38 protein-coding genes and 1 tRNA gene (1 of these 39 running past the window's edge) are annotated in these 57,671 nt (G+C 49.8%); 17 read left to right on the top strand and 22 right to left on the bottom strand.

The window, feature by feature from the left end; all coding sequences use genetic code 11:
• Both GmarT_RS15105 and metH read left to right on the top strand, forming a co-directional pair.
• A protein-coding gene (locus GmarT_RS15105) for a PPi-type phosphoenolpyruvate carboxykinase family protein (RefSeq protein WP_002643673.1) crosses the window boundary here: on the top strand, positions 1 to 2,371 show its 3' portion. It extends 1,181 nt beyond the left edge of the window; the window shows 2,371 of its 3,552 coding nt (coding positions 1,182–3,552); its start codon lies off the left edge, out of view; its stop codon occupies positions 2,369 to 2,371.
• A 218-nt stretch (positions 2,372 to 2,589) separates the two neighbouring features.
• A complete protein-coding gene (gene metH / locus GmarT_RS15100) occupies positions 2,590 to 6,294 on the top strand; it encodes a methionine synthase (RefSeq protein WP_002643675.1) in 3,705 nt (1,234 codons plus the stop codon).
• 109 nt (positions 6,295 to 6,403) lie between these two features.
• Here the strand turns inward: metH and GmarT_RS15095 are convergent, their stop codons facing one another.
• Positions 6,404 to 7,051 (bottom strand): ATP:cob(I)alamin adenosyltransferase, encoded by a 648-nt coding sequence (locus GmarT_RS15095; RefSeq protein WP_002643676.1) that lies wholly within the window; start codon positions 7,049 to 7,051, stop codon positions 6,404 to 6,406.
• A 305-nt stretch (positions 7,052 to 7,356) separates the two neighbouring features.
• Here GmarT_RS15095 and GmarT_RS15090 point away from each other — a divergent pair.
• From GmarT_RS15090 to tnpB, 4 genes are all read left to right on the top strand, one after another.
• A tRNA-Ser gene (locus tag GmarT_RS15090) sits at positions 7,357 to 7,441 on the top strand.
• A gap of 134 nt (positions 7,442 to 7,575) precedes the next feature.
• Positions 7,576 to 7,950: a hypothetical protein gene (locus GmarT_RS15085; RefSeq protein WP_002643678.1), complete on the top strand. Its 375-nt coding sequence runs from the start codon at positions 7,576 to 7,578 to the stop codon at positions 7,948 to 7,950.
• Between the two features lie 55 nt (positions 7,951 to 8,005).
• Positions 8,006 to 8,353 (top strand): IS66 family insertion sequence element accessory protein TnpA, encoded by a 348-nt coding sequence (gene tnpA / locus GmarT_RS15080; protein WP_002643679.1) that lies wholly within the window; start codon positions 8,006 to 8,008, stop codon positions 8,351 to 8,353.
• Positions 8,347 to 8,736 carry an IS66 family insertion sequence element accessory protein TnpB gene (tnpB, locus tag GmarT_RS15075; RefSeq protein WP_002643680.1) on the top strand — a complete coding sequence of 130 codons (390 nt, stop codon included), beginning with the start codon at positions 8,347 to 8,349 and terminating at the stop codon, positions 8,734 to 8,736. The genes tnpA and tnpB overlap by 7 nt, the downstream gene beginning before the upstream one ends.
• Before the next feature lie 84 nt (positions 8,737 to 8,820).
• On the opposite strand, the gene GmarT_RS15070 is transcribed toward tnpB, so the two are convergent.
• From GmarT_RS15070 to GmarT_RS15035, 8 genes are all read right to left on the bottom strand, one after another.
• Entirely contained in the window at positions 8,821 to 9,408 is a 588-nt protein-coding gene (locus GmarT_RS15070) for a peroxiredoxin family protein (protein ID WP_002643681.1), read from the bottom strand.
• A gap of 16 nt (positions 9,409 to 9,424) precedes the next feature.
• Positions 9,425 to 11,662 (bottom strand): galactose oxidase early set domain-containing protein, encoded by a 2,238-nt coding sequence (locus GmarT_RS15065; RefSeq protein ID WP_002643682.1) that lies wholly within the window; start codon positions 11,660 to 11,662, stop codon positions 9,425 to 9,427.
• A gap of 35 nt (positions 11,663 to 11,697) precedes the next feature.
• Entirely contained in the window at positions 11,698 to 13,017 is a 1,320-nt protein-coding gene (locus tag GmarT_RS15060) for a hypothetical protein (protein ID WP_002643683.1), read from the bottom strand.
• Between the two features lie 31 nt (positions 13,018 to 13,048).
• Complete coding sequence (locus GmarT_RS15055; protein ID WP_149302936.1) at positions 13,049 to 14,509, bottom strand: hypothetical protein; 1,461 nt, start codon at positions 14,507 to 14,509, stop codon at positions 13,049 to 13,051.
• Between the two features lie 163 nt (positions 14,510 to 14,672).
• Positions 14,673 to 14,975, bottom strand: a complete 303-nt coding sequence (locus GmarT_RS15050) for a hypothetical protein (RefSeq protein WP_002643685.1) — start codon at positions 14,973 to 14,975, stop codon at positions 14,673 to 14,675.
• Positions 14,972 to 16,387 (bottom strand): FG-GAP repeat domain-containing protein, encoded by a 1,416-nt coding sequence (locus tag GmarT_RS15045; protein WP_002643686.1) that lies wholly within the window; start codon positions 16,385 to 16,387, stop codon positions 14,972 to 14,974. The genes GmarT_RS15050 and GmarT_RS15045 overlap by 4 nt, the downstream gene beginning before the upstream one ends.
• 6 nt (positions 16,388 to 16,393) lie before the next feature.
• A complete protein-coding gene (locus GmarT_RS15040; protein ID WP_149302934.1) occupies positions 16,394 to 22,579 on the bottom strand; it encodes a cupredoxin domain-containing protein in 6,186 nt (2,061 codons plus the stop codon).
• An 85-nt stretch (positions 22,580 to 22,664) separates the two neighbouring features.
• Positions 22,665 to 23,372 (bottom strand): hypothetical protein, encoded by a 708-nt coding sequence (locus GmarT_RS15035; RefSeq protein ID WP_149302932.1) that lies wholly within the window; start codon positions 23,370 to 23,372, stop codon positions 22,665 to 22,667.
• A 483-nt stretch (positions 23,373 to 23,855) separates the two neighbouring features.
• On the opposite strand from GmarT_RS15035, the gene GmarT_RS15030 reads away from it, so the two are divergent.
• The gene (locus GmarT_RS15030; RefSeq protein ID WP_154932972.1) at positions 23,856 to 24,446 is read left to right on the top strand and encodes an ECF-type sigma factor; all 591 of its coding nucleotides are present in this window, start codon (positions 23,856 to 23,858) and stop codon (positions 24,444 to 24,446) included.
• Positions 24,439 to 26,565, top strand: a complete 2,127-nt coding sequence (locus tag GmarT_RS15025; RefSeq protein WP_149302928.1) for a serine/threonine protein kinase — start codon at positions 24,439 to 24,441, stop codon at positions 26,563 to 26,565. Before GmarT_RS15030 ends, GmarT_RS15025 begins: the two co-directional genes overlap by 8 nt.
• Positions 26,566 to 26,617: 52 nt before the next feature.
• Here the strand turns inward: GmarT_RS15025 and GmarT_RS15020 are convergent, their stop codons facing one another.
• Positions 26,618 to 27,415, bottom strand: a complete 798-nt coding sequence (locus GmarT_RS15020) for a hypothetical protein (protein ID WP_002643691.1) — start codon at positions 27,413 to 27,415, stop codon at positions 26,618 to 26,620.
• Positions 27,416 to 27,533: 118 nt separating this feature from the next.
• The gene (locus tag GmarT_RS15015) at positions 27,534 to 28,559 is read right to left on the bottom strand and encodes a DUF1559 domain-containing protein (RefSeq protein WP_044235946.1); all 1,026 of its coding nucleotides are present in this window, start codon (positions 28,557 to 28,559) and stop codon (positions 27,534 to 27,536) included.
• Positions 28,560 to 29,083: 524 nt separating this feature from the next.
• Between GmarT_RS15015 and GmarT_RS15010 the strand changes: the two genes are divergently transcribed.
• A complete protein-coding gene (locus tag GmarT_RS15010; RefSeq protein ID WP_002643693.1) occupies positions 29,084 to 30,760 on the top strand; it encodes a peroxidase family protein in 1,677 nt (558 codons plus the stop codon).
• A 901-nt stretch (positions 30,761 to 31,661) separates the two neighbouring features.
• Here GmarT_RS15010 and GmarT_RS15005 read toward each other — a convergent pair.
• From GmarT_RS15005 to GmarT_RS14980, 6 genes are all read right to left on the bottom strand, one after another.
• Entirely contained in the window at positions 31,662 to 32,522 is an 861-nt protein-coding gene (locus GmarT_RS15005) for a glycosyltransferase family 2 protein (RefSeq protein ID WP_002643695.1), read from the bottom strand.
• A 1,416-nt stretch (positions 32,523 to 33,938) separates the two neighbouring features.
• Positions 33,939 to 34,961: a DUF1559 domain-containing protein gene (locus tag GmarT_RS15000; protein WP_002643697.1), complete on the bottom strand. Its 1,023-nt coding sequence runs from the start codon at positions 34,959 to 34,961 to the stop codon at positions 33,939 to 33,941.
• Positions 34,962 to 35,343: 382 nt separating this feature from the next.
• Complete coding sequence (locus GmarT_RS14995; RefSeq protein WP_002643698.1) at positions 35,344 to 36,300, bottom strand: DUF1559 domain-containing protein; 957 nt, start codon at positions 36,298 to 36,300, stop codon at positions 35,344 to 35,346.
• A 745-nt stretch (positions 36,301 to 37,045) separates the two neighbouring features.
• Positions 37,046 to 40,129, bottom strand: coding sequence for a WD40 repeat domain-containing protein (locus tag GmarT_RS14990; protein ID WP_002643700.1), 3,084 nt, complete (start codon positions 40,127 to 40,129; stop codon positions 37,046 to 37,048).
• A gap of 2 nt (positions 40,130 to 40,131) precedes the next feature.
• Positions 40,132 to 41,502, bottom strand: a complete 1,371-nt coding sequence (locus GmarT_RS14985) for a FecR domain-containing protein (protein ID WP_002643701.1) — start codon at positions 41,500 to 41,502, stop codon at positions 40,132 to 40,134.
• Positions 41,499 to 42,044 (bottom strand): sigma-70 family RNA polymerase sigma factor, encoded by a 546-nt coding sequence (locus GmarT_RS14980; protein ID WP_002643702.1) that lies wholly within the window; start codon positions 42,042 to 42,044, stop codon positions 41,499 to 41,501. The genes GmarT_RS14985 and GmarT_RS14980 overlap by 4 nt, the downstream gene beginning before the upstream one ends.
• A gap of 407 nt (positions 42,045 to 42,451) precedes the next feature.
• Here GmarT_RS14980 and GmarT_RS14975 point away from each other — a divergent pair, with 407 nt between their 5' ends.
• The 4 genes from GmarT_RS14975 (at position 42,452) to GmarT_RS14960 (ending at position 49,158) form a co-directional block, all read left to right on the top strand.
• Complete coding sequence (locus tag GmarT_RS14975) at positions 42,452 to 44,263, top strand: sialidase family protein (RefSeq protein WP_081459360.1); 1,812 nt, start codon at positions 42,452 to 42,454, stop codon at positions 44,261 to 44,263.
• A gap of 331 nt (positions 44,264 to 44,594) precedes the next feature.
• Complete coding sequence (locus tag GmarT_RS14970; RefSeq protein ID WP_002643706.1) at positions 44,595 to 47,330, top strand: MGH1-like glycoside hydrolase domain-containing protein; 2,736 nt, start codon at positions 44,595 to 44,597, stop codon at positions 47,328 to 47,330.
• A gap of 347 nt (positions 47,331 to 47,677) precedes the next feature.
• A complete protein-coding gene (locus GmarT_RS14965; RefSeq protein ID WP_044235953.1) occupies positions 47,678 to 48,655 on the top strand; it encodes a DUF1559 domain-containing protein in 978 nt (325 codons plus the stop codon).
• A 77-nt stretch (positions 48,656 to 48,732) separates the two neighbouring features.
• Complete coding sequence (locus tag GmarT_RS14960) at positions 48,733 to 49,158, top strand: hypothetical protein (protein ID WP_002643708.1); 426 nt, start codon at positions 48,733 to 48,735, stop codon at positions 49,156 to 49,158.
• Positions 49,159 to 49,246: 88 nt separating this feature from the next.
• On the opposite strand, the gene GmarT_RS14955 is transcribed toward GmarT_RS14960, so the two are convergent.
• Positions 49,247 to 49,699: a hypothetical protein gene (locus tag GmarT_RS14955; protein WP_002643709.1), complete on the bottom strand. Its 453-nt coding sequence runs from the start codon at positions 49,697 to 49,699 to the stop codon at positions 49,247 to 49,249.
• A complete protein-coding gene (locus GmarT_RS14950) occupies positions 49,699 to 49,932 on the bottom strand; it encodes a hypothetical protein (protein ID WP_002643710.1) in 234 nt (77 codons plus the stop codon). Before GmarT_RS14950 ends, GmarT_RS14955 begins: the two co-directional genes overlap by 1 nt.
• Positions 49,933 to 50,124: 192 nt before the next feature.
• Between GmarT_RS14950 and GmarT_RS14945 the strand changes: the two genes are divergently transcribed.
• Positions 50,125 to 51,192, top strand: coding sequence for an alpha/beta hydrolase (locus GmarT_RS14945; RefSeq protein ID WP_002643711.1), 1,068 nt, complete (start codon positions 50,125 to 50,127; stop codon positions 51,190 to 51,192).
• Positions 51,193 to 51,455: 263 nt separating this feature from the next.
• Complete coding sequence (locus GmarT_RS14940; RefSeq protein WP_149302926.1) at positions 51,456 to 52,022, top strand: hnRNP-L/PTB family RNA-binding protein; 567 nt, start codon at positions 51,456 to 51,458, stop codon at positions 52,020 to 52,022.
• Positions 52,023 to 52,125: 103 nt separating this feature from the next.
• Here GmarT_RS14940 and GmarT_RS14935 read toward each other — a convergent pair whose 3' ends face one another.
• Positions 52,126 to 52,818, bottom strand: coding sequence for a DUF1559 family PulG-like putative transporter (locus tag GmarT_RS14935; protein ID WP_157158887.1), 693 nt, complete (start codon positions 52,816 to 52,818; stop codon positions 52,126 to 52,128).
• A 127-nt stretch (positions 52,819 to 52,945) separates the two neighbouring features.
• On the opposite strand from GmarT_RS14935, the gene GmarT_RS14930 reads away from it, so the two are divergent.
• Positions 52,946 to 53,848: a cyclase family protein gene (locus GmarT_RS14930; RefSeq protein ID WP_002643714.1), complete on the top strand. Its 903-nt coding sequence runs from the start codon at positions 52,946 to 52,948 to the stop codon at positions 53,846 to 53,848.
• A gap of 79 nt (positions 53,849 to 53,927) precedes the next feature.
• Positions 53,928 to 54,335 carry a hypothetical protein gene (locus tag GmarT_RS14925; RefSeq protein ID WP_002643715.1) on the top strand — a complete coding sequence of 136 codons (408 nt, stop codon included), beginning with the start codon at positions 53,928 to 53,930 and terminating at the stop codon, positions 54,333 to 54,335.
• A 75-nt stretch (positions 54,336 to 54,410) separates the two neighbouring features.
• On the opposite strand, the gene GmarT_RS14920 is transcribed toward GmarT_RS14925, so the two are convergent.
• Both GmarT_RS14920 and ilvA read right to left on the bottom strand, forming a co-directional pair.
• Positions 54,411 to 55,430, bottom strand: coding sequence for an alpha/beta hydrolase family protein (locus GmarT_RS14920; RefSeq protein ID WP_002643716.1), 1,020 nt, complete (start codon positions 55,428 to 55,430; stop codon positions 54,411 to 54,413).
• A gap of 191 nt (positions 55,431 to 55,621) precedes the next feature.
• Positions 55,622 to 57,142 carry a threonine ammonia-lyase, biosynthetic gene (ilvA, locus tag GmarT_RS14915; protein ID WP_002643717.1) on the bottom strand — a complete coding sequence of 507 codons (1,521 nt, stop codon included), beginning with the start codon at positions 57,140 to 57,142 and terminating at the stop codon, positions 55,622 to 55,624.
• Between the last annotated feature and the right edge of the window lie 529 nt (positions 57,143 to 57,671).

The raw sequence follows: 57,671 nt of genomic DNA, 5'->3' as shown, positions 1-57,671 counted from the left end.
TTACAACCTGGGCGAAGGCTTCCAGATGAACAGCGTCCGCTATAACGGCCGAACCTTCAAGGATGTCCTCAATGATTATGGTGACCACATTGAGGGCAAAGAGGAAGGATACGGAATCGATCAGAATTATCCGGAACTGATTTATATCCCGGAAGACGCCTACGCCAGTTTGCCGGAACAGTGTATTCGCTGGACCCGCGACGGCAAGCAGCATTCGATTCCACTGCTTCCCGGAAATATCTACATGGCTCCTTCCGGATATCATCTGCGGATGGAAAAGCATCCGGCCGCTCCCTCGTGGAGGATTGTCGGTACGACGGGAGAAGGAATTTTCTGTCATAAGCCGTGTACTGTGTCGGGCGGGGGTAAGAGTGAAATCAGTAAATCGTTGACGGATTATATGCTGTATGGTCCCGTGTTTGTCTCTAACTATGAGCAGGACATGGAGTATGTCCGCGAAATCATCGAGAAGGATTATTCAGAACGCTGGCTGGAACCTCTGCCGGAAGGACATCCCAATCTTAGTCCCAGCCGCAAGGTACTCGACCAGACGCGTTCACTGGGGAGTGTGATCAAGCTGTTGACTCCGTCGCCAGCTTACACTCCGGAGTACAACGAATGGTTAGATGCCATTCCCGATCATATTCGGGCGCTGGTCTTTATCATCAAGCGTATTTACTGGTCTGACTGGGGACAGGACTGGGACGACCACTTCGGCGTAGATATTGTCAATGGTACGTACGGTCATGAATTGAAGTATCGGGAACGCAAGCTGGTGGGAACTTACTTGCGGGTCGGTCTGTTTTCATTGTCCGGCTGGCGAACGTTCAAAGTCCGCCAGGATTTTATCGCTTCGATGAAGATTCAGACCGAGGATGACATCAGTGCTTCTGTCGTGGTCCCCGCGCGGTCGTTAAACCACCTGGCTGAAGGAGAAAAATTTGAAAGCTGCAAGTTTGTGATCAACAGTGAGTATCGCCTGTTTCAACGGCCCGACGATGCGATCGTCCGCGGCCTGGACAAGCAGACTGAAGCCGACCTGTCTCGGCCAGGTAACTTCATCTCGAATTTTGAACCGTTGACGAATCAGCAGGTCCGCGAGATGAGCAAGTACGTGGTCGATTTTGACGCCTTCAGTGCTCCCATGCAGGAAATGCTTAAAGCAGCAGAAGAATCGAACAGCAGCTATGTCGTCTGTTCGGCGAATCCACGCCAGATCGATGGTAAGCCGACCAAAAATCCACGCTATCTGCAGATTCGTCCTGATCTGGTGAAACCATTCAATACTTATGTCACGAAGATGGCAACCCGTCTGTTTCGGGCGATCCCTGCCGATCAGCCGGTACACAATCCTGTTAACGCAGTCATGGTGGGACGGCGTAACAATCCACCCGACAAGGAAAAGGGAATCCGCAGTCTTGCCGTCTATTCACCAATTCATTACCAGGAACTCCCCGAACTGTTCATGGACTTTATCTGTTCGTTGACGGGGAAGAGTCCCTCTACTACCGGTGCCGGCAGTGAAGGGGCCTTAACCAAGGGACCTTTCAATGCCTTACGTCCTGCCGCTGATCTGAACAGTGCGCTGGTTGGATTTATTCTGACCGGGTACGCTGGTTTTTCCACAGCCGCCGGTCATATCGGACCGAATGTGCGCGTTGACCATGATATCAGCCTGCTGATACCGGAAATCTGGTGCCGCATGTCAGCTGAAGAACGCGATCCGCAATTTCTGATTAAAGAAGGTCTGCTGGAACCCATCAAAGACTTTGAACACGGGGGACAGCAGATCCCGGCAAGCCGCCTGGGGTATCGCATCACTTATAAATTCCTGTTACGATTCTTTGGCCGCGTATTTGATAACCCTGCTTCGGTCTTTGATGAGACAATTCTCAAGCCGGAAAAACAGGATCTGGAATCGTTTGTCGATGGCATTCAATATATTGCGGAAGCACAACAACGTGTAGCGAAGCAGTACTTCGAAGATGGTTCCTATGAAGAGGCCTGTCCTCCTTTACAGGCCATTCTCTCGATAATGGCGCAGGGTAACTGGCAGGGGTATACCATTCATGATCCTGAAGTCCGGTCCCTGTTTACGCGGGATTCATTACTGAAGAGTGACTGGTATCAGAAGCGTCTGCTGGCGCGACAGGAACGTGAAGTTGCTTTATTGAACCGTCATCTGGAGTATCTGGAAGCTTTCGCAGTGCATCCGGGGTATGACCGGGAAGTGACCCGTCTTTATATTCCGGAACGGCGCGAATGGGTTGAGAAGCAACTGGCTCATATTTCTTCCCCGGCATACCTGGAAGAACTGTCAGGCATGATTGGTGCGCAACCGGGGGCAGATTTGAATCTGACTACTGAATAAAGCAGTGCACGAGCGGTTTCGCTTTTCAGATGATCTGCTAAAATGCCTGCTGTCACCGTATCCTGGTGGTCAGAACTGGTGTCTTCACTGTGTCTGACCGCGCGCCGGGTCTGTTCGTTTGTTCTGAACGCCAGCTGTGTGGTTACAGCGGCACGGTGAAGTCAATAATTCATTCCTCAGATTACCCCCATTAGACAGTTAGTACAGGTTTCCCAGGTATGTCAGATCGCGCTGCTCGCATTGAAGCTCTCTATTCCGCCGTTCAGAAACGAATTCTGATACTGGACGGGGCTATGGGAACCATGATTCAGAACCATAAGCTGAAAGAAGCAGATTACCGGGGATCACGGTTTGCCGATTATCATATGGACATTGCCGGGAACAATGACCTGTTAAGCCTGACGCAGCCGGAAATTATCCGGGGAATTCACCGCGAGTACCTGGAAGCGGGCGCGGATATCATCGAGACCAACACATTTAATGGAACGCGATTATCTCAGAGTGATTACCAGATGGAATCTCTGGTGCATGAACTCAATCTGGAATCGGCCCGGTTGGCGCGGGAGGTTGCCGATGAGATTACCGCAGAAAATCCGGACAAGCCCCGCTGGGTCGCCGGTATTCTCGGGCCTACCAGTCGAACCTGTTCGATCTCACCTGATGTGAATGACCCGGGTGCCCGGAACGTGACATACGATGAACTGGTCGAAAACTATCTGGAATCGATCGATGGTCTGGTCAAGGGAGGAGCCGACCTGATTCTGATCGAGACCATTTTCGATACGCTTAATGCTAAAGCGGCTGTTTTTGCTGTGAAAACATATTTTCAACGGGAAAACTTAGAACTCCCGATCATGATCTCCGGGACGATTACCGACGCCTCGGGACGAACTCTCTCAGGCCAGACGACAGAAGCCTTCTGGAATTCGCTGTCACATGCGAAGCCTTTTTCAATCGGATTAAACTGCGCGCTCGGAGCTCAGGAATTACGACAGTATGTCAAAGAGCTCTCGCGAGTCGCTGATACTTATGTGTCAGCGCACCCCAATGCTGGGCTGCCCAATGAATTTGGTGAATACGATCAGTCTGCAGCAGAGATGGCAGAGATCGTCGATGAATTTGCCAGCAGTGGTTTCCTGAATATTCTGGGGGGATGCTGTGGTACAACGCCGGCGCACATCAAAGCGATCGCGGAGGCAATGGAAAAACATTATCCGCGTCCGATTCCCGAGATTGAGCCTGCACTGCGCCTTTCCGGGCTGGAACCGTTTAATGTCACGAAAGACAGCCTGTTTGTAAATGTCGGCGAGCGCTGTAATGTTACCGGATCGGCTCGTTTTAAACGACTGATTAAGGAAGACGATTACGATACGGCATTGGAAGTGGCGTTGGAGCAGGTACAGAACGGTGCTCATGTGATGGATGTCAACATGGATGAAGGCATGCTGGATGCCGTCAAAGCCATGACCCTGTTTCTGAATCTGGTCGCGACCGAGCCGGAAATCGCGCGGGTTCCGGTGATGGTGGACTCATCCAAGTGGGAAGTCATCGTTGCTGGCCTGAAGTGTATTCAGGGTAAACCGATTGTCAACTCGATCAGCCTGAAGGAAGGGGAAGCGGAATTTCTGGAACGGGCCCGGCTCTGCCAGATGTATGGAGCAGCCGTCGTCATCATGGCGTTTGACGAAGAAGGGCAGGCCGATACACAACAGCGGAAAACAGAAATCTGCGCGCGTTCTTATAAGTTACTCGTCGAACAGTTAGACTTTCCCCCACAAGACATCATCTTCGACCCGAATATCTTCGCGGTTGCGACAGGCATCGACGAGCATAATAACTATGCCGTTGATTTCATCGAAGCGACACGCTGGATTCGCCAGAACCTGCCTTACGCCAGTGTCTCGGGTGGAGTTTCGAATGTGTCCTTCTCTTTCCGCGGTAATAATCCGGTGCGCGAAGCCATTCATTCGGTTTTCCTGTACTACGCGATTCAGGCCGGTATGAATATGGGTATCGTGAATGCCACCCAGTTGGCGGTTTATGATGATCTGCCTGCAAAACTCAAGGATCGCGTCGAAGATGTAATTCTGAACCGTACACCGGAAGGGACCGAGGCGTTACTGGCGATCGCGGAAGAGTATCGGGGCGATGGTAAAGCCGGTTCCAGTAAAATGGAAGATCTCTCGTGGCGGGAGTTGCCGGTGACCAAGCGTATTGAACACGCGCTTGTAAAAGGGATCTCCACTTATATCATCGAAGATGCAGAACTCGCTCGTCAGGAACTGCCTCGACCGCTGGATGTGATCGAAGGACCGCTCATGGACGGTATGAACGTGGTCGGGGATCTGTTCGGTGCGGGAAAAATGTTCCTGCCCCAGGTCGTGAAGTCGGCACGCGTCATGAAGCAGGCAGTGGCTTATCTGCAGCCATATATCGAAATGGAAAAACAGGAAGAAAGCAAACCCAACGGACGCATTCTGATGGCGACTGTGAAAGGGGATGTGCACGACATCGGCAAAAATATTGTGGGCGTAGTGTTGCAGTGTAATAATTTTGAGGTCATTGATCTGGGAGTGATGGTTCCCTGTGAGACAATCTTAAAGACGGCGCGTGAAAAACAGTGTGATGTAATCGGGCTGTCGGGCCTGATCACACCTTCGCTGGATGAGATGGTTACCGTGGCGGCCGAGATGGAACGCCTGGGAATGGATTTACCACTGATGATTGGCGGTGCAACGACATCCAAAGCACATACGGCGGTAAAAATTGAACCGCAATATACGAGAAACCAGGTTGTGTATGTTCCTGACGCATCGCGTGCGGTCGGAGTCGCAGCGGCATTAATCTCGGATGAACAGCATGATGACTATGTGGCCAAAATCAAAGCAGAGTATGTGACCGTTCGGGAACGGGTTGCCAATCGTAAGCCACAGGGAACTCCGGTGCCTTATGCGGAAGCAGTGACTCAGGGCCTGCAGATCGACTGGGAGAAGTATACTCCACCGAAGCCTTCGTTCACCGGCACCCAGGTGCTTGATGATTATCCTCTGGAAAAACTGGTCGATTATATCGACTGGACACCGTTTTTCATCAGCTGGAATCTGGTTGGAAAGTATCCCCGAATTCTGGAAGATGACGTGGTGGGTGAAGCCGCCCGTGATCTGTTTGAAAGCGGGCAGGCCATGCTGAAGAAGATCATCGACGAAAAGTTGCTTAAGGCGCGGGCTGTCATCGGTTTCTGGCCCGCGAATCGTATGCAGGGGGATGATATTGAAGTCTATGCAGATGAAAATCGCGGCGAAGTCATTGCGAATCTGCATCATATCCGACAACAGGTACGCAAACGCGGACAGGAAGAGAAGCCGCTGATGTCGCTGGCGGATTTCATTGCGCCGAAAGAAAGCGGACAACAGGACTACATTGGTGGTTTCGTGGTAACTGCGGGAATTGGAGCTGAGGAGCTGGCGAAGTCGTATGAAGCAGAGCATGACGACTACAGCAGCATCATGGTCAAAGCACTGGCAGATCGACTGGCGGAAGCCTTTGCCGAGCATCTGCATGCACGCGTCCGCAGAGAATTCTGGGGGTATGCGGCTGATGAATCGCTGAGCAACGATGCATTGATAAAGGAAGAGTACCAGGGGATTCGTCCGGCTCCCGGCTATCCATCCTGTCCCGATCATACCGAGAAGGCGACCTTGTTCAAGATGTTGAATGCGGAACAAGAGATTGGGGTGAATCTGACCGAACATTTCGCAATGTACCCGACTGCAGCCGTGTCCGGCTGGTATTTTTCTGCTCCCGAATCTCGTTATTTCCACACGGGAAAAATTGACCGGGATCAACTGGAATCTCTGGCAGAACGGAAAAAGATGAGCCTGGAAGACATGGAACGCTGGTTACGGCCGGTACTGATGGACTAGACTGTGTCCCGTTTTACTGTAGTATCTCTACGGCCAGTTGGAGCGAGTATCATCAATGGGGAGGCTATGCTGACACGAAGGCACGCTAATCAGCGGCCGGGTTTTAAGTTTAAGTGAACCGGCAGCCCCGATCCTGTTTCTGTCGGGGTTCCCATTTTTGATTTTCAGTTCCCCCGGTTTGAGTCTCCTCGGCGAACAGAATTCTACCGAGTACGAACCAGAAGTCAGACAGCCGGTTGAGAAATTGAGGCACAGCGGGGTTTACTGCCTCTTCAATATCCCAGACGTGAATTTCCGCCTGTCGCACCAGCGTGCGGATATCATGAGCGATGAGCACACGCAGACTTCCCTGGGGAAGAATGAATGAATCCAGTGGTTCCAGGGCCAGCGTCAGCCTGCCAATCAGTTCAGTCAGTTCCTCAACTGATTCCTGGGGGAAGCGTATTCGGTCTTCGCCGTCGACGAATGGCGTGCTGATATCGGAACCGATGTCATACATTTCCTGCTGAAATGAAGTCGCCAGTTGCGTCAGTTTGATCTCACAACTGCGATTTTCAGGCAGCTTGACCTGCAGGATCTGGTCTTCACAAACGTGAATGAAGTAGCCCAGTTTCACAGCCACTTGTTCGATGGAGGCTAAAGCTTTGATTCGCGGGCTGGCTTTCGAGATCCGTGAGCCATCATTGAGGCAGGTCTGCCCCTGATCCCCGGTTTTAGTGACGATCATATTGAGATGAACTGTTCCACGTTCCGCCACGGTTGTTTCCTCTATCAGACAATGGTCGCCTGATGTTTTCCGGTTGATCAGATATTGCGATAAAAAACTGGTTTAAGACTGTAGTATAATCCGTTCTAGTCAAAGAACGGCGTCAGAGAAGTGAGAAAACTACCTTTTAACGGATGATGACGGCAATCAGATGCAGTACATTCGTTTTAACTGGAAACCCGCGTGATTTGCGCTCAAATCATGCGGAAACAGAACAAATATGAGACTTTACAAGCTTGGTGAGAGTCTATATACTTTCGACCGAAGCCCAGTCCTTCAAGGAATTTCGGGCTGCAGGAGAGGTGGCAGAGTGGCCGATTGCACCGGTCTTGAAAACCGGCGTGCCGCAAGGTACCGGGGGTTCGAATCCCCCCCTCTCCGTTTATTTGATTGCCGTTGAGTTGTAAGCCTATAACTCAGCGGCATTTTCTTTATCTGGACCGCTCCAGAGCTTCCCATTTGTGGCACATTATGTGGCGTTTTGTGGCACGGGGGTTCTCTGAAAGGCTCTGTTGATGAAGCAATCATCAAAGCAAAATCGGAAGACATCGTTCCAAATCGGTAAAGTTCGTGGCGATCTCCGCGGTAAAATCTGGTATCTCACCTACCTTGAAAATGGAAAGCGTTTGCGACCCAAAATAGGTGCGGATAAAGAAGAGGCGCGGCAGATGGCCGCGCGTAACAACTCCCAGATAGAGTCTCATACTCATTCGGTGTTCAATTTCGATCCTGTAGGTATTGATGATTTACAACAACGCTGGCTCAATCATCATGAACCGGTTTTGCGATCTTCCCTGCAAACCATCCGTCGCTATCGGGCAGCAATAACCCGGATGTTAACCATGTGGAACGCCTTGATGAACGTAACCGGCCCACCAAATACACCTTGACGTGTGACGTATTCTGAATGTGTTTCAACCACCAACATATTCAGGAGCGAAATCGATGCCTGCATCCCAGCCAACACAACGTGCCGATCAGCGGCGGAACCCGGACCGTGAAGCGTTCTGGCGAACAACGATTTCAGACCGCATGCAGTCAGGACTTTCGATCCGTGCCTTCTGCCAGCGTGAGGGACTGAGCGAACCAGTGTACCATTACTGGCGGCGGGAACTGAAAAAACGCGATGCCGCGAACACCGCTGCAACTTCCTTTCTTCCCGTTGAAGTCCAACTCCCTGCCGCGCCGATTGAAATCGTGTTCTCACACGGCACGACCGTTCGTACCGGAAGCGGCTGTGATCGGACCACGCCTGAAACCGTGCTAGCCGTGCTGGAGCAGCGCGCATGCTGAATCTGCCGACCCGCATTGATTTCTGCACGGTCCCCACTGATATGCGTAAAAGTTTTGACGGGCTGATGCGGATGACCGAAGTCTACCTGCAGCAAAACGTACTAGATGGGGGACTGTTTGTATTTCTCAACAAAAAACAGGATCGAAACAAGCTGCTCTACTGGGACCACGAAGGCCTGGCTATCTGGTACAAACGCCTGGAAGCGGGCACGTACCAGCGTCTTTCCGGTCCAGAAGGCACACATGGTCTGTCACTTTCATCCACCGATCTGGCACTCCTGCTGCAGGGCATCGACCTGACCGAATCGGAAAAATGCTGTCCCTGCTGTGACCAAAGAAGGCAGCGATTCAGTTCAGTCATTGATAGACTGCGTATTTGCTGAAACGGTTACAAATCTTCCATGAAATGAGACCTCACCAGTCTACCCGACTTACCGCATTCGCGCTAGACTAAAATGTGACGCGCTCTAGTCAACCCGCGATTCAAGACCGTGGGTCTCAAGAGGAGTAGTTGAAAGTTGCAAACTATCAATTTGAGAAAGCACTTCTCGGAAATCCATTAGCGGCTTTGATCCGCATAGAAGCCACCTTGCTTTGCCATTCGAGTCCAAAATAAGAATTCCATGCCAATTTTCAATCTTGTCACTTCCCAGGAACTTGGCTAATTTTGACCTGACGTCAGAGAGAACTGGAAAGGGAAGAGGTCGATTGCGAAGTGCTTTACCCATCTCTTCTACAGATTCATCCGATACGGCAATCAAACGTACGCCGCGACTCCGAAAGCGAGATTCTACTTCGACGATTTCGCCTAGCTGTTTGACGCAATGATAACACCCATGTCCCCGAAAAAGTACAATCACGCAGGGGGATCCCTTCAGTTTGCTGTGCACGATCTTTTTGCCATCCTGATTTCTGACATCCCAATGCTCTGCGACTTGCTTCGGCGAATCAAAAGACGTTCTTTGAAACCCATCAGATGCAATGCCGTCAACAGCAAATCCACCGGTGACATAAACAGAACAGATGCAAAAGAGTGAAACAAATCGGTAATACATTTGCTATCCTTGTTGTTTATTTGAGAAGGATCCACTTGGCTACCGATGGTACTCTATCCTGATTGAGGATGAAGAGCATATAGTAACCAGGTGGCGCGATTGAGTTCGGTGAGCCTGCGGGTGCTATTGCTTCAATAGTCCCAGGACCAGTTACAGTGTAAGTCAATGTGATCATTCGCTGCTCGCTGTCGGTCTGATGCGTAACAGCCATAGGTCTCGCAAGAACGATCTTCGAGATAGCCGAAGGATTCGGGGTATCGATTTCAAACGCTGCACCATGTTCCACTTCCGATCTCATTGAATTAATTACAGGACGATCGCCTCGAAAAAGATACGGCGGCTTAAATACTTCAATGGTGTTATGCCTGCTGACATCACAGCCACCTCTACCTGCACCTCCTGCTGCCATGACTTCACCCGTTGGCAGGAGTATTGCCACAGAGTGGTAATGTCTTGGCCGGGCCAACTCGTCCATCTCGGCAATTGAACCCGTCTTGGAATCATACAATTCGCATCTTCCGCCGTTTGGGGGAGGCTTAGTTCCTGCTTCCATGCCACCACAAATAAATACTGTACCATCGGGCAAGATCACGGCATTGGGGTGCACCCGTTCCTCTAGCAGGGGAAACGCTGGTTCCCAAGTGGGCGAGAATGTACTCAAGTCGATTGTTTGACCAGTCCCACTGGTACCAGCATCTCCACCACCAATTGCAAGTACTCGCACAAATGGACTTGTGGGCTCAAGCAACAACACTGACATTCCCTTCCGCCGATGATTGTTTTCAAGTGTCGACCACGCCCCCATAGTTCTCGCCGGGTTTGAGAAAGCGAAGATTGCTGTGGGGTCCGCTGACGCGCCACTTGGGCTCTGATTGCAATCACCAAATCCAACGGGAGTATGGAATACTTCCCCGCCAGGCAGCAAATGCAGACCTGGATAGGTCGGTGGAAAGAGCAATTCTCCCACTGGCCCTGTGGCCGTGACAGGTTCAAATTTGTCGGTAACTTCGGAATATATCTCCATGAAATCCGCGACGCCCATTCCGGTAGCCCCCGCAGCAACCAGTACCTTGCCAGGCTCGTCTGCCAAGGTAACCAGTGTGGGATACCAGCGTTGGAACGACATATCGTTACTGGTTCGAGTCCATTTGATTGTTTTGGGATCAAATTTCCATCCCTGAATCGAAGATGCGGCTCCCGGATTGCCACCTCCTCCTCCAACTACAAGCAAGCGACCATCAGAAAGAAATGAATGACCACTACAAAAGAGATTTGCAGTTAACCCCGTTCCCGCCTGTTCTCCGTTGATGATTTCGATGGGCGTTGCGACCGCTGGGTCGGGATCCCAAAGAACTGTTCTGTTATTGCTTGGAATGAGCAGAACTTTTCCCGTATGCAACATCGCCGCATGCATGACAGGCTCTTCTTCGTCACCTTCCGCAACGGTTGCAACTTCCCGCCATTCGCCAAACTGGGGTGGACCGAGTGAGTTTAATAGATCTTCAAACCTTTCGGTCTCAGATTCCTTGTAGAGCTTGAGGCAATCTCTAACATCCGTATACCCGTCCAGCGGACGATTCTCCAACATCATTTTCGCAGTAGCCAAGTCATATGCAACCACCCCTTCGTGCCGCCGGTCGTATTTTGGCCTGGCTGCCGATGGACCATGTTCAAATTTGACACGACGTTCCTGTGGCGACTTAGTTAACTCCCTGGGACTTCGCGCTTGGTTGATAAATTTCAACATGCGTCGCTGCATTGAAGGAGACAGTCGCCTAACCATCTTTTCAACGCCCATATCGCCGTCCGTGGCCCCGAGAACGATATTGCCTCTCATCCCACCATGTTCAATACATACATACGAGATTTCGCTGAGTCCGTCCGGAATGCTCTTGATTTTGGCCTTGAACAACACCTTGTTCGCCATATTAGTTGAAGCGCTGTTCTGTCCCGTTGTGGCATTGAATGACTGTTGACCTTGGACGGCTTCAATCTCAAATACTTGTTTGATAGAATCCCAGTCATTGAAATGAAGTCCATGAGGTATGCCCTGAGGATCACCGCTTAGCTTGAAAGTAACGTCATCACCCAAGCTCAACTTCACCTCACTTGGATCCCATTGGAATCCGCTCGTTGCCGTGATTTCCCAGGAAGCAGCACTAACGAATCCTGGTGTAAGCATGACTTGTGTAACGGCAATAAGTCCCATAATCCAAAACGTTTTTGTACATACTCGTTTTATGGTTCTCTTCATAGTGACATCTCTGGATAACTAGTATTGATCTGCGGTTAAAGTGTGGGCGGTTGCTGCGACGGATCCACTGCACCGTAGCAGTGTCCACACGCTTCATCGGTGTGAAAGTTGAAAAACACGCACAGAAAGTGAAAGGATGGAAATTGCGAAAAATACGACAGGATGGATGAATCGTTGGGTTGAATATTGATCGACTCATTGATCATTCCGCGATAGACCTCCCGCTGTCCCCATCCAAACGACTGGCTTGGTACTAACCGTGTTACACCGTCAGGGCCATGATCTGCAATGATTTGATTCTGCAGAGATTGCTCGAGCAGAGGTAACAAATGGCCGATCCGGAGTCGCAAGTTACGAAATTCGACCGAATTCGTCTGACCAGCTGCTTTTAGCGCAACAAATTCGGATAGCAGCTGATTGACTCGTTGAGTCGAAAATTCTCCGAGGGATAAGAACGGAAATGCTGCGCGTTCGCCTGGACTCAAAACCGTAAGCCCCTGCGCGTATGGTCGGAAATCTGGATTGCGAGGTGACTGACTTTCGGTCGTACCCGGAACGAACGCTCCGGTTTTAGAACCCCCACTAAATTGATCGCCCAAGCGGCACTGGAATAACGCCAGCGGCTGTTCTCCATCGCCATGACGTTCCTCAGGAAGTCTCCCTGCAGTGCGGTCAGCCGGGTTTACTGGTTGATTGGAAGCGAAGTACGTGTTCGGCCCAAGATTAACCGCTGCGCCGACCATTGGATCTCCGCCTGTGAAACGTTCTTTCGTACCTCCGACTTCACCTTCGACAGCTTTTACAAACACTCCGATCGGCGGAACATGTGAACGTGGTGCAACAGGATTGTGAAACCTGATTACCCGCCCGACCGGTTTTTCAATGCGGTCCGGAACACTGTCTGCGGGAACGAAATCAGGCTCACCCTCCAATGCCCACATCCAACCACGCCCTGTTCCATCGGGATTGCCCCGTGGATCGTTGTAAAAACCCTGGCCAGTCGCAAACCGCACCTCAAACCGACCATCGAACCATACTCTCGGGTTTGAGATCGCAGTCAAGCTGATCGAACCTTCGAGCACTCCGCCTACCAAAATATTCAGAGTTGTGTCGTTACGAACGAGGCTTGGAGAAATGGCGTGGACAGAAACGGTCGACCCACCTGATCCGACCGTGATGTTGGTTTGAGACAATACTATGCCAGCACCCTGCGCCGACACCTGAATCTCAACATCGACCGTGGTGCCATCATCGGTGGCTAGACCAAGAATCGAGGGAAACACCTGATTGTTGTGAGGTGCAATCAGAAATGCATCCAAGGTGGACGAACCGTTGAGCGTTAAGAGCAATGACATGCTTATATCTTTCTTGAAATCTGATTAGTATTCAGTTGCTATCAGCAATGACCGTTAACTTGCCTTTCATGCTCGGATGCACAAGACTGGAAAAAGGAATCTCTGTTCCCACATCCGCATCGTCAATCCGAACTCGCAGCATGACATCATTCTCCACCTTGGATGCTGTCGGGTTACGTCCCAGCAAATGCATGAACCCGATGTCACCATCCTTGATCACTGCAATGTGCTTCCTGTCTCTGGCCCATGATGTGAAACGTAATCCATGAAATCCCTCCCTGACACGCCATTCAATGATCTGGCCGGCTTTAACATCAAGATTTGCGGCAGGAATCCCGTTCACTATCCAGGATTGGTTTCCATCATCACTAACACCATGAATAGTGTGGTCAGCGTGTGCTGTGTCCTTCTCCAGCACAATCTTCCCCGACATGTCATTACCATGAAGTGAGCAGAAGTAATTAAGCTCGGAGACACCATCAGGAATTGCCTTCACTTTGGCTCGAATCAGTAGTCCGCCGTTGTTATCTTTGTTGATTCCTGTACCGTTTGCGTGAGTTGAGCGAATAGTCCCGGAGAAGTTATGCTGCTTCAATTCGAATCCATCGAGAAATTCAAACACCTGTATTGCATGATCACCGTTATTGAACGCAACTCCATGCGTGCTGCCGGTAACCTTGAACTCTACCACGTCACCGGTCTTCAACTTCAATGTGGCTGGAGACCATGCATTTCCGCCGGTTCCCTCGATCACTTTAGGTACGGGTACAGCGCCCTTTTCCAGTTCAATCTTCCCCGACATGTTATTACCGTGAAGTGAGCAGAAGTAATTAAGCTCGGAGACACCATCAGGAATTGCCTTCACTTTGGCTCGAATCAGTAGTCCGCCGTTGTTATCTTTGTTGATTCCTGTACCGTTTGCGTGAGTTGAGCGAATAGTCCCGGAGAAGTTATGCTGCTTCAATTCGAATCCATCGAGAAATTCAAACACCTGTATTGCATGATCACTGTTATTGAACGCAACTCCATGCGTGCTGCCGGTAACCTTGAACTCTACCACGTCACCGGTCTTCAACTTCAATGTGGCTGGAGACCATGCATTTCCGCCGGTTCCCTCGATCACTTTAGGTACGGGTACAGCGCCCTTTTCCAGTTCAATCTTCCCCGACATGTTATTACCGTGAAGTGAGCAGAAGTATTCAAGCTCCGATACACCATCTGGAATTGTCTTCACTTTGGCTCGAATCAGTAGTCCGCCGTTGTCATCTTTGTTGATTCCTGTACCGTTTGCGTGAGTTGAGCGAATAGTCCCAGGGAAGTCATGCTGCTTCAATTCGAATCCATCGAGGAATTCAAACACCTGTTTCGCATGATCGCCGTTATTGAAGGCAACTCCATGCCTGCTGCCGGTAACCTTGAATTCTACCACGTCACCGGTCTTCAACTTCAATGTGGCTGGAGACCATGCATTTCCGCCGGTTCCTTCGATCACTTTAGGTTCCTGGCCATTTGATTCCTTCTGCAAAACAGTAATTAAAAGAAAGATCAAAAGAATCAAGGTCGACACGTTTTGGTTGTACCGCATTTTCTGCCCTCTTTGTAAAGTTCTGTTGGGGGTATTACAGTCATTTCAAAAACGTTTCCTACATAAATATTCAGCCGATTCTGGATTGAGAAACAACAAGTCTTATGGTGTGATCTCGTAGATTTAGCCATCCAAGCATTTCGTCAGTCGGCATCACCACCTTACCGGGCTGTACTGCTTCTTCGAGAATAACGATTACCGTGTCACCTGATGGCGGTTGACTATTCGTGACCTTGACCGTTCCGTATTCGACGAAATTCCCGTCGAATACCTCGAACTTGAAGGTTCCCTGCTTTGGAAAATTGAACCGGGCCTGTTGAAAGGCTCCCAGGTTGACATCAATCGTGCTTAGGAAGTTGACTTGCATTGTCATCGCGTTGCACCTTTCTTTACCTGGAAATATTTACCATCCGCAGACTTTGAATAGGCACGCAATTCACCTGCTTTATTCTCAATGATCAACTCAAGTGAATGATCACCATTCAAATCTGCTTTTCCAAATCGTCTGACCGACGCATCGGCAAACGGTGGTTTTACGTCGAGCACTTGCGCATCCGTACTCGAGAAGCCTCGACCGATCCGGTTCAGGAAAACTGCCCAATTTGAATTACCACAGATCACCAAGTCTGGCATGGAGTCATCGTTCCGGTTTTCCACATCGACCACCCTTGGTTTCTCGATTCCGAAAACGATTTCGCTATCCAGTGTTTGCTGATTGGCATAAGCGTATCCGGGAGGTTCAGCTATAAACCCCTGGTAAGCGATGGTGATGCGTGCGTCTCCTCCACCGCAAAGCACCAAATCAACGCGACCATCGAGATTTAAGTCGGCAGATTTAATAAACGCTCGCTTTTCATCAACTTGTTCGGGAATGACGATTTTTACAGCTGCCGTGAATTTTTTTATTTCACCCAACAAATCACTGGGATTGCCTGGATCCTGGACATGCGATTTCACTCCGTTGATAATCGCATACCAGGCAGGTTCTGCATTCGCGGTCTCAATCAGTGCGACAACATCATCGTCATCATCGTCATCGAGATCGACTGCAACGGCATAATACCAGGTCACATCTGCCAGATAGGGTGACAGGTGGGATGTCAAGTTTCCGAACCATTTCTCCCAATTGAACCCGACCGGGTCTTCGCCCTGCCTGGGTACGATAAATTCTTGATTGGGTAATTGACTCAGGTTTCCCAGTGAGCGATCCCATTCTTCATCACGTACCGAAGTGATATCGATCGCGCTTGACATCTTAAAGTTCTCTGGAAGTTCCAGTTCCGAGATTGACTTCATTCGTGATGCCGAAGCTAGTTCGATTATACCGAACATGATATCACGACCTTCGGAGGCGCTGACTCGTTCGGCAAAGTATAACGGTCCTCGAAAGTTGTGCGCCAGTCGAATCGTAATCATCTCCGTCTCATCTTTTATGACTCTTGTGGCGAGATTTTCTCGACCAAAGACTCGACTTTTTGAAACAGGTGATAACTTTTCGCCATTGAGTATTTTGAATTCTTCCTCAGGATTCACTACACGTCCGATTTCGGTCACATTAGACGGGTTGCGATAAAAAATGACTCCATGTCCTGACATGATCTGTTGAAACTTAATCGTATCCCCTGGAGATGCGAAGATCCGAACAGGATTAGACTCACCCAGACCAGAGCGAGTGTCGCGATAAATCCATTGGGATGTCGTTGCCGTAACCACGTGAACTGTTTCACCGGCGAGCGACTGCGAGATCACCAGGACATGTAATAATGAGATCGCATAACGATACATCGAAAGTCACTCCAAAGAGACAGGTGGATGAGTTTTGATAGCCCAGACAGGCAATGGCTGCAGAATCGAAAAGTTGCTTTCAGTTCGTGGCAGAATAGTAAACAAACCCCATTCCCCTCCCTCGTATTGATCTCCAACATGTGATCCATAGAAGTAACTGCGAGTTTTTACTTTCGCCTCATCAGAGAATGAGTCATCAATCAGAAACTCTGCATTAACGCAAGCAGCCGGTGCTTGCGAAATAGCAGCAATTCGGTTGCTTGCCTGGTCTGCATTGTCCATCCGCCATCGACGTCCACCGATATAGAACGAATGGTTGCCAGCTTGAGCCCCAGATCCAGCTGCATGAACTTGGCGAACCCGAATTTGATCTCCAACGTGCCCTTTGAGATGCGGGGTTCGTGGAGTCCCGGAATCGCCTGCCACCATATAGTTAATTGCAAACTGATCGTCTTGTGCGTGAAACGCGTCTTGGAAGAAAAGCACATACTCGCGAAACGCGATACGTTCACTTCGGTCGATGATGATAGCGTGCGGATCAGAAACTCCTCTTTTTTCCATCCCATCGGTCCCTGACAGGAAGCGCGTTCCAGGTGGTTCGACAATCAATGCGCCGAATAGCCCGCTGGTTTGGTGCTCGGGGTCCGCTGTATCACGGAGGTAGCAGATGCCTAGTTCCTGGTCAATCGACCAGACGTAAGTCCTTGCGTCTGCATAGGGAACAATCGAATGCTTATTTCGTCCCAATGCGGTTCCGTCACTCGATGCATCATGCCTCACCAAGCTGGCGTGCAGTGACGTAAGCGGACTGTAAGGTCTGCCAAACGGTCTTGCAGCAGTATCAGGGAATTCCTGCATCATCTCCTGCGGCGTCGGCAAAAGGTTGATTAAACGAACAGAGACTTGACGGGTATTGCTTTCTTCAGGTGCTGCAACTCGCAAAACCAGCGGATGCGGGTGAGCCAGAAATCGTGTTAGAAGTTGTTGACGAAGCTTAAAGACCTTCAAGTCGATCTTATCGCGGTGTGATTGTTTCTCTGAATCACACCGTGGTTTAATTGAACGAGTTAAGCTAGCAATCTGATCAGCAAGCAACCGTTCCTGATCCGTTTCAAGTGGTACGTAAGCAAGTATGGGGGTAGTTGCATTGGGAGTGGTGCCTGTAGAGACTGGGAGCGAAACTCGTAACGCGGCCACATAAAATTCCGGTTTGTCGACAATGGGTTCTGGAGCTTCCGTGATACCCAAAGACTCCACAAGTGGTTCAGCAACTGCTGGTGCGACATTAGAAGTGAAACCAGGTAGTGGTTGCAATTTTGTTGCACCTCCACTGATACCCAGACTAACCACTCTATCGATTATCAACGATTCAGGCACAGAATTATTAAACGCCTTTGAGAAACCAAGTCGGCTCAGAATCGGCAGATTTCCAGAATCACCGGGGAACACGGCTCTCAGACTGACATCGATAAATGAATCCCCTTTATCTATCTTTTCCTGATTCAATTCCTGAGAGTTATGAGTTGCCTCGTATTCAATTCCAGCGCGGCTGACAAACCGTGTCCCCTTGGGGATCGAGAAAGGAAGTGCGGGATTATTGTTGACAAACAAAAAGAACACTCGCGCAGAACCGCTGGCTTGAACGAGATTATTAGAGTCTGCCGGATCATGAACTCGCCAGATGCCCCACTTGCCTTGATCCACCAGGTCATTGACACCAGTGCTACCATATAGATAGTCGCCAGGCGACGCATTCGCAATGCTGCCATAAGTAAAGGCTTCAGACACACCAGCGATTGCGAAGTCACGGATAGTAGACTTGGGATTATTCTGTTCTGTTTGCCAACGATGACCATGAACCGTCAGCGAATGCAATAAATTCGTCGCACCTCCCTCAACGCGAATCCGTGCAGGGTCATTCGGAAATGCTCGCCAAACGGGAGTGACGGGATCAGCACTGACATGGGAGCTAAACCGCGTCGCTTTGCCCCCCCACAAGACTGAGTGACCATTATCATATTTGACTTTCAGATTGGAAAAGGGAGGCGTCAGTCCCGGGACAAATTTCCCATCAAAATCGTGATTAAACGTCCGGATCGGTGTGCTTCGAAGGTTGATAGATGCACCGATACCCGTTGACCGGTCTTGGAACAGTGGTACGTATTCACGAAACGTGGAGGTTTTTTTCGCGTTATGAATACTGGCGATCGAAACCCCTCGCCCCCAGGAATCAGTACCGTCTCTCATCACTGTTGCGTTTGACTTGCTGATGGTGGTCAGATTAGGTTCTGCAGGATCAGTTTCCTCCTCATAAATTGGCTTTCCGGAGATCGGATCGTGATAGCTGGATCCACTGGGCTCGACGATCGTCGCGCCAAATAATCCATGTGGCAAGCTTGTTTTCAGAAGCGAATGGTCGTGAAAATACACGGTTCCTAACTCAGTATCGCACCACCAACGATAATGCACTGCTTCTTCAAGTCTACGATCGGGTTCTAGAGGCACGAGTTTCCCGTCAACCAGCTCTAAGGAGGGCCGGATGGAAGTTTCGTAGTTTAGCCCGCCTACTGCGCCATCAGATGACTGCACATCATATTGCACCAGGTGAGTGTGAATGCCCACTTTGCTGTAACCGGCGTTGTCAGCGTCATCGTCTCTTAGAGCACTCCGCAGTGTGACCTCGACAACTTCACCAACGTTGGCACGAAGTACCAATGGTTCGGCCGGCTTGCGCCCAGCGGCAATATCTGCGAAGTCTTCGGCTAAGACAAAGATCTGACCTTTCTCGTCGACACCTGGTGCTACATCGGATGCCGTAAGCGCGCCGGACATGCTGTTGCCATGTTCTGTGCATACATACGCGATACGAGAACCCACGGCTAATTCCTTGAGAACTTTCACTCTTAGCAAAAGCTGGCCCTTAACATCCGATGACCCCTTTCTTAATCTTTTTGGATCAGCCGGATCCACGTTTTGGCCAATGGTCTCATTGAAATCAAGGCTATCCGCAGTCTGCTCAACTTGGAAATACTCCTTGTCGTGCGTCCAATTTGTGAATTTAATCCCATGCTTACCAGTCGAATTTTCATTATCTATAATCCACTCGATTGTGTCGCCTGTTCTGATTTTCTGCGTACCAGGTACCCAGCTTGTAGTGCCTTTGCCCGCGGTAATCGTAATCGTTTGCGGGGGCGGAACCCGTTTTTTTCTTCCAAATAAGAAATCCCGATATTCGTCTTCTTCACTTGACAGGGGCTTGCCGTTGGCAGCGTGATAATTGATTGGTAATTCCAATGCGACCAAATCGTAACGGCGAATGGGCGCATCTTCGGGTGCCAGTCCGCTCCCGCTATTACCGCCGCGCGTGCTGTCTGGGTCAGTAGCCTTCACCGTTTTGTTCAAATATGCGGTTCCCTGCCGCCATTCGTCGCGCACAACCGCGACACCACCAGCCTGCTCTGGCTTTAATCGCGTCCTTGGTGCAAACGGAGGGCGTCTACCAGCGTGCGGCAGTAAATGAGGATAGGCCAGACGACCATCTTTAGGATTGAATCGCAATCGTGGCCGATCGATTGGGAGATCATCACCCAATGGGTTGGGTTCATTCCGGTGTACACCGATTCCTTCTCCGGCTGTTGGGTATCCGACGCCGAATCTCACATAGCTTTGCGGACGCTCTTTACCAGTATGAAAATCACCAAGATCATATCTCTCACCAAGATAAAGAATTCCCTGACCAGGGACATCTATGATTTCCCAATCCCATTGATTGGCACGATTGATTTCCGCGCGATGCTCATCATTAACTTCGGCTATTTTATCAAGTTCAGGAACCCCTTGAGGAGGAAGTTGATTTTCGATGTAGGGAATCAGCTGATTCTGAATATCAGTGATCGGAACACCCGCCAACGGCCCGGCGACGGGTGTTGGCTTCGGTGCTCCCGGTTGAGTCACCATCGTCTGCAATGTGAGCGAGTCCACGGCAATGGGCGGACGAATTGCTTCGTTCAGTCGATCTGGAAGTGGGGCGAGTGGCGGATAATAAGACACTCCTGGTTCCTGCAACGTGTTATAGACACGTGCATAGGTCCACATTCCCTGGATCACATGGTCAATAATGTGACAGTGCAGTAACGAATCCCCCACAGTCCTTTGTGTTCCCCCTGCGCCACCCTCCATCAAGACGTCAAAAGTCTCTCCCGGACCTAATGTTTGCGAGTCGATACGTGTTGAAGCAGATACAGTTAAATCAGGCTGGTTCGGGTCTTCGGGACGTCCTCGTTTTGATGGACTCGTCAAGTTCGCCGTATCGTCTTTCGCTCCCGCTTCACTGATCCCGGGTTGAAAGCGCCAGCGGTGTGCATGGTGATGGAAGACGTGGAATTCGTTCCCCGCGCCACCGTGTACGATGCGGTATCGCATCGGATCTCCAACATAAAATCGTGGATGGGGTGTCGAAGCGTCGCCGTAAGTGTAAGCACTATAGGCCATTGAGTGATCGTTGATCTCGAATGGTGAATCCTTGCCGCCATCCTGATCTCCGAAAGGCCTTCTTCCAAAAATTTCATTGAATCCTGCATAGCGGTAACTCAATGCTCTTGGGCTTTCTGTTTCCGCATCCTCCATTAAGTCATCCCCCAACTCATCGTGGAACATGACAACGTGTTCGCGAAACGCTGGAATCGACTCGTCTTCGTTTACGATGATCGCTGCCCAGCCACTCTTGACTTCGGCATAAGAATCTTCATCCACTTCATAATCACCAAAACCGTTCTCGCTTCCCTCTTTGATCTCAAACGTGTATGAGTCCAGATACTTTGAACCTTTCGGTTCGACGATCAGAGCGCCAAACAGCCCATGTGATGCCTGTGTTTTCATGCGATGGAGGCTTCCGTTGAGATCCTTCGAATCGATCGGCTTACTGTGAAAATAGTAAGTTCCTTCAGTCGCACGCTCGTTGCCGATTTTGATGACGTAGCGCAGTTGTGGATTGTTATTTCCTGCAGCAACAGGCTCAACACAGTTTTCTCCCACATGACCTACATCTCCAGTGTTGTAGGTTGCTCCTTCCACGATCAGGTTTGCCTTCGAGGCACCAGATGAACGATTTACATCCAATCGATTCGTAAAGTCAATGACGATTGTATCACCACCGTTTGCCCGAATGATCAACGGTTCCACAGTGAGTACGGGAACTTTAGGCTCATCAGTCAGTTGTTTGTTTGCATCGAGGTATCTGCCGGTACCAGGGTCCTTGAGAAACAAAGGCGTGCCGTGACCAACTCCGTAGAAAATCGGATCGTGTCCTGCGTTGAAGTATTCGCTTCCAGCACGAACTTTATCAATGTCCTCATCCAATACGAAGATCATTCCGTCATTGTCTCTCGCACCAAACGGTTTGGTGACTCCATTCACCTCTATCCTACGGAAATCCTTACCAAATCGATTATAGACAATAGGCGTGCTGATCGCGGATATACTAAAGTTGGCAGGCGGGTCACCTGGCGATGGCTTGACTACTGAAATACGCAGACCTTCAAATGCATTGTCAGATGGTCCTTCAGTGTCTGGTTGCAGGTCCTCGCTCACGGACTGTCGTGAAACAAAACTGGTTTTAGCGGACGATTTGATTAGTCTACCCATCATCGGCCCAAACTGTTCATTGAATCGCGTTCGCGCTTTCTCTGCGAAATCGCCTGACAATGCGGCCATATCGATCGCGTTTTTCTGCTTCTCGCAGCACTGATGTTCGTCCTCAGGATTCTTGCTTCCAGGGACACCGCAGCACGGCATTGGTGCTGGTATAAAGCCTTCGAACAGTTTGTCACGAACCCATTTCGAATCTTCTGGCCCGATTCCAGCCATACCCTGCATCATGAGCATGAATTGCTCTGCGGTTTCCCGGTCCCGCTTCGGCTTAATGTTTGAGTTGGCGGTCCACTCTTGAGCCCCTTCGTTCCACACACGAATTAGTTCAGTCTGTGTTAGCCCGTCAGCCAAACGTGACTCTTTACCGGCAGCTGTTTTCGTCGCCGGCGCGATTGTCGTGGAATCGCCGGCAACAGATGTTGGCGAAAGTTTCGGTACATCGTATTGTATCTTTTCGATTGCAACTGAAGTCGCCAGGCAAGCTGATACAGCAAATGCCATAGCGTAGAGTTTCTTGTGCATAATTAAGTGTTCCAGCTTCATTTGCATCCTCACTCAGATGAAAACAACGCAATTCGTGAACCAGCCTCTTCAGACTGGTATCGTTTACATGCATCACCGTACTCGTCTACTGCACTACTTCCACCGGAGTGTCCACAACAAGATCATTACCATGAAAAACCCGAACGGAATCGTAGTCACCATTGACTTTGCTGTAACTGACCGGTTTCCAAACCACGAACTGTGGCCAAATGCCAGGACGTTGATGAAGATGAATTTCCATCAGCAGAATCCTCGGGTTAATCCCCTGAGGTATTCTTGGAAGCAGCACAACATCGACTCCAGGGTTAGGAACCTGCACTTCACCAACAAGATGGAACTGGTCGGGTTTGGGTGGCATCGTGTTATTCCATGCATACCAGTCACGAGTCACTATATTGCTTGTCGAAATGACGCCTGCTTGAGTTTCGTTCGTTCGGCTCAGACTAACCAGATCGCATTCTTCAAGATCAATAGAAGCTTCTCCCAGACGAACGCAGGAAACACGATTGAAATTTGGTACAGCCTGAATCAGAGCGGCAACACTTCCTCCAGCGGATACCTCAACTTGAATCGAACTGCCCTCGGTCGAGATATTGCCAGAGGCCATAGGCGTGCCGTTAACAAACAAACTTGCAAGTGCCCAGGTATTGGGGCATAAACTGCTTTCAACATTTCGCAGGACAATCATTTTCGAATGGGGGCCCTTAATCGAATGTATCAGCAACGCGGATGCTCCTGACTCTCCCACACCACCTCTGGCAACTGAAGTACATGCTCCCGAATCAGCGGACATAAGAGTTACTCCCTATTACGTGCAACATGATGTGTAATCCAGCTCATTTGTCTCTAAAACGTTAAGGGCTTACTTTGCCAACGCTAAGAATTTCTTATGAAGCCAGAGGGAAACCAATGGACATTTCCAGATGATCTCTCCAATATCAAATCGCAAAATAATTCCAGGAGAGATCATTTAATTTGAAAATTCCTGCTGATTAGAATGAGTTCAGCAGGGAGGCAGCTTGCTTCAGTGCGAATCATTTCATGATTCACCAATATTTTCTCTGCAAGTTTGAGAGTCATTCATACCTCCGCCGCGCGAACCTGAAGTGTAGATATTCCATGTATAGAACAGGAAAAACAGTTGAGGGTAATCGTCTTAAATTCTTACAGAACAAGAGAGATTACTCTCTATCAAAACGGTATACTGGTGGAATTGGGTATGCTGAATACTGAAGGGGCCATTTTTTCTGTTCCAATTTCAAATCAGAAATCAAACATGGATAAAAACGAAGAGACTCCGGTTTCAAACTGGCTGGCTACCCTGGGTAAGGATCAGAAAGAAGTTGTCCAGGGAATCTGGGATGAGTTCTATGAAAAATTGATTCGCTATGCAGAGATACGTGTCAATACTTTCCCGACCGCCACACTGGATGCCGAAGACATCGTACTTTCTGTCTTCGAAAGCGTGTGGGCTGCCTCACAAGAGGGCCGTTTCGACTCAGTGCAGAACCGAGACGAATTATGGTGGTTATTGATTGCCATGACCCAGAGAAAGGCTGTGAACCACATCCGTCGCGAAACAGCCCAAAAACGAACCTCTGTCAACGGCAAATTGCCCATCTCAATGACTTCAATCGAACATTTTCAGGCATTTGTAGCAACAGATCATTCTCCAGAATACTTCGTGATTATGGAGGAAGAATATCAGCGCGCTTTAGAGAAACTTTCTGATGATGTTTTGAAGAAAATTGCGGTTTATAAGATACAGGGTTACACTCATGAAGAAATCTGTGAGTTATTGGATATTTCCCCTGCAACAGTTACTCGAAAAGTACGACTGATAAGAAAAGTATGGAGTCATGAATAATTTCCCATATGATCCGTCAGATGATGATCTTATAGCAGTCGCCATTACTGTAGACCGTATCTGTGACAGTTTTGAGTCATCCTGGAAACAGGGCCGCCCCCCCGAGATTGAGAGTTACCTCAACGAAACCGCCGGAAAAACTCAGTCGATCATCTTTGCCGAATTAATCAGGTTGGATATTCATTATCGAAGTCTAAACGGCAACCTGATCTCTCTGGATGAATACCAGTCTCGGTTTCCCCAGTACAGTGAGATCCTGCAGGATTTTTCCTCGCAGTTGGCCGACTCACATCAGCAGATTCGCAGAATCGGCCGGTATCGTCTGGAGAAAATAGTCGGTCAAGGTGCCTTTGGCGTGGTCTGGAAGGCCTGGGATGAAGAGCTGCAGCGGATCGTCGCTGTCAAAATCCCGCGAAATCAATCACTGTCAGAACAGGAAAGAAACCGTTTTTTCCGGGAAGCCCGCTCTGCTGCCAGACTTTCTCATCCGGGAATTGTATCGATATATGACTTTGAAGAAATAGACGGGTCTCCTATTCTGGTAACTGAGTATATCCAGGGCTCGACCTTGCGCGACTGGACGCGGCATCATGAAGTCGATTTTATCGCAGCGGCAACCATCTGTCGTGATCTGGCCAGTGCGCTGCATGCCGCGCACCAGGAATCAGTCATTCATCGGGACCTGAAACCGAATAATGTTCTGATAACTGAGGACGGTCAGGTTCGGATTACTGATTTTGGACTCGCCAAACGCTGTGATGTCGAATCCACGATTGCCGTGGCTGGCGCCATCATGGGGACCTTCTCATATATGAGCCCGGAACAGGCTGACGGCAAAGCCTCCTCGGTCGATGGTCGGTGTGATATCTATGCCCTGGGGATCATTTTATATGAATTCCTGGCAAATCGGGTTCCCTTTAAGGGAAGCACCAGCCAGCAGATGATATCGCAGATCCTGCATACCGAACCGGTTCCCCCCCATAAATGGAATGCAAGTGTCCCCCGTGATCTAGAGACGATTTGTCTGATAGCCATGAGCAAATTCGTCGGTGATCGCTACAACACTGCCAGTGAGCTTGCTGCCGACTTGCAGCGATTCATCGAAGACAAACCAATCACTGCACGTCGACTTTCACCGCAGGAAAAATTATGGCGCTGGGTTAAACGAAATCGATTATTGAGCGTCGCCTGCACTTTGATCTGCCTGCTTCTCCTGAGTGGTATGACTGCCATGCTGGTGATGCATGATGACGGAAAATGGCAGGTCAACGTCCATACGGATCCTCCGGATGCACGTATCCTGGTCTACCCTCGCGATCCCATCACCGGTGCCCCTGATACAAACATCAAATATGAAGCGGAAGGCACCACCCCCAATACACTGCGCCTGGCTCCCGGAGAATACTATGTAGTGGCGATTCTCGAAGGAACGCCTCGTTTTCACCACGTGTTTCGCAAGGTGCCTCCCCGGGGAGCCGAAATTCCTATCGGGAGTACGAAAAACCGGTTCTGGCAAAATACAGGCCCAGATACGATCGATTGGCCTGAAATTATTATTCCATCACAAACCGTTCTGGATGATATGGTTTTGGTCAAAGGGAACCAGATTACCATTCCAGATCTTTATGTCTCAACCAGAGTCTTCACAAATCGGGACTTTCTGAAAATCCGACCAGGGATGATTCAATCACCTCCAGACGAACCTTATTATCCAAAGGGACAGGACGTAGCCATTCATTTTGCTGAAGAAGCCGGCGCCCGTTTAATGACCGCCAATGAATATGAGTATGTTATCGCTTCGCTACCCTTGTATCCTGAACTGCAGAATTTTCTCCATACAGGTAAAGAATGGACCTCTTCGCTGGCAACTCCGGAACAAATTGAAAATTCCAGTACAGCTTTGGAGTTGAACCCAGAATTTCGTACATCCGATCTAATCGGGCTTGCTGTATTCCGGGATGATCATCCCAATCAGGGAAGTGATAAATTAAATAAAAATCAATCTGATTCTTACAAAGTCAAAACTGCAATACGATATGGGGGAAGTGCTAAGATTGGATTTCGACTTGTACGCCCGGCTTCCTTAACAACTCAAATAGAACAACCCACAGAAAAATGACTAAACAGTCAAGTATTGTGGGCTGTTCAGGATGACAGGTATTCTAAACTGACTATTTTGTTTCTTTCTGTCCCTTGCGATCCGAACCACCTTCTTCTGGATCACCTTCATCTTTAAAACGAATCAGGAATTGCATTCCGCCGTAGTTGATAAATGTAAATTCGCGGCATGTTCCTTGACTCCAGCCACCAGCTCCATCATTCATATAATAGTCAGCCCTTTTCTTGAAGGAATCAGAGGGCAGTCTTATTGGGTTCATCTCATTATTTCCGTCAACTTCAAAACCATACCAGAAATATAACGCGTCCGGCTGTTCCGTTGGATTCTCAGACTTCGAGACACAAAGCAAAAAAACCTTTGCGTATTTTTCTATATGTGCATTTGAATCTCCAAATATTATATATCGGGTTCGAATAATTTCATATTTCATATCGCTTTGAGGAGGAAATAGATCGGGCCTTGCATCTTTTGGGGCAGGCAAGGGGTGCATATAGTGGCTGATAACAGGCTCTGTGGTCTTTTTTTTCTGATCATTTTTTCGTTTAGGTGCGCAACCACCACAAGGACCAGGTCCCCCACATAAAACCTCCGGATAAATCCCGGCTTCATCAAATTCAATTACAGAAACGGCAGTGGCAGCAGAGCAGTCTGATTCGTATTGATACCGATAAGCCATCCAAACCAAGAGATTTTCTCCTGCAGGTCCCAAGGGAACCTGATTACACACGCAGGTTATTAACTTGGGTTCTTCTGTCTTATCTTTGGCAACACTCTGATTTGCATCACCTGCCAGGCAAAAGAACAAGAAACAGATTCCCATAGAAAAAGTGAGTTTAAAACGATACATCATAGTTGGCCCTTTTCATCATGAATTTTGCGAATGCACAAGATTGTTTGTACAAATAAGTGAGTACTCTTCAATGACAATTCCGGTTTCAGTTTTGATTTCTGATTCACTCCTTAACTGGTTAAAATTCTCCGAGCACTTTCCCGTCGTTACGGGTACATAGAAGCTTTAAAGTCTCCAGATTCATATTTTCGCTCAGAAAACGTACTGAGCCGTCAGTGAGCAGACATTGAGCCCCTCCACTGTGGGCAGAAATCAGTGGGTTATTTGGCCCCCCGTCAGTATGAATTCCCGGCAATCCCCCGTCCTTCGTGCCAATGGGGTAGCGGACGGTCGTCAGATTAAACACAGGAAAAGCTGGTGTGAAACCCCCGGGCCCCAGCAACAGCGGCGGCGTCCCGATATTCACAGTCCCCGTGGCCCAGCCACTGGGATTACCCGCATCCACGCGGATTTGCACTCCCGACTTTTCAACAGTACTGGAAATCTCCCCCACCACAATCGTATTAGAAGTACCATCTGTGATATCTCGGATCGTGACAGTTCGATTAGGAACCAGCACACCTGTAGCTGAAACTCTGCCATCCAAGTGAGGCAGACAACACATGGAATTTGATGAAGCGGGAAAGAGATCGTCTGAAAATGAATTCCTGCTTCCTGAGACAGTGCCGGTATTTGTCGCCCCAGAGATACCGGCATAATGCGGCATCGTCATATTAACTCCCGGCAATAAAACACCGTTGACTCTCTCATTCAGTGGACTGGAAGGGCACAGCATGACCATCATCTTGACATCTGCTATGAGAGCCGGATTCTGAGGGTTGAAACCACAGCTGGCAATATTATGGTCATACAGCTCATAGAGTGCTCCATATTCAAGGTAGGGAAGCAAGCCAACCCACCAGCTGGAGCCAAATCCCAAATTCTGGTTTCTGACTCCCAGAGGAAACTTCTGGAAGTCACTGTGATAATTCTGCAGAGCCAGACCCACTTGCCTCAGATTATTTTTACATTGGGCACGCCTGGCTGCCTCGCGTGCCTGCTGAATGGCTGGAATTAGCAAGGCAATTAAGATTGCGATGATAAAGATTGCGACCAAAAGTTCTATTAGTGAAAATCCATGTCTTTGATCAGGTGTGCTTATCATACCCAGGGCCCTTGGTTTTATACATTTATTCACATTCTGGATATTATGTGATGTTTAAATTGGAATAACAAGAACTTCCTTGAAAATTTAAAAGTGAGCGCCCTGACTCTGCTTCATGGTTCCAGCAGTTTAAATTCTGAATATCCGGTCGCGCCTCGTGAGCGATATTTCCACAACATCAATACCGAAAAAGAATTAGATTTCTGATCAGCTCAGATCGATAATTTTTAGAAAATTCAGACTGACCTTCTTTTTTCTGACATGCAACTGGTTTGATTTACGGTTCTGTTCTTAGCACGCCTTTTCAAATCTGCCACGAAATAGTCTCTCAGTAAAACAGTCATTATACCAGGGAAATAAAGAGCTTAGGGAATGACCGTACTCAAGAGGAATTCGACGTTGCCTGTGTTCTGAAATTATTACAGGTTTGATACCACCTGAAACAGGGGATGGCTGTCGCTTGATTTTTCCTGTTCAATCTATGATTTTCTATTTCAAGATCATAAAAATAGAAAGTAATTCGGATGGCTACCTCTGTACCCGAACACGAAATTTACGGTATTAAAAACGAAGACCCTCCCAAGATGATTGAAATCCGATCTTTTGATGGATCGAACAATAATCTTGCTAATCCGAACTGGGGCATGTCGGGCGAACCATTGAGGCGTTATCGCACGAAACCGAATTACAAGGATGGCATTGGACAACTACGCGTCGCCCCCAACCCGCGTAAAATCAGTAACTCTGTCTGTACGCCACAGTTTCCTCTCCCGGAACCGCACCCTGTCTTATCAAGCTTTATGTGGGCCTGGGGGCAATTTCTGGACCACGAGATTGATCTATCACTTGAGTTTGAGAAGCAAGATGCTGGCAACAGAAAGAAGGATCCTGAAGAAGCAAACATCGAAGTCCCTGCCGATGATCCCGTGTTGCCAAATTCGATTATTCCCTTTCGTCGATCTCGCATCGCCGAGGGAACCGGAGTCAAAGGTGTGCCACGTCAGCAGGTCAATGTTTTATCTGCTTACATTGATGCCAGTAATGTTTTTGGATCAAGTTTGGAACGAGCGATTGCCCTGCGTTCGCTTGACGGAACCGGTCGGCTCAAAATGACGAAGGGTAAATTCGGAGATATGCTGCCGTTTAATACTCCTCACATCGTTAACGCCATGGGCCCCCTGCGCACCAACGAATCCCCTGGTAAATTCTTCATGGCAGGCGATGTTCGCGCGAATGAACATAATGTTTTAACCTGTCTACATACGCTTTTTCTCCGTGAACATAATCGCATTTGTGACGAACTCGCCTGTGACCGTAGTACTCAGCTTGCACATGAAATCATGGTTCTTGGACGTGACGAAGCGATTTACCAGCATGCTCGTCGATATGTCACCGCACTCGAACAAGTGATTACATTTGAAGAGTTTCTCCCCGCACTTCTGGGGGCGAAGGCGATTCCTGCGTATCGAGGTTATGACAATACGCTTGACGCTTCGATTGCAACGGAATTTTCGACAGCCGCCTATCGGCTCGGTCATGATATGCTGCATTCGAAACTCTTGATTGCCTGCCCGTGCGGAGGAAATGCACAGACAATTCGCTTGGATCAGGTTTTCTGGAAACCGGAACAGATAGTAAGGCGGGGAATAGATGGATTTCTAGCAGGTCTGGCCCAGACTAGGATGGAACAAATTAATGCTCAAACCATTGAAGATGTACGCTCCAATCTATTCCGCGTACTGAATGCCCCCGGTCACCCAGGCATGCTGATGGACCTGGCTGCTCTCAATATTCAGCGTGGACGCGATCATGGATTGCCCACTTATAACCAGTGCCGAGTAGACTACGGGTTGAAAAATATTCAAAACATCAAAGAGTTGGCAAACATTGTCAAAGATGAAAGCCGACTCAATCGACTCCAGCAGGCATATGGTTCCAAGGTCAACGACATCGATCTCTGGATCGGAGGGCTTTGTGAGGCTCCAGTGAAAGGGGCGATTGTAGGGCCTTTGTTTTCAGCAATCATCAAAGAGCAGTTTCTGCGGCTCCGTAACGGAGATCGATTCTGGTACGAGAATCAGGAAGTTAGCGGTTTCACGACGAATGAAATCAAGAAACTGAAAGCCACCCGCCTCTCCGACGTGATCAAGAGAAACACAATGATCATCAAAATCCAAGAAGATGTATTCCGAGTCTCCTGATTATCTGAGTGAATATAATCCTTACATCATCAGTCAATCCACAGAATATGACAGAAATACTTTATCTAATAATATCATAAGATAAACAGAATTATCATGCCCCAACCAGAACTGATATTTACGGAGGATCGTCTGCTGATTGATCTATCAGACTTACCTGACATTGATTCACAATTTTCCGCACAAAGACGATTGAGATAGATCCAGTTTAGCTTTCCCTATTTAAGATTGTCTTCCAAATCCCCCTACCTTCCCGACACCTGATGAAAAGGCGTGGCATCTCTTCATACTGGCTGATCAGAAATCAACAATCCAGATCGTTACCCTCACCACAATCTCTTTGTGGCATTCACTTTTGACTAAACTGGATTGATAGTTGATAAAATGTAATGACGACCAGCAAATAAAGTCTATTATTGAAGTCTCAAACGCATGGGAAGCCCGGCAACAAATGAGCGGTCAGAGAATTCCCCCTCTCCGTATTCAATCTGATGGTCGCTGCAAACACTTGAAATATTGTGTTTTGCAGCGACCATTTTTTATTGATGACCTCGACTATGTCAAAACTGTGTCTTTCGGGCTTATCCCGGTGGATTTCAGAGTGGCAGGGAATCTTCGCGCCACTGTGTTTTCCCGTCATCGAAATGATACATCAGGCTATCGACGCTTGAGTGTAAACTCGCCGATCTTCTTTGTATGTATAAAATTTTGATCGATATAATCATCGAGAAGAGTCACATCGCTCGATTCTCTACTTTGATTTGGTTCGTTGGTAAATTCTTGATCCCACAACACCACCGTATCTACCTGATTCGTTTCCAGGTCATTAATAATTTTTTGCTGAATGATTCTGGTGTTTGTGACACCTGGATCAAAATGATGGTAGAGCGTACCGCTGCGTCTACCTGACAGAGTCTTCTTCCAGATCCCTGTTCAATTGATGCCTCAGATGGTCGACCTGGCTTTCTAATGCCTCAATCCGCTGAGTTAAATTGGAGCGAGCCTTCCGGCTCTGTGTATTACTCACAAGTCGCTCTGCCAGAAGGTCATCGGCAATCAGAACACGTTGAAAGAACATCATCAGTAAGGTACTGAGATATTTTCGTCCCATTTCACGAAGATGAAGATTGGAGCATCCCCACGTACGGCCGTACCAGTTAATCGGAATTTCTGCGATATTGTACTTTCGAATCAAAGCACCCAGTGACATCTCTAACGTAATGTTGAAATGACTGGCATGATAGGGGCCACAATCTTCAATCACTTCAGTACGGTAAGCTTTAAAAGCGTTTGTTAAATCGTTGAATCGCGTCCAGAACATATATTTCATGACCGTATTCACAATTCGGTTTACAAACTTTTTAAAATGAGGATAATTTTCGACATGACTTCCCTGGATGAACCGTGATCCAAAAACACAATCATAGCCTTCCTCAATCTTTCGATAATAATCAACCAGATTATTCGGGTCATCAGACTGGTCTGCCATGTAGATGATCACAACGTCTCCCTGGACGACTGAAAGTCCGGAGCGAATGGCACGTCCAAATCCGCTGGGAAGCGTCCTGTTTTCCAGGTGAATGGCGGAATCCGTTTTTATTTTTTCAAGTACAATGTCCGCAGTGCCATCGGTGCTGTTGTCATTGACCACGATGATTTCATACGGAATGTGCTCTTTTTTGAGCACAGACTGTATTTCGGCAAGACATTTCCCTATGTTCTGCTCTTCATTATAGGCGGGAATAAGTACTGACAGCTTCATTGTATTTTCTCAAAAACAAATCTGAAAAAAGGTCAGTTGATAATCGGTTTTACTTCCGATTGAGACCTTTGAATCCAATCGTAAACTTCTTCCAAAACGACAGATCACATCACTTTTGACCGTAGCGTCTCTCAATCCAATATTCTCGGTTGAAATGGCTCGGGAGACGCGACAGTAAAACTGGACGCAGTCTATTGACTGGCATTCCGGCTTCCGTTTCAAATTGTTCAGCACGCTTCGAATCTGAAATTATGATTTACACATCACAAGGGATAATCTGTTGTATCTGTTCAATCGGAACTTCTCACCTGGCAACTCATAGGGTGACCAGACACTGTATAAATAGCAAGTATTATACCTAATGAGCCAGTTGTCCCGCTGGAATTAAGCAACATAAGGTTGAAACAGACCTGACACCACCACAGCGCGCTAAAGCTGCCTCAGATCGTCGGATTCACCAGCATAGGCAATACGTTTCAGATATCAACTACCTGCTGGATCGCATCACTTTTGATCATAGCATCTTTCGATCTATAATACTCGATCCAAATCGACCTGCAGACGCTACAGAAAAAGTGGACAGAGTCTAAAGCAATATGAGTACATAATTTGCTAAGAGACCTGAAACTGTCAATGTTAAAATACCGAAACAATTTGTTAAGTCTTCCTGTGAGTTTTACATACGTAATCACCCACGAATTAAAATCAAATATCTGGTGATCCCGTTGGAAGGACATTTTCGCTTGAGTTATCGTATCTGGGAATAGCTGACTTCTTTCGGCAACGAAACATATGCTATTATCGCCGCCCGAAATGGATTTTCCTGGTTGGCGCAGGGAATTTAAGAGTCAGTCGGAGTGGGGGAGTACGAACTGCGGATGGGCAACCCGGCTTCAATGAAGATACCCATGCTTGGATTTGTTCAAGAAGTGCATAAGATTTGTGACAGTATAAATCATAATTACTGTCTCATATATATTGGAGGCCTGGTAGAAAACTGCGGTGCACAGAAGCTCTCTGCTCGGATTAATATTTTAGAGGTGACATTGAGCGACAGGATGTTATATCCTGCCGCTCTTCGACTTTGCGACGTGCCGTTCGTCTCATTCTGAAATCGACAGCATCATCATCTTGTCACCTGGCGGGCAGTCTTATTTTCGAGTCCGGACTGCTTAATATTTTCAGTTGGGAGGCAGGGCCAGATCATCGGATGCCTCTATATCCACTTGGACTTCCTGGTCAGGAGGTGGATCTACTGAACCCCCACACCCTGAAATCGGAATCAGAAATAATATGCCTGACAGCCAGAGAAATATTATGGGACACTTCACAACAATCATGAAAATCTCCATTTAATGATCACGGTTAATGAATCTTTTTGCGAAAACCTGTTTCAATCTCAAAGAGAGTCTTACATTAATACTCGCCTAAGGGTTGAGCATCATGAATGCGTGTCAGTAGCGCATAGGTATTGCGGTCCATGTTTTCACTCAGGAACTGAACTGAGCCATCTCCCATCAGAACGTGAATGCCCCCTTCATGGACACTGGAGGCCACGGCGACATGGTGTCGAGGGTTTGTTGCAGAATGTGCGCCGTTAATATGATAGCGGGTATTGTTGTTGTGAGTGGGATCAATATTGGGATGGTTCACAGCGAAAGTACCATATAGTCGATGACCTCCCCAGATGGGAGTGTAAGCATCACTGGTACGGCCAAAAATAGCACCTTCACAGACAGCAATACAGTTACTCAGTCCGTCTGTGATCGCCTTAATTTTGGCAGCCCCATTATAGCCAAACATACCCTGGTATTGGATCCCGGTCCGCCCGTCCGAAAGATTACTGGTCGATTCGCGATAAACAGAATACATTCTTCCATTAGGCCATCCATTGCCATGCCCGCCGGCGCATAACAGATAATTCGTCCTGGCATGATTAGCAATATAGGATTCTGGATCAGAATGGGTTTCAACCGTCTGGCCTTCATCAGAGGGACAGAGCAGTACAGGCAGGATTGTCTGTACCAGAGAACTGTTAGAGTTAGGCCATCCGCCCTCTACTCCAGTCCAGCCATAAGAGGTACGTGCATGGCCGTTCGTGGCAATGTTGAGATTGAATTTATTGTAGAGGGGGGCCTGGTCCAGATTTGGCAGCAACATAATCCAGGCTGTATGGTTTAAAGCAAGTGTGGTGTCATAGTCAGAGTTTCTCGAACCTCCTGCAAGGTTCGCCCCGATGGGGAAGGTTTTGTGAGTGTCGTGGTAGTTGTGCAGTGCCAGACCAATTTGTTTCAGGTTATTTTTACACGTGGATCGTCTTGCTGCTTCGCGTGCCTGTTGCACTGCAGGCAGAAGAAGTGCAATCAGAATGGCGATGATAGCGATGACTACCAGCAGTTCGATCAGGGTAAAGCCTCGTTTGGATGTGAGTCGCTTCATGTTCTTCTCCGGGTAGATAAAGAAATTAGAGAGAGGGAATAATCATTTAGTTGATAACTGGCCACGTCGTATATCCTGGTGAAAGCTCTTAACAAAAGAATGAAAAACAGATTAGCGCAGCAGTCCTCCCGGAAATGGCAGGTCAATAACGCCTTGAAATCTGATGGATGAAGACAACAGGAGCAATGTCTGTTACAACTTAGAAGCTTGCCCTGTCAGATAATTGAATACGGGTAAATAATCCTGTAAATTATTGCCTGCTTAGTATTCAAGAGTTCCGGTGTTTTCGTATGCGAGTAAAGATGGGTTGTTTCAGTGAGTTGAAGGCTCGGTTCCACCCGATAGATGAAACCGAGCGAAAGCATTTACTCTACCGATTGAATTAAAACTCACCGACAATGTTTTTATCATTGATACCACACAGGAAAATCAGGGTATCGCCGTTGATATTTTCACTGATAAAGCGAACCGTACCATCGCCTAACAGGAAATGGCAGCCACCCTCATGAGAACTGCTCAGTCCCCAACCATTCGCAGCACCACCAGTGTTGTTTTTGCCGTTAATCATGTAGTACGAAGACAGGGCCTGGTCTGAGTTAGTTGACCAGCCTTGAAAGGTACGCACCACTGCAGTGTGGTAATACCAGTTCCCGATATAACCGGCTGAAGAATGGAGCGAGTTATGCGCGCCTGCCCAGATCGCACCATTGTACCCACCCTCTGTGGTTCTTTCCCCAAGCAGAATCACATTACTCAACCCATCACGAAATGATTTCATGTTTCGAGCAGTGTGATTAGCCCAGGCTGGTGTGACTCCCGAAATTGTCGTGGTACCAGGGAGCAGTCGATAACATGAGTAAGGACCGACATAGTTTGATTTTCCATAGTTACCAATATTTGGATTCAAACCATCTGCAGGATCCGAAGGGCAGGCGAAGGTCGCAATTGGAGTTTTGATAAGAGTCGGCTGAAGGACCGCATTCGAATTTGACGAATCACGCCAGGCCGCGTTCATATTAATTTTGTTATAAAGCGGTGCCTGATCCATGAAGGGGAGAATCATGACACTCCAGGGGAGAAAGCTTTCTCCGCCAGGTGGGTCATAATCTGTATTTCGCGCGTACTCAACGTGCATCTGCGGAAAAATACGATGTGTTTCGTGGTAGTTGTGTAAAGCGATGCCCAGCTGCTTCATATTGTTTTTGCAGGTACTTCTGCGTGCTGCTTCACGTGCCTGTTGCACTGCGGGTAAGAGCAGGGCAATTAGAATAGCGATGATGGCAATGACCACCAGAAGTTCGATCAGGGTGAAACCCCGTTTTGCTGCGAGCCGTTTCATCTAAGCCTCCGGTTATACAAAGTGAAATAAAGAAATGAAAACATTCTTCACTCTCATCCGGACTATAGAGCGAGTAGAACTCGCTCTTGCGCAAGATTTAAAAGTTAGCTGTAGAGATAAAATCTGCGCACAGTCAAACTTCAGTGAGCTGTTAAGGGTGAATTTAGTTAGATCAGATAAGAGTTAGAAATATGATTGTTATTACGAGATAAATGACTACCAGAATCAGTAGATTTAGTCGTACAGTTTTCTGATTTAATGGCGAGTGCCCGTTAGAGTTTTTTGAAAAGACTTATCTCATTAAAAGCCAGATATAAAATATGTCAACAGGTATCTCTCTCTGTTTTTCGAATATTTAAGCTGGAAAATGAAGATTATTCCATATCCTCAGCGATACCCTATGGTTATGGGTAGAGTGTTATTATGAAAAAATAAAAAAATCAGCGATACTTTTTGATCGCAGCTGTGTTGCCGATCAGCATGGGCAAGAATGAGAATAAAAAAGGAGGTAAATGACTGCTTGTGTTCGTGGGTAAAATCATTTCAGTCTGGCTGAAATCTGTCCGCAGACCGCTCAATAAACGAAATGTCCTGATTCATAGGGGATCAGCTACTCCGGAGGCGGTTTGAGATCTAAGAAACGAACAGGCCAGTAAAAACATCTTTCCCGGACAAGAACGAGTTTTTGGAGACGTTTTCTGAAAGTATGGCCTGAGTATCTTGAAAGGTGAAATGATTGTCAGGCTTATTCTTCTCCCATACTCCACACAAAAATTCGCCCCTCTTGAGTGCCGGCGATGATCCGGTTGCTTTTCGCCGAAATATTCAAGTCTCCAATTGTCCGTGTTGGAACAGAGAACTCCGACAACCGCTTGAGTGATTTGGCATCATCAATGAATACCCCATTACTGAAGCGAATCATAACCAGAAACGGGCTATGCGGAATGAAATTGATGTGAGACAAACCATTCCGCCGTGTTATGTCGCTCAGTTGCTTTCCGGTGGCAGCATTCCACCTGCAGATCTGGCTGTCTGCACCACACGAAGTGATTTCAGTTCCGTCATCACTGAAGGCCGCCCCATTGACACAGGCGCGATGCCCTTTGAATTCCATCAGCAGCTTTCCATTGCTGGAGTTCCAGAGTTGGAAACGGCCCGGGAATTTCCAACCACGCGCGTTACTGGTGCTGGTCAAGAGTTTTTTACCATCAGGAGAAAACCTGACGAAGTGGACTGCGTTGTCAAGGGGGATGGAAATCCGTGACTTCCGTGTCGCATAGTCCCAGATCCTGACTGATTTATCTTCCGATCCTGTCGCGACTTCTTTTCCGTCCGGGCTAAAGGCCAGCGTCCAGATGCGTCCCTGGTGGCCGTACCGTTTGTCGAGTCGCTTCATCTGTTCCAAATCCCAGAAGATCACTCCCGTCCCGAAACCAACTGTGACAGCGTGTAGTCCATCCGGTGAAATGGCACCCGCTGAGACGACTTCTTCGTTGTCCAGCGATTGAATTAACTTACCGTTATCGACATCCCAGACACAGAGTTGTTTGTCATGACCACCGGTGACGGCCCGTTTCCCTGATTCATCAAGGGCCGCAAACCGGATATAGCCATCGTGGCCGGATAACATCTTCGGCGGCCTTGGTGACTGCCAGCATCTGACCACCTCTCCCGGAACGATCGAAACCAGTAGCGACGAACTATCGTCGGTAAACATCAAGTCACTGATGGGGCCTCCTGTGAAGACCGTGGACAGTTCATGAAACCTCACGAGATCAAAGGTCTGCAGATATCCGTTGACCGTACCGACTGCCAGTACACTTTGTTCCTGATTGAATGCAAGCGATGTAATCCCCTCGTCCGGAAAGGCGTCCGGCCATTTTAGCATCTTGGCTATTATGGGACGATCTTGCAGTGGCAACTCAGCGGAGCGCATCGGCGATCTCCAGACCTGTTTACCGGTCTGGGGATCCCAGAGCCTGAGTTCTCCCTGTCGATCACCGCTGATCAGCAATCGGCTGTCCGGGCTGAAAGCAAGTGCCTGGACGACATCCTCATGGCCATTCAGGGTCGAGCGTCTGGATTGCCGGGTGACATCCCAGATCACAACAGTGCGACCTTCGCCGGCAGTGGCAGCCCAGCGTCCATCGGGTGAGAACGTCGCCGCTCTGACCCGGCCTTTATGCGCTTGCCGAGACACCGAAGGAGAATCATTCAACGGATTGATCCAGACTGTGTTCCCGACTGCGTCGCCTGCCAGTAACTGTTTTCCATCTGGTGCCAGTGACAGTGATGTGATTGCAGATCCCGATCTGGATACGGGAATGGTCTTTGTCAAGGTGGATGTCTTCAAATCCAATACCTCAACTTTGCCTGTACTCGTTCCACAATAAATCTGGCTGGAATCAGTCACAACCATGGTTATATGGTTCTTCTCGTTCATCGACTTCGATTCAGGCAAAGTGAATCGCTGCTGTACCAGGCCGGTTCCGATGTCCATGCAGATGACATTGCCTGGACCTTTCACAGTGACGAGCGTCTTGCCGTCGGAACTGAATTGTGGAGCAACCAGGGGCCCTTCAGTTTCCTGTTTTTCTAACCACCGGGGGGCTGTCGATGGATTGCGGCTGATCACCAGCAAATCCCCTGTTCCTGTCGCGGCAACCCAGGTCCGTCCTTCCTGATCGGTCGCCAGGTCGGTCACCAGCGCTTCGATTTTCACTTGTTCTGTTTGTTTGGGTTTCGTTTTGTTCCCGAATGTCAGTGTTCCATCCGCAGTCGCAAACGCAAATTCGCCTGACTGCGAGGCGACCGCGACGGTAGTCATTCTTTGCGACGGCTTCAGGACGTTGTTTTCAGAGAGCGTCGGCTGAAAAGGCGGAGGCATCGCATCTTTTCCCGTGGAGGCAGAGATGACATGCAGACTGTGATCCAGGAACCGACCAAAAAGACTGTCATCGTCAGCAGTCTGATACGACGTGTTTACCGGGAGTTTTATTTCATTCTTGAAAACAAGCGCATTGTTTTTGAGATTATACCAGCGGAGTTTACCGTCCGTTCCCAGTGTCCACAGTCGATCCGGCGCGACAAATCTGACCTGAGTGGCAAAGCGGCCTTCGCCGTCAATGGCCTGGGAAATCAACTTTCCGGTTGCGACATCCCAGATGAAAAGTTGATTATCGTGCCCCAGACTGGCCAGTTGTTTTCCGTCAGGCGCGAAGTCGAGCCCTCCGATAGACAATCGGTGGTGCACCCAGCGTCTGGCTGGCCCTCCCGATAACGGTTGCAGCACCACAGCTCGATCTTTCGCTCCATAAGCCAGGCTCTGACTGTCAGGCGAAAACGCGACGGCAGTCACGCCCAACGGTTCGTGGCACTCCTTAACCACCTGTCCTGACTGCAGATCCCAGATTTGTAACAAAGATCCCTCGGCATTGATATGACGACTGACGACAGCATATCGACCATCCGGTGAGACACTGAGTTTTTCGACACGTGGAGTAGAGTAAATAACAGCATCCTGTTTTCCAGCAAAGTAGCCGGGACCGATACGGGGGGAAATATCAGTCTGAGCAACTGCAACCGGGGGTGGCGACGACTGTGCTTTTACTGTTGGAGTTGCAGTCGTTTCCGCGGCCGCTGCGGAGACAGTGGCCGGTGGTCTGGATATCACCTCTGTTTGAAGTGGTTCTTCACTGGGACTGGCCGCCACACTGGATCCGGGAACTGGCGTGGCCGTGTTACTGTCGGTACGGTTACATCCCTGCAGGGTCAATAGCCAGAGGAACAGGGAGACAAACAGATTTCGATTACAAAGATAGTCTCTCATGCTCACCTCATGTCATTTACTGTTGGAACATCATTCTGGATTTGGGGGGGCGTGCTGTTTCCACGCGTGACCCAGATGCGATCGATCATGAACCCATCCGTTTCGCTTTCACCACGGAAAGAGATTTGCAAGGGGATACAACCAAGCCCCGGGTTCTCTTTCACATAGGTCTGCAAACGAAATTCAGACAGAGGAATGCTGATGGTTTTCCATGCACCGGGCTGAGTCTGCCAGAGACGTAAATCAACGTAGCAGTAAGTCAAAACTGGCCGGGGGTTCTGATAGGTTCGGGCGTGCAGATAGATGTGAAACCAACCTGGAGGTTGTATTTTGAATCTCAACTGGAGCTGCGAATCTTCATGCCAGAAAAACAGGCCGGACGGGACCTGTGGTGACTGGATTTTCTGAACCGTCTGCATATCCTGCTGAACGGGGATGGATCTGATGGCTCCCCGCGAATGGTTCGGCAGTGCATGTCTCACCCGTTGCCCCTCCCAGCCGGCCGGGAGGCCATGTTCAAAATCGATGCTCCATTCATCGGGGGGGCGCGGCCAGTTGACAATGGAAAATGGTTCTGCATCTGTAACCGGCAGGAACTGGCCAGTTGATACCAACTGCCTGGCTCCGTCAGAGTTTCGGGTAACCTGAACTTTGCCTTCCAGCACCGCCACCTCGCTCTGCCCGGGGAGTGTGAGCAACTCCAGCTCCGTTCCCAGGACCTGCACTTCCGCGTGGGGGAGCATGAACGTGAGCGGATTACGAGGACTTTGGGGCGTCACTTTCGCTTTGATGCTGCCTGACGGAACACTGATTCCGTCTTTGGATTGGGGATAAACGGTAATCTCTGTTTCCGGCTGAATTCGAATCATGGTCTGATCTGCCAGCTGTAAAGTCGCCGAACTGCCACGGCTGGTTAGCAAACGGTCTCCCTGTTGCAGTGTGCGAGGATGGCTGTTGAGTTGATCGGGAGAAATCCACAAAGGATGTTGCTGATTACGAATCATCTCCACCCGACCGGAGACGCTCACTAATTTTCCCGCTGGATCTTCTGTCGAACCATTCCAGCTCAGCCAGCTGACAACGACCATCAGCAGCATGACCACCGTAAACGCGGTGAGCCGTCGTCTCTTCGTGTGGGAAACGGAACGGACTGGAGAAACCCGACGGTCGGGAGCGAGTCGTTCGTCGGGTTCGCTCTCATATTGCCAGCGTAACTGAGTCAGTAGCTGGCAGAAGCGAACGTACTCTAAACGAAAATCTGCATCAGCCTGCAAAAGTTCGATCAGCCGGAGTTCCTGTTCTGCGTTCAATACGTCATCTGCCATTGCGTTGAGCAGGATCGACCGTTCTTCCGGCGGTGAAATCGAGCTCATAAACGCGCCTCAGCTGCCAGGGTTCGTTCAATGCACAGACGTAGTTTCTCCCGAACCCGCCGCAACGATTCCGAGACCGCCTTGGACGTTTTCCCAATATCGGCTGCCAAAGAAATGACAGTGCCGTTTGGTTGATAACGCCGCGCGATCAACTCTCGCTGAGTCGCAGTGATTTTCTGCAGACAATTCTGCAGTGCGGCACTGCGGCGGTCGTATTGCTCGGTTTCTGTACTGGCAACCTTCGCAATCTTCTCCAGTAAATTGTCATCAAATTTAAGACCTTTGCGGGCCTTCTCTGATCGATGTGACAGGACCTGCAGACGGGCTATCGCAAACGCCCAGGCCAGGTAATTGGTGCCCGGTTCGTACGTCTCCCGTTTTCGCCATAGAACTACGTTCGTTTCCTGCAGAATATCATCGGCATCCGTCGCATGCCCCACGAGTGAGAAAATGAATGCGTAAATCCGGCGTTGTGCCTGAGCGATTAACCGGACATGTTCTTCGGATGCCGTTTCTGTTGTTTGATTGTCATCGTTATTCATATTAATTACCCCGTCTGTAGAGAAATGGATTCATCCTGGATTATTCCACGGCAATTTCGATGAATATTTGAGATTTATCAAAAAAACATCGGCTGCTGCACAGGAAAAGTGAATTCCCCCTCCAGGTTGTGTATGCGCCTTATCGCTCTGATCCTGTTTCACGAACACAAGACAGCGTCTCTTTTCCCATTCTACCTGAATCAGGAGACGGTTACAGACCCCGGAAGCAACAGAACCGGAGAGTATGATTCAAGCTCATCATTGCTCAACCAGATGGCAATTATTAAATAATGAAATGACTTTTAATTGGTTGGGGGTTTATAATGAATTCTCGCTCAATCTTCGAGTGGACTCACTTCAGGACTTTCGGCGTATTCAATCAGTAGTTTGATGAAGAGGTTTTCGCGATGCTCACCCGATTCATGATTATGTTCCTGCTGACTCTGGCCGTTCAATCCCAGGCCGCGGAACCGCCACAAATGCTCTTCCAGGGGGAAGGTATTCATGATGCAGAAGCAGCTGGTGGGGCGAGAACGGCTTTCGCCATCATGCGCCTGCCCGACGGGCGTTTTGCGTTTTATGATCGATATGCACCTGCGAAAGGTCCGCTCTCACTGCCAGATGCAGAAGGGAAGATTCACGCACTACTGCCTCACCTGCCAGAAGAAATACTGGCGAGTGAAACGATCATGCAGAGCGGAGTACTCAATAATACTCAGGTTGTTCTATCGCAGGATGGTCAAATCAAAAGTGTTCGGGTTCAGAACGAGTCACTGGACAAGGAGTCTGCGAAAAAAGCAGGACTGCCTCGTTATCTGAATACCTGGATTGATCGTGCAGGACCTGCTGGAGCGAGCAAACCACTCATGACCTGGCGTGGTTACAACGGTTCCCTGATGGAGTACCAGGAGTTGAGTACTGGCCGGCTTCTGGTTCCTCATGGCAGTCTGATCCCCCATTCGCGAGCTGCTCCGCCAACGGGGCGGCATGAGACAGTGATTCAGTACTCTGATGATGGTGGTAAGAGCTGGAAGTTGAGCGAGAGCAGGTTGATCGCTCCCTGTTATCCGGGCTTTAACGGATCAAACGAAGGTGCCTGCGAACCGTCTTTTGAAGAACTGAAAGACGGACCAATCTGGATGATGATGCGAACGACAGCCGGCTTTCTTTATGAATCGTTTTCTTCCGACGGGGGAACGACCTGGAGTCCTGCACGGGCGAGCCGGTTCAATACTTCTACCGGACCGCCGAACATTATGCGTCACAGCAACGGATGGCTGGTCGTGTGTTGGAATAACTGTGAGATGCCAGCACGCGCTGAGGGAGAAGGGGTATATGGCGGCCGCGACGCGCTGCACATTGCGGTCTCTGACGATGAAGGTAAGACCTGGCGCGGATTTCGGGAGATCTACCTGGATCATCGGCGCAATGACAATCCTGCTGAAAATGGTGATCGGGGGACGGCTTATCCGTTAGGTGCCTGCACCAGCGATGGTCACATCGTGGTATTAGCTGGCCAGGGAAAAGGGGGACGCAATCCGATCCTGATTGATCCGGAATGGATCGTAGAAACCACAGCGAGCACCGATTTCACTGACGGATTGAAGCAGTGGTCGACCTATACTCATCATGGTCCTGCCAGGCGCTGGTGGCGCGCACGAGCGGCCGGGGCGGTACTGATCGACCATCCGGATGACAAAACCAGGAAGTGTCTGCATGTTCGCAAACAACCCGATCTCCCCGCGGATGGAGCTACCTGGAATTTTCCCAATGGATGGAAGGGATCGTTGGAAGCTCGAATTAAAGTCCCTTCCGGGTCACAGGGATCGAGCATTGCATTAAATGATCGGATGTTTGATCCGACGAATGACTTCGGCGAAGAGCTTGCTGTCTTTCGGGTATCGTTGAGCGATCTGAACCTGACGCCCGATCAATGGCATACCTTACGATTTGACTGGGATCTCTCCAACCGACTCTGTTCTTTGAAAATTGACGATCAACAGCCGGTCGAACTCCGCGTGCGACATCCGACGTTAAATGGTCTGTCCTATGTTCGCTTCCGATCGACCGCAAAGGAAACGGACCCGCGTGGCTTACTCGTGGAGCAGGTAACAGTAAAAATCACGGATCCGTTTGCGCCGGCCTGCAGTGCGCAGGAGCAACGGGCACACGAACAACGATATGTAAAACAAGTGGTTCCGAGCTGGAAAGAACTGTAGAAGCAATTTTGCTGTTCTGGTCGGGCAGGGAACCCTACTGCACTGAACTTTGACATCCTATCGGTTTTTACACATCGATGATAGATAATCCTTCGCCAGATCAGGCCAGACAAACCTGATTTCATTAAGAGCTGGTCTGTCGGTTGCGTTTCAAGGCAATTCCCATTAGACCTGAGTGATGGGAACGAAATTCGCAATTAGAGGGTCAGAAGCGTAATTCTGGTGTCGAGATATTGATTCCTGTGCAGGAAAGCAATATTCTTGCGCACATCCTGCAAAATATTCGGGCACGCCTGCCTCTGCCTGACCGTTAAAAAAAGTATGTACATTTATGTCTGAAGTAGAATGGGATCGTCTTGTCACCGAATCGGAGCGTGAGCCTGGTGCCAACTGGAAACGCTGGGGGCCTTACCTGGCAGAGCGTCAGTGGGGAACAGTAAGGGAAAGCACCGCCGATGGTGACCCCTGGCTGAATTTTACCCATGAAGGAGCAACCTGGCGGACGTATCGCTGGGGGGAAGATGGTCTGCTGGGAATCTGTGACCGGCAATGTCGCCTCTGTTTCAGCCTGACTTTGTGGAATGGAAAAGACCCGATTCTGAAAGAGCGGCTGTTCGGGCTCACCGGGCCGGAAGGCAACCATGGGGAAGACGTCAAAGAGGCCTATTACTACCTGGATTCAACACCTTCGCATTCATATCTGAAAGCCCTCTATAAATATCCCCAGGCGGAATTTCCTTATGCGAAGCTCCGCGAAGAAAATGCGAAGCGTTCTCGCCAGGAACAAGAATACGAATTAACCAATACCGGTATCTTTGACGAAGCACGTTACTTTGATGTTGAGATTGAATACGCCAAGGCGGCTGACGAAGATATCCTGATTCGCATTACCGTATTTAACCGCGGGCCGGAAGCGGCACCGCTGCATTTGCTGCCAACCTGGTGGTTTCGTAATACGTGGAGCTGGGGAGAAACTCTGGAGCGGCCCAGACAAAAGCCGAGCCTGGCGAAGCTCGAAGCGGACCGGTTGCTGGCGAAGCATGAATCACTGGGCGATTTTCAGTTGATTGCTGATGCCGGACCGGACGGAGAACTCCCACAGTGGATGTTTACTGAAAACGAAACAAATACCTGGCGGTTCGATGACCCTGACAGCAAGCGTCCTTCCTGCAAAGATGCGTTCCATCTGGCGGTAGTGGAAGGCATCGAAGGTGTGTTGAACACTCGACCCAGGGGAACGAAATCTGCCGCCCATTATCAGTGTATGGTTCCCGCTGGCGAGTCTGTCGAATTTCGCTTTCGCATGGCAGCGGTTGATAAGCTGCCGACCGAAGCATTTGGTTCTGGATTTGATGATGTATTCGCACAGCGGATTGATGAAGCAGACCGCTATGCCAGATCACTGGTCGCCCCGGGACTTTCGGCGGACGAAGAGCAGATCATGCGACAGGCCAACGCCGGCCTGTTATGGACGAAACAGTTCTACCACTACGTGATTCCCCGCTGGTTGAAGAATCCACGCAAAGGGGAAGATGAGACTCCCTCGCCGGGGCTGCCGAGCCCGCGTAATGCGGACTGGGGGCACTTGTACAATCGGAATATTATTTCGATGCCTGACAAGTGGGAATATCCGTGGTATGCCGCCTGGGATTCGGCTTTTCACCTGGTTCCGTTTTCGAAAATCGATCCCTATTTCGCGAAAGAGCAGGCGATTCTGTTTTTACGCGAATGGTACATGCATCCCAACGGTCAACTGCCCGCTTACGAATGGAACTTCAGCGATGTGAATCCGCCTGTGCACGCCTGGGCCTGCTGGCGCGTCTATCAGATGACTGCGTCCAACGGTGACCGCGATCGCAATTTTCTGGAACGCGTGTTTCAGAAACTGCTGTTGAATTTTACCTGGTGGGTGAACCGCAAAGACATTCGCGGCAAACACGTTTTCAGTGGTGGCTTCCTCGGTCTGGATAATATTGGAATATTCGATCGCTCCAAACCACTGCCGACGGGGGGACACCTGGAACAGGCCGACGGGACCGCCTGGATGGCATTCTACTGTTCCAGCATGCTGTCAATTGCCTTTGAGCTGGCAGATGGAAACCCCGCTTATGAAGATATGGCGTCGAAATTCTTCGAGCATTACGTGTCTATTGCCGAGGCGATGAATTCGTTGGACGGTACCGGTCTGTGGGATGAAGAGGATGGTTTTTATTACGATCATCTGCACCTGGATGGCCGGAGTATTCCTCTGAAAATCCGATCGATAGTCGGGTTGATACCACTGTTTACGGTCGATGTGCTGTTTGATGAGACCATCGACAAACTGCCCGGCTTTCGCAAACGAATGGACTGGTTCCTTAAAAGCCGTCCCGATCTGACCAGGTTCATGACGTACATGGAACGCGATCAGGAGACAGAAAACTGCGGCCGCCGTCTGCTGGCGATCCCTACCCGCGAGCGTCTGTTGCGCATGTTGCGTTATCTGCTGGACGAAGACGAATTTTTATCCAACTACGGGATCCGGTCACTTTCGAAATTTCACGAAGAGCATCCATTCGAATACGACCTGAACGGGGAGCGACTGCGGGTGCAGTATATGCCGGCAGAGTCGGACAGCGGGCTGTTCGGCGGTAATTCCAACTGGCGGGGGCCGATCTGGTTTCCGCTCAACTATCTGTTGATTGAAGCACTGGAACGCTATCATCTGTTTTACGGCAAATCGTTGCGGGTGGAATGTCCGACACGTTCGGGGAATTACATGGATCTGCAGGAAGTGGCCGACGAAATCCGCAAGCGGCTGTCGAATCTGTTCCTTTCGAAAGAAGATGGGGGACGTCCCAGCTACGCGCGGACCGATAGCTTGTTGAACGATCCGCACTGGCGGGACCTGGTTCTGTTCTACGAATATTTCGATGCGGAAACAGGACGCGGTTTAGGTGCCAGCCACCAGACTGGCTGGACGGCACTGATTTCACCGATCCTGGGAACGCTGGCCAGTCGTTGTAAACAGGATGAACATAATAATGAGTCTGCACCGGGGGCGATGCAACCGGCTGATTCTGATTGACAAGACGGCTGGTGAAGCAGGAACGGACCTGAGAGTCAGTCACTTACTCAGGAGGGGGATGCGCGTTCAGATAAGTCTTTACTGATTCTTCCCCGGAAACTTAATAATTTGTTCATTAAAAAATTGACAAAGAACTGAGTGTACGTAAGAATCTACTTCGAGAGACATTGATTCGTCTCGTCAGCTAGAATCAACTCCTTTGGTGAAGACAGATGGAGTGAAAGCACGATCCCGCTTGCGTGCACGTATGACGAATCGCTTTCAGCCTTCCTCCAGCTAAAAAATGCAGAGCTCGCATTTACGGTATTTTATTGCCTTCCTACCTCTTCATTAAATAGCAGGATTTCATGATGCAACGTCGTGGATTTACGCTGATCGAATTGTTGGTGGTCATAGCCATCATTGCTGTTTTAATTGCGCTTTTACTCCCTGCGGTCCAGCAGGCGAGGGAAGCGGCTCGTCGCTCCAGTTGCAAAAACAATCTGAAACAACTGGGTATCGCTCTGCATAATTATCATGAAGCCCACTCGGTGTTTCCTCCCGGCTGGACTGTTCCACAGTTTATGTCTTCGGGAGGGACTCCGGTTCCCAGTAATGATCATCGTTATGTGGGCCATAACCCCGCCTGGGGGATCTACCTGCTTCCGTTTCTGGATCAGGCGCCGCTGTATAACCTGCAGAGTTTTGACAACAGCGATTACCAGTCGTATGCCCACGGGGGCTCATTCGTGTCAGGCCATGGTCTGTTACGGGCACCAAACAGTACCAACCAACTGGGCATCACACTAGCGGTGTTTTCCTGTCCGTCTGACACACAGTTCAATAAAGGTACAACGATCAACGGTTACGGCCGCTCCAGTTATGTCAGCTGTCGAGGTAACATCAATAATTATGGACAAGCGACCTCAATGAACCCGATGCCCGGGGTGTTTTACACAAATTCAGCCACTCGCTTTCGTGATATCATCGATGGCACGAGTAATACCATTGCATTAGGCGAAGTCAGTAACAATCAATACACCGAAGTCGACAGCAGTTCCATCTACGAAACAGGCGGTGCCTGGGGCGGAATCGGGATTCACAAACGCTACACACTGGTCTCCCGCAATACAAATTCGACGCGTCCCATCAATCGCAGTACGCCCGACGATGACGGCGTCTATCCCTTTGTCGTCGACAGTGACGGCTTTGGCAGTCTGCACACGGGCGGGGCGCATTTCACACTCTGCGATGGCAGCGTGCGGTTCATCAGCGAAAACGTCAGCATCGCCATCTATGGGAACCTGGGCGACCGGGCGGACGGTAAAGTTCTGGGCGAATTCTAAGTCGATCGTTTGCCTGAGCGTCTGTCTGTTCTCACTGTTTCATATTTTCTTTTTGAGTCTGATGTGGAGATAACTGGATGAACCGTCTGTCGTTTGCTGTATTGATGAGTGTGTTTCTCTGGCTGACCGGTCTGTCAGGTTGTGGAAGCAAAAATGACGGCCCTGAACGTTACGATGTCAGTGGCTCCATCAACTATCAAGGGGCGCCCCTGGAAAGTGGGCGTATCACGTTCGTGCCTGATGCGGAAAAAGGGAACGAAGGTCCTGTAGGCTATGCCATGATCAAAGGGGGCAAGTATGATACGGGCGCATCCGGCGGGAAGGGGACAGTCGCGGGAGCCATTCAGATCCTGATCACCGGCTATGATTTCACCGCAACCGGATCCAATGAAATCCGCCCGCCGCTGTTTGAAGATTATCAGGCGACGGCAGAAATCGACCCCGAACAGTCTGAAACCACCCTCGATTTCGATGTCCCGGCGACTGCTGCCAGCAAGAAGTAGACTGATTCGAAGGTGACTTTTCCGGAACCGCTCGTTTCTTCGTTAACTTACCGTAGTACGGTCAACGAGTGATCCAGGAAGTCAGCTGTTAACCGTTCATTGAGAAGCCGTCGTATTGCCAGTCCTTCATTTCAACGCCAATGGCATGGCCTGCGGGGTCTAAATCATTCACATACCAGATTTGCCATTCCCTGGGGGATGCGTCGAGATCTGTAAAGTAGACACTGGTGAGTTTCATATGTGAGAATACTTCTTCCGGTGTGGAACCATTGTCGAGGGGATCGATCCCCCGGAACATGGTCCGCGCGAGTTCCTGCTCGATTTCGGTGAAGCGGTCTTTTACCTGAAGCATGAAGCTGCGATGTTCGCTGGAAATAGTCTCTGGCCGGCCGCAAATCGTAAATGGGATTACCCTTTCTCCAGGTAGCAGGGTCCATGTGCCATCCCAGCCCCCACTGCCGACTGAGATCAATCGGCCTAAGTCGGCATCGTCATACTCTTCAGGCTGAAACCATTTCAGCAGATTAGAAAAGAATCCCATTAACTTTCTTCTTCCCACAGTTCCAGGAACTGGTGCTCTGATTCAAATGGGAGCTTTCGGGCAGTCACTGGTAAATAATGTCTCGCTTCCTCAATGGTCCCAAAAAACTCAGTGCCAAGGCTGTTCTTCACACTTCCGCAGCGGGAAGCATAATCGAGATCGCGGTATTGAACGAGCATAAAACTCTGATCGGAGGAATATCCCGGCGGTGCTTTTAAGATTCGATAATACATGCCAGTCTCTCTTCTCATTCTATGATCGTGTACCTGATTTTACCCGATTTTATATTATTTCAATGCGACACACCTTTGTACTCGTCCCGCCAATTGCAGCTTGAAAATTGCACGTTATCCACAGATCGTGTAGGCTCATATATAGGTAAACGCTTTCAATTTAAATTCATCCTGTAATCGGTGGAATCACTTATGCTGCTCAATTATCGGCTCCGTTCTCAATATCTCTGTTATTTTCTCACAGTCGCTGTGGCTGGTTTTACCTCCAGTTTGCTGTTATCTGCAGAGAAATATACGGAGGATCCGGGAAAAAAAGGGAATGGCAATTTTGTTATCGGGCCGAAATATCAGATTGCTCCCGATCTGACTGATCTGGGAAATCCCAAAGGAAAACATTTTGAATTTGAGATGCCTCTGGCAGACAGTAAGATCTTTCCCGGAACTGATAAGACTCTCGACCCTAAAAAAGAGGTACGAAAAACTCGCAAGATATTCGTCTACGCTCCCGCGGAATACAAAGATGGTACGAAAGCACCGATTCTGGTGACGCATGATGGGCCGAGCCGTATGGACCTGGTCTGCAATGCGTTGGACAACCTGACGATCTCCAAAGACCCCGCACGTCGACTGCCGGCGTTTATCGTGATTGGCGTCCAGAATGGCGGTAACGACGGCAAGGGGAGTGAGCGGGGGCTGGAGTACGATACGATGTCCGACCGCTATGCCCGCTTCATCAATGACGAAATCCTGCCAGCGGTTCTTAACAACAAAGAGATCAAAGCTGCTTACCCCCATATTGCATTTACCGACAATCCCTGGGGCCGGGCTACCATGGGCTGCAGTTCGGGCGGAGCGGCGGCGCTGACAATGGGCTGGTTCCGTCCCGATTTGTTCCGTCGCCTGATTACCTATTCCGGCACGTTCGTCGATCAACAGGACGACGACGCCCCTGAAGAAGCAAAGTACCCCCTGGGTGCCTGGGAATACCATTCGAACATGAAGCTGATCGAAAACAGCGACAAGAAGCCGCTGCGAATTTTCACGCACGTCGCCGAAAACGACCTCCGCGCAAAAGATCCTGAGTCCACCTATCATAACTGGGTGATGGCCAACAAACGGACTGCCGCTGCCCTCAAGGCCAAAGGTTACGACTACCGCTACGTCTTCAGTAAAGGCACCCGACACTGCGACCGCAAAGTCTTCGAACAGACACTCGCCGACACCCTGATCTGGACCTGGCGCGGCTGGCATGGTGAGTGATTTGGCTGCGGACCATGAACCACACGATCAATCAACAGAGTTAGTGAATCGAATAGATAGGCCCGAATGTAATTCGGGCCGAGCGCAGCGAGCAGGAAACTGTCAGAGAAAACGACTGGTATAGTGACAGAAAACAGTGAGGCCCCTTACCGTCTCCTAATTTAAGAGAATTGAGGCAAGACAAAGGGGGGGGCGAAAATGAGACACCGGCGTCTGACCCCTTCAAACTCGGCCTTTATGGCTGTTGATTGAGTTTCAATAAAATGAAGCGTATAAACCTGCCTGATGAGATGGTGGAACGTGGAACTGCTCTTCTGACAGAATTTCGCGATGTATTGAATAATTTGATTGGGGAACCACTGCATGAATATCAATTGAATGGTGTTCTCCTATCGAATGAGGGCCCCACATTTGATTTACACGGAGATAATGCCACTGTTTATGTCGGCCCAAATGCAATGCAATACGAACCGACCTTCTTCGCAAATCTCGCCCATGAGTCTGCACACTTGCACGTTACCGATGGCACCCGCGGAAACGCAAGCGGGCTTGAAGAAGGTTTTGCAACGTATTTTGAACTGTTCATGATCCAGGCCCAATACGGCAATGATGAACGAACTCATTTTGAAAGACACCTTCCTCAGAATTATTTGATCTGTTTGCAGGACTATCAACTGCTCCTGAATGCGTACCCGAAAGCAGTCGAGTCAGTTCGCAATTCGTTTGACAAGCTCACGGGACCAACATGTTTTCAGCTTCACTCGCTGTTTCCAACCATGAGTTGGCGAACATGTTATCGGTTGGCTCACCGAAAAAGGATGCGGTCGTAATTCGGTAATTATGTGTCAGTTTGAATCTAATCTAAGTGTACATAAAAGAGGTCAAGAACCGAAAAATGAACTGAAGAGACATCATTCAGCATGTTGTCATCGATTACTCAGGCGCGCTCAGCTTCCAGGTGAACGGGGGCGGGACGACGTAGCCGTCTGCGAAGAGGGCGAACAGGATTGTGGGTGAGGGACTGGTCTGGTCCTGCTCTAGTTTATCGATTACCTCGGAGATCGAATAATCGACCGGTCTGGTCCAGGGGACTCGTCCCGCTGCAGCGACGCCGACGCAAAGGACCGGTTTGTTGTTAATATATAGGACTGGCTCGCTGTCCGGGTCGGTGCCGTTCCAGTTACCGCTGGGATTTTTCACCCCCAGGGCACTTGTCAGGCCTGCCTCACGCTGGTCACTCAGTGTGACCGGCAAGCCATTGTCCGCATGTTCATACAGATCGGGAAGAGAGCCCGTCAGGGCGCGGTTGCCGGGGGCGTCCCACGGTTCCGAATTTTGATAACCAGGCAGCGTCTCACTCACTTCTTCAGGTAGAAGCACACGCCAGCTGAGCAGGTTCTCGCCCGTTGATGTGTCCCTGATGTCATCTGGCAGTGACCCATGTCGCTCTTGATAATTATGGAGCGCCAGCCCCAGCAATTTCATCGTGTTTTTGAGCGGGGGAGTGCCGTTATAAGGTTCAAGTCGAGTCTGACAATAGCGCAAGAACTGATCAAATGCCACAACCAGAACCAGGAGCATCAGCATTGTGTAACCGATTTTCTTGCGAAGTGGTGAGTTTGTCATCAGGGAGCCCTCGGCGGAATCGGGGAGCATATAATGCTTGTAGAGAGCTCATCATTACAGGAAAATCAACGGAGAGCAAATTTATTTTCAGCTGGCTGCAATTCCACTTAAACATTCGAGACCAGAGATGATTCAGATTCACACCACCTGCCATCAACGTATCGCTGCTTTGACATTTCTCTGCCTGCTGCTTCCGGGGATCAGCGGTTGCAGCCAGGAAACTCCGTCGCCGGTCTCAGAAGTCGTTGCGACGGAGGCGACTCAGAACAGGACGGGAGAGATCACTCTGGCGCAGGTGTATGAGGTTCTGCAGCAGAAGAAGTTCGTTGACCTGACGCATGCCTTTGAGCCGGGGATTCCGCACTGGCCTGGTTTTCCCGATGAGAGTGTGAAGACCATTTACTGGTACGACAAACGGCCCGATACGCTCGGATCGGGCTTTTTCGCGCAGATGTACTGTCATGTCGGTCAGTGGGGGACACACGCCGATCCGCCTGCGCATTTTGTCAAAGGGGGCCGCACGCTGGATGAGATTGACGTCAGGGAAATGATCATGCCTCTGGTCGTTTTTGATGTGCATGCAGCGGTCGAAAAGAATCCGGACTACACGATCACGATGGATGATGTCCGCCAGTGGGAGGCGCAGCACGGCCCGGTTCCCAAAAATGCATTTGCTGTGATGCGGACCGACTGGTCCAAACGCTGGCCCGATCAAAGTGCCATGCATAATAAAGACAAAAACGGTGTGGCCCATTATCCGGGCTGGAGTCTGGAAGTGCTCAAGTATCTCTACGAAGTGCGCGGCATCACCGCTTCCGGTCACGAAACGACCGACACCGACCCTGGCAGCGCGACCACCGAAGACGACTATTCCCTGGAGACCTACATCCTGAGTCAGAACCATTATCAGATTGAACTGCTCACGAACCTGGATCAACTTCCCGAGGCAGGAGCCCTGGCTGTGGTGACATTTCCCAAGCCCAAGGGAGGTTCGGGTTTTCCGGCACGGGTGTTTGCGATCCTGCCGTGAGCTTTCCGGCAACTTACGGTATGCTATTCCGTTGTAAACATTTAATAGAACTTCTATTGATATGTGGTCGAATTCAAGCATGACTTATCTGAGAACCACACTGGGGCTTTTTCTGTTCGGCATTCTGCTGGGTTTCATCATCATAGTACTGCCTTATGGCTCGGCCCTGGTTCTGTTCCTGGGCTTTGCTCTGGCCCCCTGGATCGTTTATCACTTCGGTCTGCGGGGAAAATTCACCGGCGTTGTAGCAATGGATGCCGGACTGATTGTGGGCGTGATGGGGGGCATTGCCAGTGCGCGACTGCAACTTGGTTTGACCTCCCTGGTGAACTGGAATCAGGCAGCTTACTTCGCAGCGGCCGCACTGTTGATCTCCGGAACAATAAGTGGAGTCTTTTATCTATTCGGACGAATCCCGCCACTCAATGAATCTTCAGAAACATCGCCTCTCAGCAGTGAAGGTTCGACGGAGAAGCATGAACCATGATGTCACTTTATCTGATCTTCACACGTGGTGTCTGGGATATTTTTTCCTGAAGAGATATTTGCGTGTTGCTTATTTCTATTCTTTCGCTTTCTTCCCGGACCGGGTCTGGAACTGCCATTCGTCTTTGGGGTCGAGTTGCTGCTGGCAGGGTTTGCCCTGTAACCAGACGCGGGCCTGTTCGTTCTGGCGAAGGTAGGTGTCCCAGAAGGCGGTCGTGACGGCCAGGATTTCCTCATGATATTTAGGGTTGCGGCGGAAGCGGCCCGGGCGTTCCGTGCCGTCGGAAAACGCGGAGTGCGGCGCGTCGATGAGGACGAGTTCGTATCTGTCGATTGAGTCGGGCAGACCCTGAAAGACTTTGCGGCGGTCTTCGACGGTCGTGTCATTGATGGGGGAAGTGTCTTTCGTGCCGGTCAGCAGCAGCCAGGGAATCTTCACCTCGCCAAAGGAGAGCGCGGGATCGGTTTTGCCTTGCGTGCTGGGGCTGAACATGACGGCGGCTTCAATGCGGGGATCAGTAAACCGCTGGCCAACCAGTCGCCAGGCCTGGCCGCTGACCCCCTGTGTCGTGACAGCACCGTAGGAATGACCGGACATGCCGATGTGCCTCAGATCGAGTTTTTTGTGAAACTGGCTGGTCGCATCGTTCTTCCACAGTGACAGTTGATCGAGTACAGCCGAGACATCCTGGTAGCGGTCGACAGTATTCTGCAGCGTGGTTGCCGATTTCAGTGCTTTGAGTCGTTCGAGGAGGGGGACTCCTTTCCAGACCGTTTCATCGCTGCCGGCGTGCTGCATGTAGACGACCACATAGCCGCGGGCCGACCAGTGTTCTCCCAGGTACTGGCAGCCGGTTCGCGAACCACCCAGTCCGTGGCTGAACAGAACGACCGGAGCCGCCTGTTTCTGTGCGGGGAGGTAAATCCGCAGGGGAATGTTGCGATCCCGGTTTTTGTCCCGCATTGTAATGTCGATCGGTTTCGAGGAGCTGTTTTCTGTCGTTTTCAGGGGATTGTATGGTTCTGCCAGTGCGGAATTCAGGTCGAGCAGGAGTAGACTGGCGGTCAGAAACAGACAGAGGGACAGAAGTTTCATGGGTTTATCCTGTTCTACACTCTCTCAAGTGCATGACGTGATGTTGACTGAGAACATGATTGATGGCGAAAGGAACAGAGACGGGCGCAAAGGGTTCCGTCTATTAAACACCCTGTCATTGCGAACGTGTTGATTGATTTTACGAATTCTCACTTGAAAAGCGAAAGGATTCTGCCGTCATATCAACAATCTTAACGCAGAAACAGTTGATAGACGGGGTTATCGGATTCATCGACGTGGCGGTAACCTAATGTTGCCAGGAAGTTCTGGAAGTCAGGCAGTTCCGCATCGGGGACCTGAATGCCGACCAGGATACGACCGAAGTCGGAGCCCTGGTTGCGGTAATGGAACAGGCTGATGTTCCAGCTGGGATGCATGCGTGAGAGAAATCGCATGAGGGCGCCGGGGCGCTCGGGGAACTCGAACCGGTAGAGCCGTTCATTGCCGACGAGGGGACTTCTGCCGCCCACCATGTAGCGGAGATGGTCTTTGACCAGATCATCGTCGACCAGATCCAGCACGCCAAATCCGCGAGAAGCGAAGTCCTGTGTGATTTCGGGGACTTCGCTGCGATTGCGGATCGACAGGCCGACGAGCACATGCGCTTCCCGATCATCGCTGATGCGGTAACTGAATTCGGTGACGCTGCGCTGGCCGACAATTTCACAGAACTGTTTGAAACTGCCCCGTTCTTCGGGGATGGTGACGGCAAACAGAGCCTCGCGTTCTTCCCCGACCTCGGCCCGTTCGGCGACAAACCGCAGGCGGTCAAAATTCATATTAGCGCCGCAGGTGATGGCGACCAGGTCCTGTCCCTGCAGTTGCTGCTGTGCGACATACTGTTTCATCCCGGCAATGCCCATGGCACCGGCGGGTTCGAGGATGCTGCGTGTATCTTCAAAGGCATCTTTGATGGCGGCACAGACGGCGTCGGTATCGACGGTCACAAAGTCGTCAACCAGTTCTTGTGTCAGGCGGAAGGTTTCCGTGCCCACCAGTTTGACGGCGGTGCCATCGGAGAAGAGTCCGACATCGGGCAGGGTGACGGGGTGACCCGATTCAATGGACTGCAGCATGGCGTTGGAGTCAGCCATCTGAACGCCGATGACTTTGATTTCAGGACGCACGGCTTTGATGTAAGCGGCCACTCCCGAGATGAGACCACCCCCGCCGATGGCGACAAAGACGGCGTGAATGGGATGCTGGTGCTGGCGGAGGATTTCCATGCCGACGGTTCCCTGGCCGGCGATGACATCGGGATCATCAAAGGGATGGACGAAGACGTACTGATGCTTTTTCTGAAGTTCGAGTGCGTGCAGGTAGGCATCGGAATAGCTGTCCCCGCAGAGGATGACCTGGGCTCCCAGGGCGCGGACCGCGTCGGATTTGAGTTCGGGAGTGGTCACGGGCATGACAATATGCGCCTGGCAGCCGAGCTGACGGGCACTGAGGGCGACCCCCTGGGCATGATTTCCTGCGGAGGAACAGACGACGCCACGCTCGAGTTCGGCGGGCGTCAGACGTGACATTTTGTTATAGGCACCGCGGAGCTTGAAACTGTGAACGGGCTGTTTGTCTTCGCGCTTGAGCCAGACCTTGTTAGCCAGGCGGTTTGACAGTTTTTCTGCCAGTTCCAGCGGCGACTCAATGGCGACATCGTAGACGCGGGAGTTGAGAATTCTCTGCAGGTAGTCCAGTAAACGTGTTTCCATGAAAGTAACTTTAAAATGATGAAAAGTGAGCAGTAAAGGGTTTCTGATCAGACAAGATAGAACGGTTCGGGTTCATCAGGCATCTGCTGGTTCTGGTTGTTCATCTGCAGGCTGTCTGCCCTGATTTAGTAGAATACAGGGCGTACCGTATTTATAACAGTGTACTGTCCGCGAGTTGTTAGTGGACTTCGTTTAGTTGGGGGAGTCGTTCCAAGTCTGTGAGCCGATCTGTCAGTTTCCTGCTCGCTGCGCTCGTCCCGGATGTGCATCCAGGACTACCCTTTTTTATTTGTATTAGACTGGTTACTCGGGCACTGTCGGGCGAGCCGACAGATGGCACCCGGTTTGAAAAGAGATCATTCATGGCGGTTCTCAAAAATCGTTCTATTTTAACTTAAGGGTATGCGGGATGATGAATATTGATTCTCTGCTGTCTGATAAGACTGGATTTTCTGTAGAGGCGTGGGGGCGTCAAGGGGAACTGGACAATGTCAGGTGGCGATACAGGTTGATACCGGTCCGATATAGG

Source organism: Gimesia maris (assembly GCF_008298035.1).
Classification (GTDB): domain Bacteria; phylum Planctomycetota; class Planctomycetia; order Planctomycetales; family Planctomycetaceae; genus Gimesia; species Gimesia maris.
Note: the sequence above shows the minus strand (reverse complement) of the source record. Positions and strands in the feature narration are given on the sequence as shown.

What these genes read in the sequence shown, in the direction of transcription:
- tnpB (WP_002643680.1), top strand. Translation starts at nt 8,347, where the DNA reads ATGCTGAATCTGCCGACCCGCATTGATTTCTGCACGGTCCCCACTGAT.
- GmarT_RS14925 (WP_002643715.1), top strand. Translation starts at nt 53,928, where the DNA reads ATGACTTATCTGAGAACCACACTGGGGCTTTTTCTGTTCGGCATTCTG.
- GmarT_RS15040 (WP_149302934.1), bottom strand. Translation starts at nt 22,579, where the DNA reads ATGAAGCTGGAACACTTAATTATGCACAAGAAACTCTACGCTATGGCA.
- GmarT_RS14945 (WP_002643711.1), top strand. Translation starts at nt 50,125, where the DNA reads ATGCTGCTCAATTATCGGCTCCGTTCTCAATATCTCTGTTATTTTCTC.
- GmarT_RS14940 (WP_149302926.1), top strand. Translation starts at nt 51,456, where the DNA reads ATGAAGCGTATAAACCTGCCTGATGAGATGGTGGAACGTGGAACTGCT.
- GmarT_RS15000 (WP_002643697.1), bottom strand. Translation starts at nt 34,961, where the DNA reads ATGAAGCGACTCACATCCAAACGAGGCTTTACCCTGATCGAACTGCTG.
- GmarT_RS15005 (WP_002643695.1), bottom strand. Translation starts at nt 32,522, where the DNA reads ATGAAGCTGTCAGTACTTATTCCCGCCTATAATGAAGAGCAGAACATA.
- GmarT_RS15035 (WP_149302932.1), bottom strand. Translation starts at nt 23,372, where the DNA reads ATGTCCGCTGATTCGGGAGCATGTACTTCAGTTGCCAGAGGTGGTGTG.
- GmarT_RS15060 (WP_002643683.1), bottom strand. Translation starts at nt 13,017, where the DNA reads ATGTCATTGCTCTTAACGCTCAACGGTTCGTCCACCTTGGATGCATTT.
- tnpA (WP_002643679.1), top strand. Translation starts at nt 8,006, where the DNA reads ATGCCTGCATCCCAGCCAACACAACGTGCCGATCAGCGGCGGAACCCG.
- GmarT_RS15045 (WP_002643686.1), bottom strand. Translation starts at nt 16,387, where the DNA reads ATGTATCGTTATGCGATCTCATTATTACATGTCCTGGTGATCTCGCAG.
- GmarT_RS15025 (WP_149302928.1), top strand. Translation starts at nt 24,439, where the DNA reads ATGAATAATTTCCCATATGATCCGTCAGATGATGATCTTATAGCAGTC.
- GmarT_RS14980 (WP_002643702.1), bottom strand. Translation starts at nt 42,044, where the DNA reads ATGAATAACGATGACAATCAAACAACAGAAACGGCATCCGAAGAACAT.
- GmarT_RS15030 (WP_154932972.1), top strand. Translation starts at nt 23,856, where the DNA reads ATGGATAAAAACGAAGAGACTCCGGTTTCAAACTGGCTGGCTACCCTG.
- GmarT_RS14965 (WP_044235953.1), top strand. Translation starts at nt 47,678, where the DNA reads ATGATGCAACGTCGTGGATTTACGCTGATCGAATTGTTGGTGGTCATA.
- GmarT_RS14930 (WP_002643714.1), top strand. Translation starts at nt 52,946, where the DNA reads ATGATTCAGATTCACACCACCTGCCATCAACGTATCGCTGCTTTGACA.
- metH (WP_002643675.1), top strand. Translation starts at nt 2,590, where the DNA reads ATGTCAGATCGCGCTGCTCGCATTGAAGCTCTCTATTCCGCCGTTCAG.
- GmarT_RS14975 (WP_081459360.1), top strand. Translation starts at nt 42,452, where the DNA reads ATGCTCACCCGATTCATGATTATGTTCCTGCTGACTCTGGCCGTTCAA.
- GmarT_RS14985 (WP_002643701.1), bottom strand. Translation starts at nt 41,502, where the DNA reads ATGAGCTCGATTTCACCGCCGGAAGAACGGTCGATCCTGCTCAACGCA.
- ilvA (WP_002643717.1), bottom strand. Translation starts at nt 57,142, where the DNA reads ATGGAAACACGTTTACTGGACTACCTGCAGAGAATTCTCAACTCCCGC.
- GmarT_RS15070 (WP_002643681.1), bottom strand. Translation starts at nt 9,408, where the DNA reads ATGTATTACCGATTTGTTTCACTCTTTTGCATCTGTTCTGTTTATGTC.
- GmarT_RS14955 (WP_002643709.1), bottom strand. Translation starts at nt 49,699, where the DNA reads ATGGGATTCTTTTCTAATCTGCTGAAATGGTTTCAGCCTGAAGAGTAT.
- GmarT_RS14990 (WP_002643700.1), bottom strand. Translation starts at nt 40,129, where the DNA reads ATGAGAGACTATCTTTGTAATCGAAATCTGTTTGTCTCCCTGTTCCTC.
- GmarT_RS14950 (WP_002643710.1), bottom strand. Translation starts at nt 49,932, where the DNA reads ATGTATTATCGAATCTTAAAAGCACCGCCGGGATATTCCTCCGATCAG.
- GmarT_RS14920 (WP_002643716.1), bottom strand. Translation starts at nt 55,430, where the DNA reads ATGAAACTTCTGTCCCTCTGTCTGTTTCTGACCGCCAGTCTACTCCTG.
- GmarT_RS15020 (WP_002643691.1), bottom strand. Translation starts at nt 27,415, where the DNA reads ATGATGTATCGTTTTAAACTCACTTTTTCTATGGGAATCTGTTTCTTG.
- GmarT_RS14960 (WP_002643708.1), top strand. Translation starts at nt 48,733, where the DNA reads ATGAACCGTCTGTCGTTTGCTGTATTGATGAGTGTGTTTCTCTGGCTG.
- GmarT_RS15065 (WP_002643682.1), bottom strand. Translation starts at nt 11,662, where the DNA reads ATGAAGAGAACCATAAAACGAGTATGTACAAAAACGTTTTGGATTATG.
- GmarT_RS14995 (WP_002643698.1), bottom strand. Translation starts at nt 36,300, where the DNA reads ATGAAACGGCTCGCAGCAAAACGGGGTTTCACCCTGATCGAACTTCTG.
- GmarT_RS15085 (WP_002643678.1), top strand. Translation starts at nt 7,576, where the DNA reads ATGAAGCAATCATCAAAGCAAAATCGGAAGACATCGTTCCAAATCGGT.
- GmarT_RS14970 (WP_002643706.1), top strand. Translation starts at nt 44,595, where the DNA reads ATGTCTGAAGTAGAATGGGATCGTCTTGTCACCGAATCGGAGCGTGAG.
- GmarT_RS15050 (WP_002643685.1), bottom strand. Translation starts at nt 14,975, where the DNA reads ATGACAATGCAAGTCAACTTCCTAAGCACGATTGATGTCAACCTGGGA.
- GmarT_RS14935 (WP_157158887.1), bottom strand. Translation starts at nt 52,818, where the DNA reads ATGACAAACTCACCACTTCGCAAGAAAATCGGTTACACAATGCTGATG.
- GmarT_RS15010 (WP_002643693.1), top strand. Translation starts at nt 29,084, where the DNA reads ATGGCTACCTCTGTACCCGAACACGAAATTTACGGTATTAAAAACGAA.
- GmarT_RS15015 (WP_044235946.1), bottom strand. Translation starts at nt 28,559, where the DNA reads ATGATAAGCACACCTGATCAAAGACATGGATTTTCACTAATAGAACTT.